This is a genomic window from Kitasatospora sp. NPDC127067, from assembly GCF_042724755.1.
Classification (GTDB): Bacteria; Actinomycetota; Actinomycetes; order Streptomycetales; family Streptomycetaceae; genus Kitasatospora; species Kitasatospora lactacystinica.
Genome location: NZ_JBHXEM010000054.1, coordinates 1 through 53919, shown reverse-complemented (window position 1 = coordinate 53919; position 53919 = coordinate 1). Strand labels below are relative to the sequence as shown.

Here is a 53919-nt window from a genome sequence, read left to right as displayed (position 1 = left end):
TCACGGTCACCGAAGCCACCGGAACGGCCGCCACGGTCGTCACGGTTGAAGCCGCCGGAACGGCCACCGCGGTCGTCACGGTCACGACCGAAGCCGCCACCACGGTTGTCACGGTCACCGAAGCCACCGGAACGGCCGCCACGGTCGTCACGGTTGAAGCCGCCGGAACGGCCACCGCGGTCGTCACGGTCACGACCGAAGCCACCGCCACGGTTGTCACGGTCACCGAAGCCACCGGAACGGCCACCGCGGTCGTCACGGTCACGGCCGAAGCCGCCGGAACGGCCGCCGCGGTCGTCACGGTCACGCCCGAACGCCGGACGCTCGTTGCGCGCCTCGCGGTACGCCGGGGTGCGCTCCTCGGCCACCGGGGCGGCGGTCTCGACGACGGTCTCCGAAGCCTCGCCGGACTCGGCCTCGGCGGCCGGCTCCTCGTCCTCGATGCCCAGCTCGGCCCGCTCGCGCGCCGCACGGGCGGCGAGGCGGTCGGCCTCCTCGCGCAGCTCGGTGGTGCGGCGCTGCGCGCGCTCCAGCTGGCGGGTCATGTCGGCGAGCTCGCGCTCGGCGGCACCGGCGATGTTGGCGGCGCTCTCGGCCTGGACCTCGGTCAGCGAACGGGCGCCGGTGATCTTGGCGACCTCCGCGTCGAAGGCGTGGTCGAGGATGTGGCGCGAGGCGTCCACGCCCGCGTCCTCCATCAGGCGGAAGACGCCGCGGCGCTGGTGCGGCAGCACCAGGGTGACGACGGCACCGGAGCGGCCGGCCCGCGCGGTGCGGCCGGAGCGGTGCAGGTAGTCCTTGTGGTCGCCGGCCGGGTCCACGTTGAGGACCAGGTCGATGCCGTCGACGTGGATGCCGCGGGCGGCGACGTCGGTGGCGACGACGACGTTGGTGTAGCCGTCCTTGAAGTCGCCGAGGACGCGGGTGCGGGCGCCCTGGGTCATGCCGCCGTGCAGCGCGTCGGCCTTCACGCCGGCCTCGATGAGCTGCTCGGCGACACGGTCGGCGCCCATCTGGGTGCGGACGAAGATGATCGTGCGGCCCTTGCGGGCGGCGATCGCGTTGGTGATCGGCGCCTTGTCCTTGGGCTTCACCACGAGGATGTGGTGGGTCATGGTGGTGACCGCGCCGGCCGACGGGTCGACCTCGTGGGTGACCGGGTTCTTCAGGTAGCGCTTGACCAGGGTGTCGATCTCGTTCTCCAGGGTGGCGGAGAACAGCAGGCGCTGGCCGCCGCTCGGCACCTGGTCGAGGATCTCGGTGACCTCGGGCAGGAAGCCCATGTCGGCCATCTGGTCGGCCTCGTCGAGCACGACGGTCCGGACGTCGGCCAGCTTGGCGCTGCCACGGTTCAGCAGGTCGCGCAGACGGCCGGGGGTGGCGACCAGGACGTCGACACCGCGCTCCAGCGCGTAGATCTGGTTCGACATCGAGGTGCCGCCGCAGACGACCTTGAGCTTGAGGCCGAGCACCGAGCCGAACGGCTCCAGGGCGTCGGCGACCTGCATGGCCAGCTCGCGGGTCGGGACGAGGATCAGGCCGCGCGGGTGCTTGGGCTTGGTGCGCTCGCCGTCGGCGAGGCGGGTCAGCAGCGGCAGGCCGAAGCTCAGGGTCTTGCCGGAGCCGGTGCGGCCACGGCCCAGCACGTCCTTGCCGGCCAGGGCGTCCGGGATGGTCGCGGCCTGGATCGGGAACGGGGTGGTGACACCGCGCTTGGCGAGGGCACGCACGACGTCGTCGTGCAGGCCCAGGTCGCCGAAGGTGATGGTGGGCTCGGCGGCCGCCTCCTCGGTGGCCTCCTCGGCCTCGGCGATCACCTCGTCCGCGGTGGTGTCGATGGTGTCGTCGGAGTCGGTGACATCGGCGGCGGCCTCGTTCGCGGGCATGGCGAAGCGGGCGTCGTCAACGAGAGACATGCAAAACCTTCCGGAAGTGGCACGCGCCAAAGTCCGGGGTTCTGTTTCACAACCGCCTCTATGCGGTCAGCCACGGATCGCCGGAACGCGCCAAGGGCGCCAGATGGGAATAGGGCGCCAGTCAAATGGATCAAACGAACGATCTACCACCATAGACGAGCCTGGGGATCGGAGGCAAATGCCCTGCTCAATCCGCTAATGCCCGGCCGCGCGCGGGCTCGGTGCCGAGGAACCGGAGCTGCCGGAGGACGGGTCCGGGGCCGGCGGGACGGTCGCGGCGGGCGAGCTGTGCTCCGGCGCGGGCGTGCCGGACGGGCGGCTGCTCGGGGTGGTCGTGGGCCCCCCGGCCGAGCCACCGCCGGACCGTCCCTCCCCGGCGCCGCCCGCCCCGCCGGTACCGCCGGAGCCCGCCGCGCCGCCGGATCCGCCCGCTCCACCGCCCGGGTGCGGAACGGGACTTGTGTTCGTACCGCCCGCCGAACCACCGCCCGGACCACCGTCGGGAGCGCCCGCCCCCGGCACCGGGACCACCCCGGCCACCACGCCGTTCGCCCCCGGGGCCGCCTCGCCGGGCGCCGTCGACGAGGCCCCGTTCGACCCGCCGTCGCCCTGGAGGCCCCCCGACCGCTCGGGGTGCCCCGAGGCCCCGCCCGGGTGCCCCGAGCCCGGCGAGGCCGAGGGCCCGCCCGTCGCCCCCGGCCGGACCGCCGGCCCGGCCTGCCCGACCGGCGCCACGCCGTGCTTCTCCTCCGCCGCCGGACCCACCGACATGCACCCGGTCAGCCCGAGCCCGGCCACCGTCAGCAGCGCCGCCGCCCGCACCGCGCGCGAGCGCGGGACCGCCGCCACCCGCCCCGGAGCCGGACGCGCCGCGGCCAGCCGCACCCGCACCGCCCGTACCGCCCGCACCGTCCGCGCCGCCCGCACCGAAGCCACTGAGGTCCCTCTCTACCGCCCCACCCGGGCCGCCCACTCGCGCGCGGCCGCTTTCGGTGCCCAACGCGCGCCCGGCCCGGCGGGACACGGGCAGCGCGCAAGCTCGCCCGGCGGGGCCGGCGCTCCGGCGCCCGCCCCGGGGCCGTCCAGGGCCGTCCCGGGGCCGCTCAGGGCCGCTCAAGGCCCGTCCGCCGCCCCTCGGCGCCTCTCCGGCGCCCCTCCGGCGTCCGCGCTCAGCCCCAGAGCGCCGAGGCCAGCTCCGCGCCCCCGTAGACCGCGGCCAGCCCGGCCAGCACGCTGCCGGCCACGTTGGCCAGCGCGTACCGCCCGGCGCCGGTCTCGGTCAGCCGCAGGGTCTCGTACGAGAAGGTCGAATAGGTGGTCAGCGCCCCGCAGAGCCCCGTCCCCAGCAGCAGCTGGACCTTCGCGGAGGCCGCGCCCGCCGCCACCGCGCCGGTCACCAGCCCGAGGACCAGGCAGCCGACCACGTTCACCGTGAACGTCCCCCACGGGAACACCGAGTCGTGCCGGGACTGCACCGCCCGGTCGGTCAGGTACCGCAGCGGCGCGCCGACCACCGCGCCCGCCACCACCAGCAGCCAGTTCACTCCGCCGCCTCCCCCGGGCCCGCTTCCCGGCCCGGCCCACGGCCCGAACCCTCCTCCGCCCCGCGCCCCGCGTAGGTGACCACCTCGCAGCGGTCCAGCAGCACCAGCCCCTCCGCCACCATCCCGTCCAGCTGCGGCAGGAACGCCCGCACCCGCTCCTCCTCGTCCACGATCACCACCGCCACCGGCAGGTCCTCGCTCAGCGACAGCAGCCGCGTGGTGTGCACCAGCGACGAGGCCCCGAACCCCTCGATGCCCCGGAACACGCTCGCCCCGGCCAGCCCGGCCTCCCGGGCCCGGTGCACGATCTCGCTGTACAGCGGTCGGTGGTGCCAGCGGTCGCTCTCCCCGATCAGCACGGTCAGCCGCAGCGCCGGCCCGCTCAGTCGGCTCATCGCACACCCCCGACCCGCTCCGCGGCGCCCCGTCCGGCCCCGCGCCGGACGACCCGGTGGATCAGACGCCGGGTCAGCCCGGCCGCCGCCCACACCGCGAGCAGCGCGCCCACCAGGGTCAGCCCCAGGTACGCCAGGGCGGGCCCGGTCCGGCCGCCCTCCAGCAGCCGGCGGATGTCCACCGCGTACGTCGAGAAGGTGGTGAACCCGCCCAGCACGCCGGTGCCGAAGAACGGCCGCACCAGCGGATGCGCCTGGCGCCCCTCGGTGATCACCACCAGGAACACCCCGATCACCGCGCAGCCGACCACGTTGACCAGCAACGTCGTCCAGGGGAAGGCCGTCGGGCCGGTCTGCCAGCCGAGCCCGGCCGCGTACCGCGCGGACGCGCCGATCGCCCCGCCCGCCGCGACCACCGCCACCGCCCGCCCCTGCCCGCGCAGCACCGGCGGCCGGCCGGGCCGGCGGGCCCGCGCCACGGTGCCGCCCGCGGTGCCGCCCGCGGCGTCGTCCACGGCGCCCTCCGAGGTCGTCATAGCCCCATCAAACACCGGGCTCCGCCACCTGGCACACCGTCATCCGACACCGGACAATGATCCGGTGGAGATGACCCGGGAAGAGTTCGAGACGCTGGTCGGCGACGCCCTCGACCAGATCCCCCCGCACCTCGCGGCCATGATGGACAACGTCGCGGTCTTCGTCGAGGACGAGCCCGACCCGAGCGACCCGGAGCTCCTCGGGCTCTACGAGGGCACCCCGCTCACCGAGCGCGGCGAGTGGTACGCGGGCGTCCTGCCCGACCGCATCCTGATCTACCGCGGCCCCACCCTGCGCCACTGCGATACCCGCGAGCAGGTGGTCGAGGAGGTCCGCACCACCGTCATCCACGAGGTCGCCCACCACTTCGGTTTCGACGACCACGAACTCGACGAACTCGGCTGGTCCTGACCCCCGGCCACCGGCCCCACCCACCCCGCACCCCCACCCGGGCGAAACCCGTTTTGGCGATCCGCCCTGCATCCCATATGCTTCTCGACGTCCCCGAACGCTGGAAACAGCGGGACAGGCCGCAAGCCCTCATCGTCTAGTGGCCCAGGACGCCGCCCTTTCAAGGCGGTAGCACGGGTTCGAATCCCGTTGGGGGCACGCAGTACCGTAGTAAAGTGCAGTGCGCAAGACCGCAAGACCCTGAGTGGTTCGCCACTTCTAGGTCCCGTGGAGCAGTTGGTTAGCTCGCCACCCTGTCAAGGTGGAGGTCGCGGGTTCAAGTCCCGTCGGGATCGCTCGTCTCGCAAGAGACGGTGCAGTACGGCCAGGTAGCTCAGTTGGTACGAGCGTCCGCCTGAAAAGCGGAAGGTCGCCGGTTCGACCCCGGCCCTGGCCACAACCGCCTGAAAAGGCAGAACAGCCCCGGAGAGATCACTCTCCGGGGCCGTTTTCATGTCCCGTGCGCCAACCGGTACGCCAACGGCTCAGGAGAGCCGACCACCGAGCGGGTACCGGCTCCGCCGGGGGTTGTCCGGTTCGGTTGCGGCGCATCGGGGTCAGGAGCGGGAGAGCCTCAGCATGGCCACGTGGTAGGCCCAGGCGTGGGTGGCAACCTTCCTGTCGACACCGAAATGCCGCCCGGTCGCACGGTCCAGCACGTGGTGGTACTCCTCCAGGAAGGCCCAGGACACCTTGGCGAAGTCCTCGTCGGACCACCTGTAGAGGTGCCGGAGCTCGAACTCCACAGCGGCCAGGAAAGCCATCTCACTGCGGTCCACGGGCTCGACCCGGCCACCGCCGGCCTCCACCCAGCGCTTCACCTCCTCGGGCGCCCGCTGCCACTTACTGCCCGAGTCGCGCAGTTCGGCATAGTCGACCCAGGCCCAGAAGGCCTCGGCGTCGGCGATGTCCGGCGCCTGCCGGTGGTGCTCCACGCAGAGCAGGGCGAAGTTCCGGACGTCCATCGAGCCGCCCAGGGAAGCGGGAACCACGTGCGCCCGCTCGACTGGTGAGCCCCAGCAGATCAGGCACTCCTCGGCGATCCCGAGGTACTCCATGATCGACTGCTTGGACGGGTAGGTCCTGCGACTGCTCTCCTCGGTCTCCCGGGTGCGCAGCGGCAGGGAGTCGATGTCGTACCAGAACGACTTCTCCTCCCCTTCCGGGTAACCCACGAGCAGTTGCTCCGGGACCGCATCGTTCTGCCGACGCGGGTTCTTCGCCACGTACAGCGGGGTGTGGAGTTCGGTCAGGTAGGGGAGCACCTTTTCGGGCAGGAAGTCCTTGAGCATCTCCCAGGCGTCGTGGTCGTAGCCGCCCTCGCTGTTCCGATGGCCCTGCACGTCGAAGAACAGCATCCGGGGCGCCCCCGGTGTGGTCTGCTGCGCCTTGTGGAGGACCTCGAATATGCGCGGCGCGCAGCGTTCGAAGTTCTCGTACACAGCCATGTCGTGGTACACCACCACCGGTTTGACCTTGGGCGGAGTCTTCTGCCCGGCCTTCCTGCGAACCCTGCTCTTCGGCAACGCCGTGCTCCCTCCCCGCCGATGCTCACAGGTTCGCACGGCGCACCGACACCGTTTCTTGACGACAGCCAACGAAGCTGCCGCTGTTCCGGGGTGAGCGGATGTCAGCGCAGGAGGCCGGCGACGGCCCCGGGCGGGCGACCTCAACGATCACGGAGACGGCACCGAGGGCGATGCCGGCAGCGGACCGGACCCGGCCCCGGCCACAACGGCCTGTGAAGGCAGAGAAGGCCCCGGCGAGATCGGGCGGTTTCCAGGGGTCGTTCCGCCGCCGCGCCGGCGGACTACACGAAGACCTCGATCTCGCACCTGGCCGCGCCGCTGCGCCGGATGCGGGCGTCACTGGTGACCAGCGGCACACCGAGGGTCTCGGCGAGTGCCACGTACTGGGCGTCATAGGCGCTGATGTTGTGGTTGAGCTCCCGAACCCGCTGCCAGAGGATCAGCGTCTCGTGCTTGGTGACGGCGAGCGAGCGGTAGTCGGCGATCGCCTTCTCCGCCTCCTTCCCGGTGAGCTTCCCTCCCCGAACCATTCCGAACAGGGCCGAGACGATCTCGTAGTCGAGCAGACCCGGGGCCGCGAGCGCGTCCAGTTCGCGGAGCCGGGCGCGTACGGCGTGGCCGACCGGGCTGTGGTCGGTGAGCACTCGGACCAGGGCCGAACAGTCCACGACGACGGTGGATGTCACCGGCGCTCCCGGCCCTCGTCGATGGCCGAGAGGATGTCGGCCGTGCTGACCTCGGTTCGGGTCTCCCGGTCGAGCCTGGTCATCATCTCGGCGAGCGACGGGGTGGCCGCCTCCCGGGTGACGAGGTCGAGCAGGTAGGCCTGGAGGCTCTTTCCGGCCTGCGCGGCCTTCAGCTTGAGGGTGTCCAGGATCGGGTCCGGGACCTCGCGAATGGTGATGGCTGTCATGCCTGCATTTTAGCTGCATCAGCTGCACAATGCTGGCGATCCCTCGGGGCGACCATCCGGTTCCCCCTGGAGGGGGAGGGGGACCCGTCCGGGGGACGATCCGGCGGGCGGGGGCGGCGCGGGACCGTGGACGGCATGGAGACGACACGGGACACGGGCTGGAACCGGGTGGTGCGGGGAGCCGGGTACGCGGCGGCGGGGTGGGCCGTGGCCTTCGCGCTGGTGCATCTGTACTGGCTGGCGGACGGACGGCTGGGGCTGCCGGACGGGCGGTCGGTGTGGAGCAGCACGCCGCTGCTGGTGATCGACGTGATCGCGATCCCGTTGTGCGCGGTGGCCGCCGCGGTGGCGCTGGCGCCGCTGCGGCGGTGGGGCGCACGGGTGCCGGTCCGGCTGCTGGGCACGGCACTGTGGGGCACCACCGCGCTGCTGGTGCTGCACGCCGCGCCGTCCGTGCCGGACTGGATCGCGCTGGCCGCCGGCACCCGCTCGGGTGCCGAGCTGGACGCGCTCGCCCGGTTCGCGACCTTCGGCTACGAGCCGTTCTTCCTGGCCGGCGGCCTGCTGTTCGCCGCCGCCTCGCTCGGTCACCGGGTGCCCGGCCGGTCGGCCGTGGTGAGTCGGTCGGCGGCTCGGTCAACGGCTCGGTCAGCCGGGCGGTGAGCCGGTCAGCCGGTCAGCCGGTCAGCCGGTCAGCCGGGCGGTGAGCCAGTCGGCGGTGGCGGGGAGCCAGTCCGGCAGGGCGGTGCCGAGCAGGTGGTTGCCGTGCGGCACGAGCAGCAGTTCGGCGTCCGGGGCGCGCTCGGCGAGGGCGGTGGCGGCGGTGACGCCCGGGATGCGGTCCTCGCCGCCCTCGACCACCAGCAGCGGGACGGTGATCGCCGGCGCGAGGGCGGTCAGGTCGATCCGCTCGACGAAGGCGCGGGCCGCCCGGTACCCGCCGCAGCGCTGCGCCAGGGTCGCGGTGACGAACGGGACCAGGCCCTCCCAGTCCAGCCGGTACGGGCCGCTGACCATGGCGGCGGCGCGCAGCCGCGGCTCGTGGGCGGCGGCCACGGCCGCGTAGTGGCCGCCCAGGCTGAGGCCGATCACGGCGGTCCGGTCCGGGTCCAGCCCCGTACGGCCGGCCAGCGCGTCGAGGGCGCGGCCGACCACCCGGTGGTACTCCGGCTCCGGCGCGCTGCCGGCGGCCAGCACGCCCTGTCCGGGCCCGTCGACGGCGAGCACCGCGACACCCCGGGCGAGCAGGGCGTCGGCGACCGCGTGGAACTCCTCCTTGCCCGAGTCCATCCCCGGCACCACCAGGACCACCGGGGCCCGGCCGCCGCTCCCGTCGGCCTCCCCGCCGGCCGCCGGGCGGCGCAGCCAGCCCGCGAAGCCCTCGCCCTCGACCCGCTCCGCCCCCGGGTCGAGCAGGGCCAGCGCCCGCCGCATCGCCTCGTCGGCCTCCGCGGCGGCCCGGGCCGCGGCCGCCCGGTCGGGGTGCGGGAGCAGCCCGGCGAAGTGGTACCAGCGGGCGGCGCTCCGGTACCGCTCGCCGGCGGTGACGGTGCGGCCCTCGGCGGCGGCCCGCTCCGCCGCCCCGGCGTGCCGGTGGCCGGCCGCCCGGCAGGCGGCCGGCCAGTCGCGCGGGGAGGTCAGCGGGGCGGTCACCCGGGCGTACTCGTACGGGTCCAGGCCGGCGCCGTGGGCGCGCGGCCGGTTCTCCTCGACGAAGGCGGGCAGCAGGCCGGGGGTGTCGAGGAAGGAGAGGTCGGGCACGGCGGGGGTTCCCTTCGAAGTCGTTCGCGTCGTTCGCGTCGTTCGCGTCGTTCGCGTCATTCGCATTCGGAGCAGGCGTCGGGCTGGCGTCGGGCAGGCGTCGGGCAGGCCTCAGGCGAGGGTCAGGACGGCTTTGCCGCGGATCCGGCGCTCGCGCAGGTCGGTGAGCACGGCGGCGGTCTCCGCCCAGGGCGCGACCCGGCCGAGCTCCGGGGTCAGCCGCCCCTCCCGGGTGAGGCGCACCAGGGTGGCCAGGTCGGCGCCGTCCGGGACGTCCGAGTCCGCGTAGTGGAAGTGCCGGACGACCGCCGACTCCGGGCCCGCGAAGAAGTCGAAGAAGTCGAGCGTGACGGGCGTCCGGGAGGCCTGGCCGAACCAGATCAGGGTGCCGCGCCGGGCCAGCCGGGCCAGCGCGAGCGGCAGCGCGGCGCCGCCGGTGGACTCCAGCACCAGGTCGTACGGACCGCGCGCCTCGCCCGGCTCGTGGACCACCTCGGCCGCTCCCAGCTCTACCAGCCGCCGGCCGCGCTCCGGGGAGGCGGTGACCGCGGTCAGCTCGGCCCCGGCCGCGGCGGCCAGCTCGGTGACGTAGTGCCCGACGCCCCCGGAGGCCCCGGTGAGCAGCACCCGCCGTCCGGCCAGCGGCCCCGCCGCCCGGAGCAGCCGCAGCGCGGTGAGGCCGGCCAGCGGCAGCGCGGCGGCCCGTACGGTGTCCAGGCCGTCGGGCAGTTCGGCGAGGGAGGAGGTCGGGACGCACACGTACTCGGCCCACCCGGCGGCGGGCGGATGCCCGACCACCCGGCGGCAGACGGCCGGGCCCGACCCGTCGGCGGCGGCCTGCACCACCAGCCCGGCCACGTCCTTCCCCGGCCGCCACCCGGGCCGGGGCGCCTCCAGCTGGAAGGTCTCGCCCCGGTTCACCGAGAACGCCTCCACCTTCACCAGCGCCTCCCCGGGCCCCGGCCGCGGCTGTTCCACCTCCGCGAACCGCACCGGCTCCGCCGCCCGCCCCGTCGCCACCAGCGCCTTCATCCCCACTCCTCCGTCGGTAACCCCCTCACCCCACCGCGCGCCGCCCCGGCCGGTCCAACAACCGCGGGACGACGGCGACAACCACCGGTTGTCCGGCCAGGAGCGGCGGGCCGCGGGGCGGCACCACGCGGCACGGCGGAGCGAAGCGCCCAGCCGCGCGGTGGCGGCGACCCACCCGACCGCGCCGCGACCGCGGCCGGGGCGGGTGCCCCGCGGGAGTGCGCGGGCAGGCCCTAAGGTGCCCGGGTGGATCTTGATCTGGCGCAGGTGCGGGCGTTCGTCGTGGCGGCCGAGGAGTTGCACTTCGGGCGGGCGGCCAGGCGGTTGGGGATCAGCCAGCAGGGGCTGTCGAAGCGGGTGGCGCGGCTGGAGGCGGTGCTGGGGGTGCGGCTGCTGGACCGGGACGCGCGCGGGGTGGGGCTGACCGGGGCGGGGCTGCGGTTCCTGGAACCGGCCCGGCGGGCGCTGGCGCAGGGGGAGCGGGCAGTGGCGGCCGCGGGGTGCGCGGCGCGGCCACTGCGGATCGACGTGTGGGGGCACCTGTACGCCCCGATGCGTACGCTCGCGCAGGCGGTGGACGCGGCGCCGGGGCTGCAGGTGGAGCCGGTGCCCGGCCGGGACCTGCCCTCCGTCGCGGCGGCCGTGCTGCGCGGGGAGTCGGACGCCGGGTTCGGCCGGGTGCACCGGCTTCCGGGCGGCGGGGGCGAGTTGACGCACCGGCTGGTCCGGTTGGAGCCGGTGGACGTCCTGCTGAGCACCGGCCATCCGCTGGCCGGCCGGGACGTCCTGCGCCCGGACGACCTGCGGGACAGTGTGCTGCGCTACCCGGCGGCGGTGGACCGGCTGGACTTCCTGACCCGCTTCGCCGAGCGCTTCGGGATCGCCCGCCGGGTCGGCTCGACCAACCTGGGCCTGGAGCACTTCGTGGACCAGGTCCGCGCCGACCCGGCGTGCTTCTCCCTCGTCCCCGCCGACGGCCCGCCGCCCGGGCGCCCGGGTGTCCGCACCGTCCCGCTGGCGGACCCGACCCCGCTCTACGCCTGGTCGCTGCTCTGGCGCACCGGTCCGGACACCGACCCGCACCCCCGACTGGACGACCTGCTGCGGGCGTTCACCACCGGGGCGGCCCGCCACCGGTGGCTGGAGTACGACCCGGCCCGCGACTGGCTCCCGGACGCCGACCAGGCCGCGCTCCGCCCGTGACGGGCGCCCCGACCGCCCCTGCCGCCCCGATCACCCGACGGCCACCCGACGACCACCCGACGGCCACCCCGGCGGCCCCGGCGGCCACCGGCTCAGGAGGTCCGGAGCCAGGTGTCCTTGACGCGATCCACCGAGCCGTCCGCCCTGTAGTAGGTGACGGTCGCCGCGTCGGTGCCCGGCTTCGCCAGGACGCCGTAGTAGCGGAACGGGGAGTCCCCGACCACGACCGGCACCGCCTCGGTGGTGCCGCCGCTCTTCCAGGCGACCACGACCTTCGTGATGTCGGCCTGGACCCCCTCGATCACCACCGGCGGGACGCCCGCACCGTCGTTGAGGCCGAGCGACGAGCCGCCGGTGACGCCCGGGAACCCGCCCGGGGCGGAGACCGCGTGCAGGGTGTCGTCCGCCTGCCGCTTGCCGTCCACGGTGTAGTAGTAGTTCACCCTGTCGATGCGCGTGTCCCAGTTGTCGTCGATGTCCTTCTGGGTGACCGGCTTCACCGCCGGGTTGGCTTCGTGCCGCTCCGCCTGGATCATCCGGGCCTGCTTGGCGAAGTCCTCCTTGCCGGGGACGGCCGGCCACAGCGCGGTCCAGGCCTGCCAGGTGTGGCCGTTCGCGCCGCCTTCGGCGACCTTGACCCGGACGGGGTTGAACGGGTCCCGGGCGGTGGGCGCGCCCGTGGTGCTCACCGCGGTGGCCGAGGCCGCGGCCGAGGCCGCCACCACGGTCGAGACGGCCTGCCGGCCGCGCTCGCCGAGCACCGCCGTGCCCCCGGCGATGCCGGCGACCAGCACGGCCGCCACCCCGGCGGTCAGCAGCCGCCGGTGCCGCAGTCGCCGCCGGCCGCCGGCGACCAGCCGGTCGTACGGGACCGTCCCGGTCTCGACGCTCCCGGCCAGTTCGCCCAGGGCCCGCACGGCCGCCGTCTCGTCTCCGGTCGCCGTGTTCCCGGGCAGGAACTCGTTGCTCATCTTGCCCCTCCGATGCTGGTCAGTCCGATGAGTGAGGAGGCCCCGCGGAGCTTGGCCAGGCCTCTGGCCGCCTGGCTCTTGACCGTGCCGACCGAGCAGCCCATCGCCACCGCGGTCTGGGTCTCGCTGAGGTCCTCCCAGTACCGCAGCACCACGGCCTGGCGCTGGCGCGGCGGCAGGGTGCCGAGTGCGGCGAGCAGCACGGCCCGGTCGTCCGGGTCGGCGCCGGCCGGTGCGGGCCGGTCCGGGAACTCGGTGACGGGGTACTCGACCAGCCGCCGCCGGAACCGTCTGGCGTGCTCGTTGATCACGATCCGGCGCACATAGGCGTACGGGTCGTCCGCGGCACGCACCCGGTTCCACGCCGCGTACGCCCGCTCCAGCGCCTGCTGGACCAGGTCCTCGGCGCCGTGCCGGTCCCCCGCGAGCAGGAACGCCGTCCTGAGCAGCCGTGACCACGCGCTGCCGACGAACGTCCGGAACTCCTCGTCCCGGGCGGTCTTGTGGGCTCCCATGAGCACCTCCTCAACCTCCCGGAGCCCGGAACGGCCTCGGACCGTTGCCCGCCGTTCGCGATTCGCCGCCGACGGCTGTGACACTGGAGGGGCTCGAAAACCGAGGTGCGCTCCGCCGTGCCTCCTTGCGAACCTAGAGGGATGCCCGCAGTGAGTTCTCCCGCAGTCCAGTCCGCCACCGTACCCGCCGAGGGCCCCGGAATCGGCGGGCTGGCCGCCCGTCTGCCCGAGCTGACCCTGCGCGACCAGGTGCGGATCGGGCGCCGGCTGGAGGGGGCCCGTCGGGTCCGCAAGCCCGAGGCCCGGCAGAAGGTCGCCGCCGAGATCGCCGCCGAGATCGACCGCGCCGAGGCGGTCGTCGAGCGGCGCCGGCGCGCCGTCCCGAGGATCGGCTATCCCGCCGAGCTCCCGGTCAGCCAGAAGAAGGACGAGATCCTGGCGGCGATCCGGGACCACCAGGTGGTGATCGTCGCGGGCGAGACCGGCTCCGGCAAGACGACCCAGATCCCGAAGATCTGCCTGGAGCTCGGCCGTGGCGTGCGCGGCCTGGTCGGCCACACCCAGCCGCGCCGGATCGCCGCCCGCACGGTGGCCGAGCGGGTCGCGGAGGAGCTGGACAGCCCGCTCGGCGAGGCGGTCGGCTGGAAGGTCCGGTTCACCGACCAGGTCGGCCAGGACACCCTGGTCAAGCTGATGACGGACGGCATCCTGCTCGCGGAGATCCAGACCGACCGCGACCTGCACCAGTACGACACCCTGATCATCGACGAGGCGCACGAGCGCAGCCTCAACATCGACTTCATCCTCGGCTACGTCAAGCAGCTGCTCCCCCGCCGCCCGGACCTCAAGGTCGTGATCACCTCCGCGACCATCGACCCGGAGCGCTTCGCACGGCACTTCGGCGACGCCCCGATCATCGAGGTCTCCGGCCGCACCTACCCGGTCGAGGTCCGCTACCGGCCGATCGTCGACGAGGCCGACGACGAGGCGGACGAGGCCGACCGCGACCGGGACCAGGTCCAGGCGATCTGCGACGCCGCCGAGGAGCTCCAGGCCGAGGGCCCGGGCGACATCCTGGTCTTCCTCTCCGGCGAGCGCGAGATCCGCGACACCGCGGACGCCCTCGGGAAGCTGAAGCTGAAGAACACCGAGATCCTGCCGCTGTACGCGCGGCTCAGTTCGGCCGAGCAGCACAAGGTCTTCCAGCGCTCCCGCAGCCGCCGGATCGTGCTGGCCACCAACGTGGCCGAGACCTCGCTGACCGTCCCCGGCATCAAGTACGTGATCGACCCGGGCAGCGCCCGGATCTCCCGCTACAGCCACCGCACCAAGGTGCAGCGGCTGCCGATCGAGGCGATCAGCCAGGCCAGCGCCAACCAGCGCAAGGGCCGCTGCGGCCGTACCTCGGACGGCATCTGCATCCGGCTCTACTCGGAGGAGGACTTCCTCTCCCGCCCCGAGTTCACCGACGCCGAGATCCTGCGCACCAACCTGGCCTCGGTGATCCTCCAGATGACGGCGGCCGGCCTCGGCGACATCGCCGCCTTCCCGTTCCTGGACCCGCCGGACTCGCGCAACATCAAGGACGGCGTCGCCCTGCTGCACGAGCTGGGCGCGCTCGACCCGGAGGAGAAGGATCCGCGCAAGCGCCTGACCCAGCTGGGCCGCAAGCTCGCCCAGCTCCCGGTGGACCCGCGGATGGCCCGCATGGTGCTGGAGGCGGACCGCAACGGCTGCGTCCGCGACGTCATGGTGATCGCCGCCGCGCTCTCCATCCAGGACCCGCGCGAGCGCCCGGCCGAGAAGCGCCAGGCCGCCGACGAGCGGCACAAGCGGTTCAACTCGGAGACCTCCGACTTCCTCTCCTACCTGGCGATGTGGCGCTACGTCCGGGAGCAGCAGAGCGAGCTCTCCTCCTCGGCGTTCCGCCGGATGTGCAAGGCGGAGTTCCTCAACTACCTGCGGATACGGGAGTGGCAGGACATCTACGTCCAGCTGCGCACCGTCGCCAAGCAGTTGGGCGTGACGATCGAGGAGCCGCACCCCGACGTCGAGCCGGACGCCGACCGGATCCACCAGTCGCTGCTGGCCGGCCTGCTCTCCCACATCGGTCTGTTCGACGTGGAGAAGCGCGAGTACGGCGGTGCGCGCGGCGCCCGCTTCGCGGTGTTCCCGGGCTCCGGCCTGTTCAAGAAGCCGCCGCGCTGGGTGATGTCGGCGGAGCTGGTGGAGACCTCCCGGCTCTGGGCGCGGATCAACGCGAAGATCGAGCCGGAGTGGGTCGAGCCGCTGGCCGGCCACCTGATCAAGCGCAGCCACAGCGAGCCGCACTGGGAGAAGAAGGCCGGCGCCGTCATGGCGTACGAGAAGGTGACCCTCTACGGGATGCCGGTCGTCGCCCAGCGCAAGGTCAACTACGGGAGGATCGACCCGGAGCTCTGTCGCGAGCTGTTCATCCGCAACGCGCTGGTCGAGGGCGACTGGGAGACCCACCACCGGTTCTTCGCGGAGAACCGCAAGCTGCTCGGCGAGGTCGAGGAGCTGGAGAACCGGGCCCGCCGCCGGGACATCCTGGTGGACGACCAGACCCTGTTCGACTTCTACGACGCCCGGCTGCCCGAGGAGATCGTCTCCACCCGGCACTTCGACTCCTGGTGGAAGAAGGCCCGGCACGAGCAGCCGGACCTGCTGAACTTCGAGAAGTCGATGCTGATCAACGACGCCGCGGACGGCGTCACCGAGGCCGACTACCCGGACCACTGGCAGCAGGGCAAGCTCCGCTTCAAGCTGACCTACCAGTTCGAGCCGGGCAGCGACGCGGACGGCGTGACCGTGCACATCCCGCTGCCGGTGCTGAACCAGGTGACCGCGGAGGGCTTCGACTGGCAGATCCCCGGTCTGCGGGAGGAGCTGGTCACCGCGTACATCAAGTCGCTGCCGAAGGCGATCCGGCGCAACTTCGTTCCGGCGCCGGACTTCGCCAGGGCGGCGCTGCGCGCGGTGAAGGACCGCCAGGAGCCCCTGCTCCCGGCCCTGGAGCACGCCCTGAAGCGCCTGACGGCGGTCACCGTGCCCCCGGAGGCCTGGGACGACGACCGGGTGCCCGATCACCTCAAGGTGACCTTCCGGGTGGTGGACGGCCGCAAGAAGCTCGCCGAGTCCAAGGACCTGGAGGAGCTGCGGCTCCGGCTCAAGCCCAAGCTGAAGGAGACGCTCTCCTCGGCCGCGTCCGGCCAGGGCATCGAGCAGAGCGGGCTGACCGCCTGGCCGGCCTCGCTGCCGGTGCTCCAGCGCACCTTCGAGCAGCGTTCGCGCGGCCACTCGATGCGCGCCTACCCGGCCCTGGTGGACGAGGGCCCGTCGGTCGGCGTCAAGCTGTTCGACACCCCGGAGGCGCAGGCCCGGTCGATGTGGGAGGGGACGCGGCGGCTGCTGATGCTGACCACCACCTCCCCGGCCAAGTCCATCCAGGGCCGGCTGGGCAACCAGGCGAAGCTGGCGCTCTCGCACAGCCCGCACGGCTCGATCGGCGCCCTGTTCGAGGACGTCGTGGCCGCCGCCACGGACCGGCTGATGACCCTGGCCGGCGGGCCGGCCTGGGACGAGGCGGCCTTCGGCAAGCTGCACGACAAGGTGCGCGCGGACCTGTACGACCTGTCCGCGGACACCACGCTGAAGACGGCCACCGCGCTGATCGCCTTCCACAAGGCCTCGACCCGGCTGAAGTCGGTGAGCAGCCCGGTGCTGCTGAACGCGGTGAACGACGTCCGGCTGCACCTGGCCTCGCTGGTGCACCCGGGCTTCGTGACGGCCACCGGCTGGCAGCGGCTGCCGGACCTCAAGCGCTACCTGCTGGCGGTGGACCGCCGTCTGGAGGCGCTGCCCAACCACCCGCAGCGGGACGCCCAGCAGCTGCTGAAGGTGCAGCAGGTGCAGCAGGAGTACGGGGAGCTGCTGGCGGCGGTGCCGGCCGGGCACCAGCCGTCCGCGGAGGTACGGGCGATCCGCTGGATGATCGAGGAGCTGCGGGTCAGCTTCTTCGCCCAGTCGCTGGGCACGCCGAGCCCGGTGTCGGAGAAGCGGATCACGAAGGCGATGGCGGCGGCGCGGGCGACGCTCTGACCCGGGTGGCCGTGTGAGCTGCGGTGGGCCTTCAGGAGCCAGTTCGACCTGGGGGCCCACCATGGGCTACAGTCTGTCTTGTTCGCAGCGCGGCAAGCGAGTGAACGAGATCAGGAAACACTCTGGTCCCGTGGAGCAGTTGGTTAGCTCGCCACCCTGTCAAGGTGGAGGTCGCGGGTTCAAGTCCCGTCGGGATCGCCGCAGTGCGAGAGGCCCGGAACCGTCAGGTTCCGGGCCTCTCGCTTTTGACCGTTCGGCCCACTACCCCGGCCAGGTCTAGACCACAAGTGACGGACCGTGTGACGGTCGTCACGGAACCTCCCCAGGAATCGGCCTCGCGCGACCCTTCCCGGAACCCCATTAATTTAATATGTAAAATTGTACAGCTATTCACTGTAAATCCCCCCCGCCCCACGCGCATCAAATCGTTATCCGGAGTTCAACATTCCGACCACTCGCCCGGGCACGGAACACCCTCGGGCGGGCACGACAAAGGGGCCGCTTACCGGACCCGGCGGAGTCCGGTAAGCGGCCCCTTTAAAGAGCCTTTGGCCTATCAGGCCTCAGTGCGCTGGGCGGGAATCCCGGCCAGCAGAGCGCGCACCTCCGCCTCACGGTAACGGCGGTGACCGCCGAGCGTGCGAATCGACGTCAGCTTGCCTGCCTTTGCCCAGCGAGTGACCGTCTTCGGGTCCACGCGGAACATGGTGGCAACCTCTGCCGGCGTCAGCAGCGGCTCAGCATCAGGGGTACGAGCGGTCATGAGCGGCCTCCTCGGGAGAACCGAACCAGGGCGGTTCTATCCTTCAAATTCTGCACCTTGGCCCGCGATGCCCGAAATGGCATAGACGGGCCGAGTCGGTTATAGGACGAACGGCTTGTCCTGGTGTCTACAACTACACCATCCGTCCAGCCCTATCGACCAAACCGCCAAAATTGACCCCTCACGGGTTCAAGGCCGACGGATGGCGATGGACCACCCCATAACGGACAGTCACATAGCGATGACATCCGGTTACGAAGGGACCAGACCCTCCGTTTCCCCGCAAAGCACGCATCGACTCCAGAACCACCCAAAAGTGGGCACGCTCACGTGAAGTTGGGCTGGTTGTCCCATTTTTGCACATAGGGGTAAGTTCGCGTCAACGGTGAGTAGTGTCACGTTCGGCAGCTATTGACCCGAACCAGGACCTTGGTCATCGGACGTGCAGTGCTTAGGACTCTTACAGTCATACACGCGCGGTCGGACATCAGTTCGCGTGCCGCAGCGCCAGCACCCGGCGCCACCGCACCGTCAGCTCCCCGTACACGCGCAGCGCCTCGGCGGCGTCCCCCGCCCGCAGCGCCCGCAGCCCCTCCTCCAGTTCCCCCGCCGAACGGTCCGCCAGCAACCGCTCCGGGCCCAGCAGATGCACCAGGCCCCCGTAGTCCAGTTCCACCAGCGAGCGCGGATGGAACTCCTCCAGCCAGCGCCCGACCCGCTCCGCCCCCTGCACCAGCTCCCCGTCCGGCACCGCCTCGCGCAGCGCCCGGAAGGCCCGCGCCACCCGCCGGCGCGCCTGCGCCATCGGCACCAGGTAGAACAGCGCCGCCGGCCGGCCCCCGGGCCCCTCCTCCCCTTCCCCTCCCGGTCCGTCCGCGGGTCCGTCCCCGCCCGGCACGAAGCAGCGGTCCTCGTCCCCGAACGGCAGGAACCAGCGCACCGGCACCTCCCACCGGCTGGTCAGGATCCACGGCCGGGCGTCCGGGTGCTCGGCCCGCCAGCGCTCCAGGTCCGCCTCGGCGGCCGCCCGGGTCGCCGGCGGCAGCGCGGTGTCCAGCAGCGCCACCGGCGCCCCGGCCCGCAGCTCCTCCAGCGCCTGCCAGCTGCGCAGTCGGGTCGCCCACGGGCAGACGTACAGTACGCCGTCCACCACCCGCAGGTACGCCCGCCCGCTCTCCCGCTCGGGCAGCGCCCGGGGCGTGCGGGCGGCCAGCCCGGCGAGCGCCTCCCGCTGCTCCTCCAGCACCGCCGCCGCCACCGGCTGCGACGGCTCGGCGGCGTCCGGACCGCGCTCCGCCGCACAGGCCTGCCAGTGCGCCCGCTCGGGCTCCGGATAGGCGGCCAGCGGCTCGTAGACCCGCAGGTGGGCGGCGTAGGGCGGTTGTACGGAAGTACGTACGACGGTCACGTCCTGCATGGTCGCACGCACCGCCCGGCCCCGGGAGGGCGCGCCCCCGAACCCGTTCGCGCCCGCACCCCGTCCCTCTTCCCGTCTCACTCCTCGGACGACCGGCCCCAGCTCGGACAAGACGGCCGATCGGCGGCACGGGCGCGGCTACGCTTCGCCTCAGACGCCCGCACCACAGCAGCGGGCCTTCGATACTGGAGTCACCACAGTGACCGACGTACAGACCCCCGCCACGCACTCCGCACCCGGCGTGCTCAGCAGGATCTTCCGTACCGAACAGGACGGCGCCCCCGGCGACGGTCACGAGCAGGTCGTCCTCTGCCACGACCGCAGCTCGGGCCTGAAGGCGATCATCGCCATCCACTCGACCGCCCTGGGCCCGGCCCTCGGCGGCACCCGCTTCTTCCCGTACGCCTCCGAGGAGGCGGCGCTGGAGGACGCGCTGAACCTGTCCCGCGGAATGTCCTACAAGAACGCGCTGGCCGGCCTGGACCTCGGTGGCGGCAAGGCCGTCATCATCGGCGACCCGAACAAGGACAAGAACGAGGCGATGCTCCGGGCCTACGGCCGCTTCGTCGAGTCCCTGCGCGGCCGCTACATCACCGCCTGCGACGTGGGCACCTACGTCCAGGACATGGACGTCATCGCCCGCGAGACCGAGTTCGTGACCGGCCGCTCGCCCGAGCACGGCGGCGCCGGCGACTCGTCCATCCTGACCGCCTTCGGAGTCTTCCAGGGCATGCGCGCCAGCGCCCAGGCCCGCTGGGGCCAGCCGACCCTGCGCGGCAAGCGGGTCGGCGTCGCGGGCGTCGGCAAGGTCGGCCACTACCTGGTCGGCCACCTGGTCGCGGACGGCGCCACGGTCGTCGTCACCGACCCCTTCGAGGCCGCGGTCAACCGGGTGCGCGCCGCCCACCCGGAGGTGGAGGTCGTCGCCGACACCACCGCCCTGCTCCAGGCCAAGCTGGACGTCTACGCCCCCTGCGCCCTCGGCGGCGCGCTGACCGACGCCACGGTCGCCGCGCTGGGCGAGTTCGGCACCTCCGTCGTCTGCGGCGCGGCCAACAACCAGCTGGCCCACCCGGGCGTCGAGAAGGACCTGGCCGACCGCGGCATCCTCTACGCGCCGGACTACCTGGTGAACTCCGGCGGCGTCATCCAGGTCGCCGACGAGATCGACGGCTTCAACTTCGAGCGGGCCAAGAACAAGGCCACGAAGATCTTCGACACCACCCTGGAGATCTTCACCCGGGCGACGACCGACGGCATCCCGCCCGCGGTCGCCGCCGACCGCCTGGCCGAGAAGCGGATGCGCGAGATCAGCGCCCTGCGCACGGTGCTGCTGCCCGGCGCCCGCCGCGCCTGACGGGTCGACAACCGATCCGGTGATGCGCGGGGGGCCGTGGGGACGGTCCCCCGCGCATCACGATGTGGAACCGGATTCTCACTTCTCCCGCCGAACGGGTGATCCGAGGCCCCCCTAGGGGGGATAATCAGTCCTGGAACGACGGACCTCAAACACCTCTGGACAGCGCGCAAAACGCCGCAAAACCTCCCTTGACCTGGGAAGACCTGGTCGCGGGTGCGGTCGGTGCGCGCCACGTCACACCGACGACGTACCGTCCAGCGGCGGAAACAGGTACCGTTAATGCTCCAAGGGACGGTCCTCCCATTCGGGCAGGCCGGTCCTGATCATGAACACGTGTCAGACTCGGGGCCGTGAGCCCCATCGTTGAGGGGGTCGACCCATGGGGCGCGGCCGGGCCAAGGCCAAGCAGACGAAGGTCGCCCGCGAGCTGAAGTACAACAGCGGCGGGTTCGACGCTAACCGTCTGTCCAACGAGCTGGGCGTATCTCCGTCCACCGCCTCGATCGAGCCGGAGCCGATCGAGGAGGAGGAGGAGGACGACCCGTACGCGGAGTACGCAGCCCGCTACGCCGACCTCGACGACGAGGACGACAACGGGCCAGGCACCGGGGCGTCCCAGGCCTCCCGCCGCTCGTAGCCACAGCAGTCCCGCCGACCGGTTCGGGCACCCGCCAGGGCGCCGGACCGGTCTTCGGCGTTCCCTCGCACCGGACCGCCCCGCCCGGCGTTCCCCCGTACGGTCCGCCGACCGGTTCCGCACGGTCCGCCGACCGCCTCCACCGCACGCGAGAGGGCCCCTCCGGTGCTCCGGAGGGGCCCTCTCGTCGTCGCGCCGGGGTCAGCTCGCCCGGAAGCCCTCGTAGGCGTTGTAGAGGGCCGCGCCGCCCTCGTGCCCGTCGCCGCGCTCGACGATGTCGCCGAGCAGCCAGGCCTCCACGCCGCGGTCCTCCAGGATCGACAGCACGACGTCCACCGAGTGCGGCGGGACGACCGCGACCATGCCGACGCCCATGTTCAGCGTCTTCTCGATCTCCAGGGTGGCCACCTTGCCGACCTCGGCGACGGTCTGGAAGACCGGCAGCGGGGTCCAGGTGCCGCGGTCCAGGCGGGCGTGCAGGCCGTCCGGGACGACCCGGGCCAGGTTGGCCGCCAGGCCGCCGCCGGTGACGTGCGAGAAGGCGTGCACCTCGGTGGCGCGGGTGAGCGCCAGGCAGTCCAGCGAGTAGATCCGGGTCGGCTCCAGCAGCTCCTCACCGAGGGTGCGGCCGAACTCCTCGACCTTGCGGTCCAGCTTCCAGCCGGCCTCGTTCAGCAGCACGTGGCGGACCAGCGAGTAGCCGTTGGAGTGCAGGCCGGAGGCGGCCATCGCGATCACCACGTCGCCGGCCCGGACCCGGTCCGCGCCGAGCAGCGCGTCGGCCTCCACCACACCGGTGCCGGCGCCCGCGACGTCGTACTCGTCCGGGCCCAGCAGGCCCGGGTGCTCGGCGGTCTCGCCGCCGACCAGGGCGCAGCCGGCCAGCGCGCAGCCCTCGGCGATGCCCTTGACGATCGCGGCGACCCGCTCCGGGACGACCTTGCCGACGCAGATGTAGTCGGTCATGAACAGCGGCTCGGCACCGCACACCACCAGGTCGTCGACGACCATGCCGACCAGGTCGTGGCCGATGGTGTCGTGCTTGTCCATGGCGGCGGCGATGGCCACCTTGGTCCCCACGCCGTCGGTGGCCGAGGCCAGCAGCGGCCGCTCGTAGTTCTTGAAGGCGGACGCGTCGAAGAGGCCGGCGAAACCGCCGAGACCGCCGACCACCTCGGGGCGGTTGGCCTTCTTCACCCACTGCTTCATGAGCTCGACGGCGCGGTCGCCCGCCTCGATGTCGACACCGGCGGCGGCGTAGGTGGCACCGTTCTGGTTGCTGGTCACTGCGTGCGGCCCTTTCGGGTCAGGTGGGGGTGGTTCTACGGAACAGCAGGGGGTGGAACAGCGGTGGGGCCCCGGTTCACGGGACCCCACCGTCGGTTCGTTACGGCCGGCGCAGCGCGTCGGCCGCGCCCGCCCCGCCGAGCAGCGACTGGACGCCGTCCAGGTCGCTGCCGCTGGTCGGCTTGCCGCGGACGGCCGGCGGCTGCTGGCCGCCCTTGATCTCGGCCTCCAGCAGGAGCTTGCCGAGCAGCGCCGGATCCGGCAGCTCCATCGGGTACTCGCCGTCGAAGCAGGCCCGGCAGAGCCGGTCCTTCGGCTGCGCGGTGGCCTCGATCATGCCGTCGATCGAGATGTAGGAGAGCGAGTCCGCGCCGAGGGTGCGGCCGATCTCCTCGATGGTCATGCCGTTGGCGATCAGCTCCGCGCGGGTGGCGAAGTCGATGCCGAAGAAGCAGGGCCACTTCACCGGCGGCGAGGAGATCCGGATGTGCACCTCGGCGGCGCCGGCCTCGCGGAGCATCTTCACCAGCGCGCGCTGGGTGTTGCCGCGCACGATCGAGTCGTCCACGACCACCAGGCGCTTGCCCGCGATGACCTCGCGCAGCGGGTTGAGCTTGAGCCGGATGCCGAGCTGGCGGATCGTCTGGCTGGGCTGGATGAAGGTGCGGCCCACGTAGGCGTTCTTCACCAGGCCGGAGCCGTACGGGATGCCGCTGGCCTCGGCGTAGCCGATCGCGGCGGGGGTGCCGGACTCGGGCGTCGCTATCACCAGGTCGGCATCGACGGGCGCCTCCTTGGCCAGCCGGCGGCCCATCTCCACGCGGGAGAGGTGCACGTTGCGGCCGGCGATGGAGGTGTCGGGGCGGGCCAGGTAGACGTACTCGAAGACGCAGCCCTTGGGCTTGGCCTCGGCGAACCGGGAGCTGCGCATCCCGTTCTCGTCGATGGCGATGAGCTCGCCGGGCTCGACCTCGCGGATGAAGGAGGCGCCGCAGATGTCCAGCGCCGCCGTCTCGGAGGCGACCACCCAGCCGCGCTCCAGCCGGCCGAGCACCAGCGGACGGATGCCCTGCGGGTCACGGGCGGCGTAGAGGGTGTGCTCGTCCATGAAGACGAGCGAGAACGCGCCCTTGACCTGGGGCAGCACGACCTTGGCCGTCTCCTCGATGGAGAGGTCCGGGTGGCCGGCGAGCAGCGCCGTCACCAGGTCGGTGTCATTGGTCGCGGCGCTCCGGCCGGAGCGCGAGACGTGCTCCTCGCCGGGGAGTTCGGCGACCATGGCCGCCAGTTCGGCGGTGTTCACCAGGTTTCCGTTGTGCCCGAGGGCCAGCGAACCGTGAACGGTCGCCCGGAAGGTCGGCTGGGCGTTCTCCCAGACCGAGGAACCGGTGGTCGAGTAGCGGGCGTGTCCGACGGCGATATGCCCGTGCAACGACCCCAGCGATGCCTCGTCGAAGACCTGGGAAACGAGGCCCATGTCCTTGAAGACGAGAATCTGGGAGCCGTTGCTCACTGCGATGCCCGCGGATTCCTGACCGCGGTGCTGCAGGGCGTAAAGGCCGAAGAACGTGAGCTTGGCGACCTCCTCGCCGGGAGCCCAGACACCGAAGACGCCACAAGCGTCCTGGGGGCCTTTCTCACCGGGAAGAAGATCGTGGTTGAGTCTTCCGTCACCACGTGGCACGCCTTCGAGTCTAGGGCAGTTGACCCGGGCTGTCGGACCCCGGGACTGCGGGTTTGTCCGGCGATCGCGAGTTGATGCGCGTAGACAAAACCCCTTACCGGCCGGGGATTTCGGGTGGGGGGAATTCCGGCGGGCGCCGCTTGGCCTTGTGGTTCGCGCCTGTTGGGGAGTTCCGGGTGCGCGGCGGCGGGGGTCCGGGCACGGACGAACGTGAGCCTGCTCACCCGGCGTTCCCCCACCCGTCCCCCACCCGTCGCCCGCCGGTCGCCCACCGGTCGGGCGGGCGTTCAGGCGGCCGTTTCAGGCGGCCGGCAGCAGCAGGCCCCAGGCTCCCGGGTGCACCGTCCAGGTCCGTGCCCGGACCGGACCGACCGGACGCCCGTCCGCCTCGTAGTCGAAGCCCCGCCCGACCACCGACACGCTCGCCGCCCGGGCGCGCACCAGGGCGCCGGAGGCGGCGACCACCACCTCCATCTCGCCCGTCCCGTCCGAGGCGCCGGACGGGAGCGTGACCTGGACCAGCCGGACCGGCCGGTGGACGTCCGCGAGCAGTCGGCCGTCCGCCTCGACCCGGACGCGGGAGCTGTGGTCGGCGCCGTCCGGAGTGAGTGCGTTCGCCTGCTCGGCCGCAGCCAGTTTCGCCCATAGCGAACGCCAGCCACCCGAACGGCCCACCATGCGCCGCGCACCCCCGCCGGTGATCCGCACCCCGCCCAGCGCCACCCCGCCACCGTCGTCCACCAGCAGGTCCAGCCGGCGCGGCGCGCCCGACAGCACCGCCCGCGCGGCCCGCACCGGCTCCCCCGGCACGCCGAGCGCGCGGGCCGCCGCCAGCTCCTGCGAGCGGCCGACCGGAACCATCCCCACCGGTTCCGTGCCCAGCTCACGCTGGCGATGCAGGGCCTGGAGCACCCGCTGCAGCGCGAGGTCGGAACCGATCACCACCGGTCGCCTCCGGCCCCGGTGCGAAAGCACCCGGTCGAGCTCGGAAGGGCTCTCCGGAAAGGCCACCTTCACGTCCGCGCCCCCGCAGAGCACGTCCTTCGCGATCCGCACCGACTCGCCGTCGGTCTGCCGGGCCACCGGGTCGAGGAGCAGCAGGAGCGGCTCCGGGCCGCCGGTAGCAGGCGTGGACAGGGACGACACGACCGGTCCTTCCTCAGGTAATCTCTCGGTGCAAGAGCCCCTTGCGCCATTGCGCCAGGGGCTTCGTCTATCTCGGGGCAGACTGCGGCCTACGCAGGATGCCCCAACCGGAAGGGGTGTACGCCTGTGCCGGCACTCGTGCTCGTTGGCGCTCAGTGGGGAGACGAGGGCAAGGGGAAGGCCACCGACCTCCTCGGTGGCTCCGTGGACTACGTGGTCCGCTACCAGGGCGGCAACAACGCCGGTCACACGGTGGTCATCGGCGACCAGAAGTACGCCCTGCATCTGCTCCCTTCCGGAATCCTCAGCCCGAACGTGACGCCGGTGATCGGCAACGGCGTCGTGATCGACCCGGCCGTGCTGCTCTCCGAGCTGGCCGGCCTGAACGAGCGCGGCATCGACACCTCCAAGCTGCTGATCTCGGGCAACGCCCACCTGATCACGCCGTACCACCGCACCCTGGACAAGGTCACCGAGCGCTTCCTCGGCAAGCGCCGGATCGGCACCACCGGCCGCGGCATCGGCCCGACCTACGCGGACAAGATCAACCGCGTCGGCATCCGGGTCCAGGACCTGTTCGACGAGTCGATCCTGCGCCAGAAGATCGAGGCGGCGCTGCACGACAAGAACCAGATCCTGGTCAAGCTGTACAACCGCCGCACCATCCCGGCCGACCTGGTGGTCGAGGAGTACCTGGGCTACGCGGAGAAGATCAAGCCCTTCCTCTCCGACACCACCCTCGTCCTGGACGAGGCGCTGAAGGCGGACAAGGTCGTCCTGCTGGAGGGCGGCCAGGGCACCCTGCTCGACGTCGACCACGGCACGTACCCCTTCGTGACCTCGTCGAACCCGACCGCGGGCGGCGCCTGCACCGGCGCCGGCATCGGCCCGACCAAGATCGACCGGGTCATCGGCATCCTCAAGGCCTACACCACCCGCGTCGGCTCCGGCCCGTTCCCGACCGAGCTGCTCGACGCGGACGGCGAGGCGCTGCGCCGGATCGGCGGCGAGCGCGGTGTCACCACCGGCCGCGACCGCCGCTGCGGCTGGTTCGACGCCGTGATCGCTCGCTACGCGACCCGGGTCAACGGCCTCACCGACTTCTTCCTCACCAAGCTGGACGTGCTGACCGGCTGGGAGCAGATCCCGGTCTGCGTCGCGTACGAGATCGACGGCAAGCGGGTCGAGGAGCTCCCCTACAACCAGTCGGACTTCCACCACGCCAAGCCGATCTACGAGACGCTGCCGGGCTGGACCGAGGACATCAGCAAGGCGAAGTCCTTCGCCGATCTGCCGAAGAACGCCCAGGCGTACGTGAAGGCGCTGGAGGAGATGTCGGGCGCGCCGATCTCCGCCATCGGCGTCGGCCCGGGCCGCGACGAGACGATCCAGATCAACTCGTTCATCTGAGCCGGACCCCGCTCTTCACCGAGGGCCCCGCAGGACGCACCGTCCTGCGGGGCCCTTCGTCGTCCCGGATCCTCCGCGCTGGATCCTCCGCACTGGATCTTCTGCACTCAGTCTTTTGCGCTCAGTCTTTTGCACTAGTTCAAACATCTATTGCCTCTAGTGCACAATCGGGCTACGTTCGGATCATGACCGCGAAGCAGCCCGCACCCGTCACCCTCACCGGCCACCACATCCGCCTGGAGCCGCTGGAGCGCCGCCACCTCGCCGACCTCTGGACCGCCATCGGCCCCGACCCCGACGTCTGGCGCTGGACCATGTCGCCGCAGCCCGGCTCGCAGGAGGAGCTCGGCACGATCCTCGACACCCGGATCGCGGAAGCGGCCGCGGGCGAGTCGGTGAACTTCGCCGCCGTCGACCTCGCGAGCGGCCGGGCCGTCGGCGTCACCGGCTACCACGACCACAGCGCGCCGGACGAGTCCGTCGAGATCGGCGGCACCTGGTACGCCCGCTCGGTCTGGCGCACGGCGGTCAACACCGAGGCCAAGCTGCTGCTCCTGCGCCACGCCTTCGAGGACCTCGGCATGGGCCGGGTCTTCTGGAAGACCGACGCCCGCAACGAGCGCTCCCGCGCCGCGGTCCTGCGCCTCGGCGCCCAGTACGAGGGGACCCTGCGCCGCCACCGGCTGCGCCCCGACGGCAGCTGGCGGGACAGCGTCTACTTCTCGATGCTCGCCGACGAGTGGCCGGCGGCCGAGTCCCGGCTGACGGAACGGCTCTCCCGGGGCTGAGCCGCGCCCCGGCCGGCCGCGGCGGCTACTTCCGGTCCCCCGCGGCGGCATGGCCGGCCGCCAACTCGCGCTTCACCGCGCGGAGTTCGGAGGGTTTGACGTTCACCAGCCAGACCAGCCAGCCGACGAACAGGACGGCGAGCAGGAGCGCCGACAATCCGGCGACGAGAAGCGCATTCACCGGGATGCGGAAATGCGCCGGGACGGGTGGGGCCGGTGGGGCCGATGGGGAAGGCCGAGTACAGAGGGGAGGGGCATGGCTGTCTCCGGTCGATGATTTCGGGCGCCGCGACCATGCATCTGATGTGTCATTACGGCCGATTGACGACTGTTTGACGACTGTTTAGGCGGCAACAAGTCAGCGAGTGACACGGATGACCATAGGGTCAAGGTGCCAGAGTTGCTACCGAGCGGAAGGACGTTCACTCCATCGTGGGGTATCCCCCATTTCGGTAGCTAGGGCCCGGCACGCGCGGCACACTTCACCGGAAGCATCGACGCCAGCCGCGACCCGGAGAAGAGAGTCATGCCACCCCGCTTGTCGCCGACCGTGCGCCAGCAGCGCCTCGGGATCGAGTTGCGCAGGATGCGCGAGCTCGTGGGCGTCACGCCCAAGAGCCTGGCCGCCACCATCGGCACCGACCTGCCCAAGATCTCCCAGATGGAGAACGGGAAGTCGGGCATCAGCGCCGAGCGGCTCCGGATCTGGGCACTCACCTGCGGTTGCGCGGACGGCCCCTACCTGGACGCGCTGCTGACGATGACTCAGGACCGGCGCAAGTACTGGTGGGACGGCTACCGCGGCCGGCTGCCGAACGCGATCATCGACATCGCGGAGATGGAGCACCACGCGTCCTCCCTCTCCATCCTGAACAGCACCTTCATCCCCGGACTGCTGCAGACCCCGGAGTACGCCGCCGCGGTGTTCGAGCGGCTCCCCCCGCAGTACCGGCAGGAGGCCGACGTCCGGAAGGCATTCCGGATTCGGCGCCAGCAGATCTTCGTCGACCACCCGAAGCCGTACAGCGCATTCCTGCACGAGTCCGCGCTGCGCATGCAGTTCGGCGGTCCGGAAGTACTGCGCGACCAGTTGCGGAGCCTGTTGGAGAATTCCGAACGGCCCGGTGTGGAGATCCGGGTGATCCCGTTCAGCGTGCCCACCTACACCGGCTCCGGAGAGAGCCTGTACCTCGCCCGCGGACCCGTCCCGGAACTCGACACCGTCCAGATCGATCTCTCCCACGGGCCGAAATTCGTGCACACCCAGGCCGAATTGGCCTCCTACCGCCGGATCAAGGAGGAGACCGCGGCCATCGCGCTCGGGCCGGACGAGTCCCGGGACTTCATCCGGGCCTTGCTGAAAGACTTCGCATGAGTACCTGGCGCAAGGCCTCGGCCAGCGGCGAGAGCACCGACTGCGTCGAGGTCAGATCGGCGGGCGAGCTGGTGGAGATCCGCGAGTCCGACCGGCCCGAGGTCGTCGTGCAGACCACCCCCCGCAAGTGGGCCGCCTTCGTCCGCGGGGTGAAGTCCGGGGAGTTCGACCGGTACGGCGACTTCAGCCGGCCGTGACGCCCGGCCCGGACGCGCCGTCCACGCCGCCCCGGAAATGCCGTCCGCCCCGGGCCCGGAAGCAGGGTCCATCCCGCTCCGGACGTGCGGTCCACCCCGCTCCGGAAGTGCCGTCCGCCCCGGCCCGCCGCGCGCGCCAGGGCCCTCCGCTTGCCCTAGGCTTGCAGCCCACAGTGGACCCCTGCGCCTGACACGGCACTCCGGGTGGGGTGCGCGTGCGGGAGAAATCGGAGCATCCGAGGATGGCTCGGCACCTGATCACCAGCGCCCTTCCGTACATCAACGGGATCAAGCACCTGGGCAACATGGTCGGGTCCATGCTCCCGGCGGACGTCCACGCCCGGTACCTGCGCCGACGAGGGCACGAGGTGCTGTTCATCTGCGCCACCGACGAGCACGGCACGCCCGCCGAACTGGCCGCCCAGGAAGCCGGGTTGCCCGTCGCGGAGTTCTGCGCCCGGGCACACGAAGCGCAGCGGGCGGTGTACGAGGGCTTCGGGCTCTCCTTCGACCACTTCGGCCGCAGCTCCTCGCCGCAGAACCGGGAGATCACCCAGGAGATCGCCCGCGAGCTGCAGCGCAACGGCTTCATCGAGGAGCGCGCGATCCGCCAGGTGTACTCCAACGCCGACGGCCGCTTCCTGCCGGACCGCTACATCGTCGGCACCTGCCCGCACTGCGGCTACGACAAGGCCCGCGGCGACCAGTGCGAGAACTGCACCCGGGTGCTCGACCCGACCGACCTGCTGGAGCCGCGCTCGGCGATCAGCGGCAGCTCCGACCTGGAGGTCCGGGAGACCCGCCACCTGTTCCTGCTCCAGTCCAAGCTCACCGAGGAGGTCGAGGACTGGGTCGCCGCCCACGCCGACGACTGGCCGGTGCTGGCCTCCTCGATCGCCCGCAAGTGGCTGACCGAGGGCCTCCAGGACCGCTCGATCACCCGCGACCTGGAGTGGGGCGTCCCGGTGCCGGCCGACGTGTGGCCCGAACTGGCCGCCGAGGGCAAGGTGTTCTACGTCTGGTTCGACGCCCCGATCGAGTACATCGGCGCCACCAAGGAATGGGCGGACGCGGCCCCGGCCGGACAGCTGCGGGACTGGAAGTCCTGGTGGTACGAGGTCGACGAGACCGTCCGCTACACCGAGTTCATGGCCAAGGACAACGTCCCGTTCCACACCGTGATGTTCCCGGCCACGCTGCTCGGCTCGCGCCGACCGTGGAAGAAGGTCGACTACGTCAAGGCCTTCAACTGGCTGACGTACTACGGCGGGAAGTTCTCCACCAGCCAGAAGCGCGGCGTCTTCACCGACGTCGCGCTGGAGCTGCTGCCCGCCGACTACTGGCGCTACTTCCTGATGGCGCACGCGCCCGAGTCGGACGACTCCAGCTTCACCTGGGACCTGTTCGCCTCGGTGGTCAACAAGGACCTCGCCGACACCCTCGGCAACTTCGTCAACCGGGTGCTCTCCTTCAGCCGCAAGCGCTTCGGCGACGACGTCCCGGGCGGGCACGCGCCGGGGCAGGCCGAGCAGCGCCTCGGCGAGCAGGTCGCCGCGCTGCTCGCCGAGTACGAGGCCCAGCTGGACGCGCTCAACTTCCGCAAGGCGGCGCAGGCCCTGCGCGCGCTGTGGAGCGCGGGCAACGCGTACCTGGACGAGAAGGCGCCCTGGCTGCAGGTGAAGACCGACCCGGAGGCGGCGGCGCTGACCCTGCGCACCGCGATGAACCTGATCCACCTGTACGCGGTGGTCTCCGAACCGTTCATCCCGGCCACCGCGGCGGCGATGCGCGGGGCCTTCGCGCTGCCCGAGGACTCCCCGGCCGCCACCCGGGACTGGATCGCCCCGCAGGAGGCGCGGGCGCTGGACCTGGTGCCGGCCGGGACGGCGTTCACGGTGCCGCCGGTGCTGTTCGCCAAGATCACGGACGAGGACCTGGCGGCCTGGACGGCGCGCTTCGGCGGCTCGGCGGGCTGACCGGTGTGAACGGCCCCGCGGCGCCGGCCGGCCCGGCTGCGCGGCGCCCGGCCGATTTCCCGTTGCCCCGGCCGGTCGGCGGTTGCAACGATCCTTCGATGACGACCTTCACCGGCCCCGACGGCACCCCGCTCGGCTACCGCGTCCTCGGCGAGGGCGAGCCGCTGCTCGTCCTCGCCGGCGGCCCGATGCGCGACGCCGCGTACCTCGGCGACCTCGGCGGCCTCGGCGCGCACCGCGCCCTGCACGTCCTCGACCTGCGCGGCACGGGCCGATCGGCACGCCCGGCCGACCCGGCGGGCTACCGGGTCGACCGGCAGGTGGCCGACGTCGAGGCGTTCCGGGCGCACCTCGGGCTCGACCGGGCCGACCTCCTCGCCCACTCCGCCGGCTGCTCGCTCGCCACCCTGTACGCGCTGCGGCACCCCGGGCGCACCGGCCGGCTGGTGCTGGTCACGCCCAGCCTCCGGATCCTCGGCGGCACCGCCACCGAGGACGACTACCGCGAGGCGGCCGAGGCCCGCGGCCTCGCCGACGAGGAGTGGTACCCGGCCGCCCGGGCCGCCGTCCGCGCCGCCTTCACCGGCGGCGCCGCCGACCCCGACGCCGTGGCGCCGCTCTTCCACGGCGACTGGAACGCCACCGCCCGCGCCCACGAGGCCGACTGCGCCGTCCAGAGCCACCCGGAGGCCGCCGCGGCGTACCACGCCGGCGGCTTCCGGCCCGCCGCCGTCCGCGCCGCCGTCGCCGAACTCCCGGTGCCGACGCTGCTGTTGGCCGGCGAGTACGACCCCGACCCGCGGCCCGGGGCGGTCCGCGCCGCGGCCGCGCTGTTCCGCCACGCCCGTGCCGCCGTCCAGCCCGGCGCCGGCCACTACCCGTGGCTCGACGACCCGGCCGCCTTCACCCGTACGGTGGCCGCCTTCCTCGCGGGCTGACGCCGCGGGCCGTAGGGTCTCCGGCCGTACGGTCTCGGGCCGTACGGTCGCCAGCTGTACGGTCGAGGACCCCGCGGCCGCCGGATCAGTCCCGGCGGGCCGTGTGGACGGTCATCGCGGACAGGTAGAAGGCGTCCGGACGGTGCAGGATGCCGGTGGGGGCGTCCTCGGCGAGCAGGGTCTCCAGGGTGGCCCGGTCCTCGGCGTCGAGCTGCTCGGCGAGCTGGTCGTGGCGCCGGGTCAGCTGGGTGTGCAGGTAGCCGCGGACGGGCCCGGCGAGCGGGGCGGGGTGGTCGACCAGGAAGGTGCGGGTGCCGGTCGGGGTCAGTCCGGCCCGCCGCAGCATGGCCGGCCAGTCCTCGATCTCCTGGGTGCTGCCGGGCAGTTCGGCCCGCATGGCGGTGAAGCCGTCCTCGTGGGCGGCGTCCATCCGGGCCTGGAAGCCGGGCCGGCCGAGGCCGAAGTCGCGCGGCAGGTAGCGCGCCGGCAGGCCGCTCTCCGCGACGGCGAGCAGACCGCCGGGCCGCAGCACCCCGGCGAGCGAGGTGAGCGCGGCCTGCTGGTCGCCCAGGTGGTGGACGGCGTTGCCGGACCAGATCAGGTCGGCCTCGCCGAGCTTGCCGAACTCCTCGGGCAGGTCGGCCTGTTGGGTGCCGAGCCGACCGCCGGAGCGGGTCCGGGCGCGCTCCAGCAGGGCGGCCGACTGGTCGACCGCCACCACCTCGGCCGCCGGGAAGACCTCCGCCAGCAGTCCGGCGATCACCCCGGGGCCGCTGCCGACGTCGAGGACCCGCCGCACCTCGCCCTCCCCGTGCAGGCCGAGCAGCCACCGCCCGGCCTCGGTGACGGCGCCGGCCCGCAGGTGGGCCTCCAGCTCCAGGTGCGCGGCGAGCGCGTCCCAGTCGAGGTCGGCGGCGGGAACGTGCCCGTGGCCGTGGGAGTGCCCATGGGAGTGGGAGTGGGAGTGGCCGTGCTGCTGCGCTGACATCCGGATTCTCCGATCGTGGGTGGGTTGACGAAAGCTTCCCGCTCAGGCGGGCAGGGCGGCGCCGGACGCGCGGTACCTCCGCACCGCCCGGTCGAGTTCCTCCGCCACGAGGTCGTGGTCGAGCGCGAAGGCCGCCGCCGCGCCCATCCCGGCGGCGGTGACCACCTGGGCACGCGGGTCGGCGACGTTGCCGACCGCCCAGACGCCGGGGAGGCTGGTGCGGCCGGTCCGGTCGGTGGTGACCCAGCCGTCGTCGTCCCGGGCGCAGTCGAGGCCGAAGAGCAGCGCGTCCCGGGGCACCGGCCGCGGGAAGACGAACACCGCCTCGCGCGGCACCACCTGCCCGGTGGCGAGTTCGACGCCGCGCAGCCGCCCGTCGTCGGACACCAGGCGGACGATCCGGCCCTCGACCACCCGGACGTCCCGGGCCGCGAGCCGTTCCCGCTCGGCGTCCGTCAGCGCCAGGGTGTGCGCGAGCAGCACCACGTCCGCCGACCACTGCCGCAGCAGCAGCGCCTGGTTGACCGCCCCCGGGCCGGTGCCGAGCACCCCGAGCGGGCGGTCGCGGACCTCCCAGGCGTGGCAGTACGGGCAGTGCAGCACGTCTTGGCCCCACCGCTCGACCAGGCCCGGCAGCTCCGGCAGCCCGTCCCGCAGCCCGGTGGCGACGACCACCCGGCGCGCGTGCAGCACCGGCCCGCCGGCCAGGTGGACCACGAAGCCCGACCCGGCGGACCCGGCCGGCTCGGCGGACTCGATGTGATCGCTGTGCTCGACGGACTCGATGTGATCGCTGTGCTCGACGGACTCGATGTGCTCGACCCGGGCGTCGATCAGGTCCACCCCGTACCGGGCGACCTCCTCCCGCCCGACCGCCAGCAGCGCCGCCGGGGGCATGCCGTCCCGGCTCAGGTAGCCGTGCATGTGGGCGGCTGGCGCGTTGCGCGGCTCGCCGGCGTCCACCACGGCGACCCGGCGACGGGCCCGGCCCAGCACCAGCGCGGCGTTCAGCCCCGCCGCTCCGGCGCCGACCACCACCACGTCGTAGCGCTCGCGTTCCCCGATCCCGGTCGTCCCGGGTGTCCCGGTCGTTCCTGTCGTCCTGACCGTTCCTGCCATCCCTGCCGTCTCGCCCATGGCGCTCACCTCCACCGCCAGGCTGCGGCCCGCCCTACAACATCGGCAAGGTTTGTTGCCGCCTCAGCAAACCGCTGCGAGGTCACCCCCTCGTCCGCCGCCAGTACGACCGGGCGGCCACCGCCAGCGCGACCCCGTACCCGGCGAACCCGCACATCCCGACCCAGGAGATCTCCAGCGCGCTCTGCTCACTGGCGAACTCCCCCAGCCTGATCCGCGTCACCCCGGCGGTGCACAGCGTCAGGTAGCCGATCCCGACCACCCCGTACGGCGCCAGCGAAGCCGCGCCCAGCAGGGCCGGGGTGAGCGGCAGCCAGCGCGGCACCCGGCGGCCGCGCAGCGGCAGGGTCCAGCGCGGGAAGACCTGCCCCCACGGGCGGACCAGTCCCCAGAGCAGGAACACCCCGAGCAGCGCCAGCAGCACGGTGCCGTCGAGGCCCCGGCGTTCCAGGGCGAGCCAGAGCCCGGAGGAGCCGTTGTGCACGTAGCTCGCGTACATCTGGTCGCCGCTGATCCCGGCGAAGCTGCCGCCGAACGCCCAGAGCAGCTTCATCAGCACGTACGGAACGAACGCCAGCGTGCCCGCCCAGGCGGCGAGTTGGACGATCGGCGGGGCCGCTGCGGGAGCCGGCGCCACCCGTTCGGCCCGGCCGTCCGGGCCGCCGCGGGCACCGGGCCGCAGCCCCGGGGCGGTGCGGGCCAGCAGCACCGCCCCCACCGCCGCCAGGGTGCGCTCCACCGCGTCGGGGACGCTGTCCACCCGCTGGCCGAACAGCAGCGTCACCAGGTCCATCAGCAGGCCCCAGGCCCCGACCGCGGCCGCCCCGCAGACCAGCCACAGCAGCCACCGCAGCCCCCGCACCGGCTTTCGCCGCACCACCGCCACGCCGGCGGCCGCCGAGGCGACCCCCACGGCGGCCACCACCCACCCCGGCCAGTCCGCCCCCAGCAGCCGCGTCCCGCCCAGCGCGCACCCCAGCCCGAACCCGGCGTACCCGAGGCCCCAGCCGGTCACCGCCCACCCGTTCCTCACCATGCCGACAGGCTCGCCCGCGCCGCCCCCGCCGCTCCTCCCCCGGTGCGGTGATCCGGCTCCCCCACCCGAGGGAGCCGAGCCGCGTTTGCGCTGGAGCGCACTCCAACTCCTAATCTCTGACACACAACTGATCGCCAACCAGGGGGAACGGCCATGCGCTACCGCGTTCTCGGCGGCACCGGCATCGAGGTGAGCACCTACTGCCTCGGCACCATGATGTTCGGCTCCGTCGGCAACTCCGACCACGACGACTGCGCCCGGATGATCGACACCGCGGTCGACCGGGGCATCAACTTCATCGACACCGCGGACATGTACTCGGCCGGCGAGTCCGAGGAGATCGTCGGCAAGGCACTGGCCGCCCGTGGCGACCGCGACGAGATCGTGCTCGCCACCAAGGTGCACTTCCCGATGGGCGAGGGCCACAACCGGGGCGGCAACTCGCGGCGCTGGATCGTCCGCGAGGTCGAGGAGAGCCTGCGTCGGCTGCGGACCGAGTGGATCGACCTGTACCAGGTCCACCGACCGGACCACACCACCGACATCGAGGAAACCCTCTCCGTCCTCGGCGACCTCGTCCGGGCGGGCAAGATCCGCGCCTTCGGCTGCTCCACCTTCCCCGCCGAGCAGATCGTGGACGCCCATCACGTCGCCGAGCGCCGCGGCCTGCAGCGCTTCCGCACCGAGCAGCCGCCGTACTCGCTGCTCGCCCGGGGCGTGGAGCGCGACGTGCTGCCCGTCGTCCAGCGGCTGGGCATGGGCGCGCTGACCTGGGGCCCGCTCGCCGGTGGCTTCCTGACCGGCCGCTACCGCAAGGACCGCCCGATCGACCTCACCCGCGGCCGGGCCGCCCTCCACCCGCACCGCTTCGACCCGGAGCTGCCCACCACGGCGGCCAAGCTGGAGGCCGTCGAGGCCCTCACCGCCCTCGCCGAGGAGCTCGGCCGCACCCTCCCCGAGCTGGCCACCGCCTTCCCGGCGGCCCACCCGGCCGTCACGTCGGTGATCATCGGCCCGCGCACCGCGGCGCAGCTCGAATCGGCCCTCAAGGCCGCCGACCTGGTCCTGGACGACGCCACCCTCGACCGCATCGACGCCATCGTCCCGCCCGGCACCGACCTCTACCGGGCCGACGGCGTCTGGCAGCCCCCGGCCCTCACCACCCCGGCCCTGCGCCGCCGCCCGGTGTCCGACCGCCCCGCGGCCTGAGTCCCCGGCCCTCCCCGTCTCCTCCCGCCTCTCCGGCCTCCGCCCGCCCGGCCACGACGGCCGGGCGGGCCGGAACTCACCCCCTCGGGGCGGCGAAGCAGTGGACGGTGACGGTGCGTCCGGAGGCCCACCGCTGGTCGCCGCCGCCGAGGTGGGTCCAGCCGAGGCGGCGGTAGAGGGCCACGGCGGCGGTGTCGGTGGCGAGCACGTCGAGCACGGGGTGCAGGCCGAGCGCCCGCGCGTGCGCCACGGCACAGGCCAGCAGCCGGGCGCCGACCAGGTGGCCGCGCGCCCCGGGGGCGACGTAGAGCCGGCCGATCACGGCGGTGAGCTCCGGGCGGCCGCCGGTGCGCCCGCTCCACAGGACGGGGGCGAGGTCGCCCGGGGCGCTGCGGGCCAGGCCGACGTGTCCGCTGAGCCGGCCGTCCGACTCGGCGATCCAGGCGGCGAGCAGGCCGTCCGGGGTCAGCCAGGCGGCGGGGCGGTCGGGCCAGTCGGCGGGATAGCCGTCGACGGTGTGGACGTCGCCCAGCACCCGGACGCAGTCGGCGAGGTCGTCGGCGCGGCGCGGTCTGACGACCACCCCCGCCCCGGCCTGCCCTGGTTCGGACGCGACGACGGTGGCGCGTTCTTCGAGGTCTGCCATGCCGGTACGTTACCGGCCGGCCCTCACCGTCGCAGCAGGTCGACGACCCCGGTCAGGTCCTCGCCGCCGCCACCGACCTCCAGTCGGCGCTCCATCAACCGGAAGTACGGTTCGAGGAGTTCGGCACTCACCCGCTGCTCCTCGGCGGTGCGCAGCAGCGTCTCCTTGCCGGCCACCTGCATCGCCAGATTGGACACCACGTCCCGGGCGTAGTCGCCGCTCTCCAGCTGCGCCGCCGTCCTGGCCACCGAACCGGACATCGCGGCCAGCCAGTCGCCCAGCAGCGGCGCCAGCCCGCTCGGCGCCACGGCCTCGCCGCGGACCAGCGCGAAGGCGTGCGCGATCCCGGCGAACATCCCGTACATCCCGCTGAGCAGCGCCACGTCGTGCAGCGCCGCGTACCCGGCGTCGGCGCCCACGTAGCGGGTGCCGGCCGGGACGGCGAGGGTGCCCCCGTGCTCCTCGAACAGCTCGGACGAGCCGCTGTAGAACACGTACGCCCCGGCCGCCGGGACGCCGATCATCGGCGGGACGGCCATGATCCCGCCGTCCAGGTAGCGGGCGCCGCGCTCCTCGGCCCAGGCGGCCCGGGCACGGGCCTGCCCGGGAGTGCTGGTGACCAGGTTGACCAGGTCCTTGCCGGTCAGGTCGACGCCGTCCAGCGCCGCCGGCACGGAGGCGTCGTCGAGCAGGCAGACGACGACCAGCCGGTTCGCGGCGACGGCCCCCGCGACGGTGGCGGCGACGGTGGCGCCGCGGGCGGCGAGTCCGTCGGCACGGGCGGCGGTGCGGTTCCAGACGGTCAGCGGGTGCCCGGCGGCGAGCCAGGCCTCGGCCAGCGCGGTGCCCATCGCGCCGAGGCCGAGCAGGGTGAGCGGGGTCCTGGGGGTGTTCTCAACGGGGTTGGTTGCCATGGCAGTCAGCCTCCGCGCCGGCCCTGGAAACGATCAAGTACGCACTTCGAAGTGGGTGGTTACCCTGGGGTGAGCATCGAGCTGGCAGGGGCCGGAAGGGGTGGGCATGGCGATCGTGTCGAGGCCTGGGGCGCACGTCTGCGGGACCGACGCCGCGATGGACGTGATCGGCGGCAAGTGGAAGGTGTCGATCCTCTGGGCCCTGGGCGAACGCCCGCACTGCCGCTTCGGCGAGCTGCGCCGGCTGCTGCCGGGGATCACCGAGAAGGTGCTGGCCGCGCACCTGCGCGAGATGGAGGCGCACGGCATCGTGCATCGGGAGGCGTACGACGAGGTGCCGCCCCGGGTCGAGTACGCGCTGACCGGGGCGGGGCGCCGCCTCAACACGGCGCTGGGGCCGCTGGGGGACTGGGGGCGGGAGCACGTCCTGGGCGAGGCGCCCCGCCCGGCGTAGCGCGGCCCGGCGCAGCGCGGCCCGGGCCTACGCGATCGCGGCCGACACCACCGCCGCCACCGCGATGTTGCAGGCCGCGGACACCCACACCGCCGGGTGCGGCTCCGGATCGACCAGGATCTCGCCGAGCCTGCCCGGCGTCAGCAGGTCCACCAGCCAGAACGCGACGGCCATCAGCACCAGCCCGAGCAGGCCGTAGCAGGCCGTCGACACCAGGCCCTTGGCGAAGTCGGCATAGGTGTACATGATCGCGGTGAAGACGATGCCGCCGATGCCGAGCAGGGCGGAGCTGAGCAGGACGGCGGCGTTGCGGTTGCGCTCGACCCAGATCTGCCGGCCGAGCTTGCCGGGCGTCAGCAGGTCGACCAGGCCGATGCCGAGGAGCAGCAGCACCACGCCGAGGGTGCCGTAGGCCGCCGCCGCACCGAGCCCGTGCAGGATGTCGTTCATCGTGGTTCCAGCCCCCGGTCCGCTCACGCCGTCCCCCTCGACCAGGCCGGTCGGGGCCCCCGACCGGCCTGGTCAAGGGTTGGCAAAAGATACCCCACCCGGGTGAGGGGCGGACCGGAGGCCGGGAAACCGGGGACGGGTCAGTCCTCCTCCTGCACCAGGTGGTCGACGCAGGCCGCGACGGCCAGCAGCAGACCGGCGTCCGCGCCGTCGGCGATCTCCACCCCGTAGGTGTCCCGGATCCGGAACCACTTGCGGCTGATCCGGGCCAGCTCGTCGCCGTGCTGGTTCTCGACCCGGTAGTCCTTGTCGATCAGGTTGCCGTGGATCTTCAGCTCGCCGCCGGAGGCCAGCTCCACCAGGTACTTGTCCCGGAACGGGGTGAACAGCTTCTCCCGGACGGTGGCGACCACCTCGCCGTCGGCGTCCTCGATCCTCATCGCGTCGCGGACGGTGAGCATCTTCTCCCTCACCACCGCGACCACCCGCCCGTGCGCGTCCTTCAGCTCGAAGGTGTCCCGCAGCCGCAGGACCTTGCCGTCCACCAGGAACGCCTTGTGCCCCCGGTCGTCCTCGATCCAGTAGTCGTCGCCGACCGCGAACAGCTTCTCCCTGACCAGATACCGCACCGTGCGACCTCCTCCGTGTTGACGTCGCCCCATTCGACCCCGAGCGCCCGGCCGCGGAGAAGCACCGCCACGGAGCACCGGCCGAAAACCCCGTCGCACGGCGGCCCCCGATCCCCTTCAATACCGCCATGCACCCCGACCTCACCAACGGCCTCACCAGCGGCCTCACCACCGCCGAGCTGCGCAGCGAGCGCCTCGACCTGCTGCCGATCGCCCCCGGGCACGCCGAGGAGCTGGCGGCCGCGCTCGCCGACCCGGCCCTGCACGCCTTCACCGGCGGCCGCCCGGCCACCGTCGAGGAGCAGCGCGCCCGCTGCGCCCGGCTCGCCGCCGGCTCCCCCGACCCGGCCGAGGCCTGGGGCAACTGGGTGCTGCGGCTGCGCGCCGACGGCGCCCTCACCGGCTACGTGCAGGCCACCGTCCGCCCCGACGCCTCCGAGGCCGAGGTCGCCTGGGTGGTCGGCACCCCCTGGCAGGGCCGCGGCCTGGCCACCGAGGCCGCCCGCACCCTGCTCGCCCACCTCGCCGACGCCGGCGTCACCACCACTGCCGCCCACATCCACCCCGACCACCACGCCTCCGCCGCCGTCGCCCGCGCCCTCGGCCTGCACCCCACCGCCCGCACCCAGGACGGCGAGACCCGCTGGCAGTCCGACCTCACCCGGCACGCCCGGAATGCGGGCACCCGGCGTGCGGTTTGATTGACGCATGGCATCTCGTGCACGTGTACGCGCCCCCGAGCTGGTCGGGGCAGGCGGTTGGCTGAACACCGGCGGCAAGGAGCTCGCGCTCGCCGACTTCCGGGGCAAGATCACCATCCTGGACTTCTGGACCTTCTGCTGCATCAACTGTCTGCACGTCCTGGACGAGCTGCGGGAGCTGGAGGAGAAGCACCGCGACACCGTGGTGATCGTCGGGGTGCACTCGCCGAAGTTCGTGCACGAGGCCGACCACCAGGCGGTCGTCGACGCCGTCGCCCGCTACGAGGTGCACCACCCGGTGCTGGACGACCCGGCGCTGGTGACCTGGAAGCAGTACGCCGTCCGGGCCTGGCCGACGCTGGTGGTGATCGACCCGGAGGGCTACGTGGTCGCCCAGCACGCCGGCGAGGGCCACGCCCACGCGCTCGCCCGGCTGGTCGAGGAGCTGGAGGCCGAGCACGCCGCGAAGGGCACGCTGCGCCGCGGCGACGGCCCGTACGTGGCGCCGGAGCCGAGCGCCGGGGACCTCAAGTTCCCCGGCAAGGCGGTCCGGCTGCCGAACGGCCACTTCCTGGTCGCCGACTCCGGCCACCACTCGCTGGTCGAGCTGGCCGAGGACGGCGAGACGGTGGTGCGCCGGATCGGCGACGGGCAGCGCGGCCTGGTGGACGGCGACGGCGCGGACGGCGCCGGCCCGCGGTTCAGCGAGCCGCAGGGCCTCGCGCTGCTCCCCGAGGGCCACCCGTACGACTACGACGTGGTCGTGGCCGACACCGTCAACCACGCCCTGCGCGGTGTCCGCCTCGCCGACGGCCGGGTGACCACCCTGGCCGGCACCGGCCGCCAGTGGTGGCAGGGCTCGGCCACCGAGGGCCCGGCCCGCGAGGTGGACCTCTCCTCGCCGTGGGACGTCGCCTGGTTCGACGGCCGGGTGTGGATCGCGATGGCCGGCGTGCACCAGCTGTGGTCGTACGACCCGGCCGCCGGCACCGTCGCGGTCGCGGCCGGCACCACCAACGAGGGCCTGGTGGACGGGTCCGCCGCCGAGGCCTGGTTCGCCCAGCCGTCCGGCCTCGCGGTGTCGGCGGACGGCGAGCGGCTCTGGGTCGCCGACTCCGAGACCTCCTCGCTGCGCTGGGTTTCACGTGAAACAAAGGCGGTCCGCACCGCCGTCGGCACCGGCCTGTTCGACTTCGGCCACCGCGACGGCGCGGCCGGTCAGGCACTGTTCCAGCACCCGCTGGGCGTCACCGTGCTGCCGGACGGCTCGGTGGCCGTCGCCGACACCTACAACCACGCGCTGCGCCGCTACGACCCGGCGAGCGGCGAGGTCAGCACCCTGGCCACCGACCTGCGCGAGCCCTCCGGGGCGGTCCTGGTGGACGGGGACATCGTGGTGGTCGAGTCGGCCCGGCACCGGCTGACCAGGCTTCGGCTGCCGGAGGAGGCGGTGCAGGTCGAGTCGGTGGCGCACCGCACCCGGCGCGCGGCCACCGAGGTCGCCCCGGGCGCCTTCCGGCTGGACGTGGTCTTCGAGGCGCCGAACGGCCAGAAGCTGGACGAGCGCTACGGCCCCTCCACCCGGCTGCTGGTCAGCGCGACCCCGCCCGAGCTGCTGGTCTCCGGCGCGGGCGCGGACACCGACCTCTCCCGTGAACTGGTGCTCTCCGCCGAGGTCACCGAGGGCGTGCTGCACGTCTCGGCGATGGCCGCCTCCTGCGACGACGACCCGGAGATCGAGTACCCGGCCTGCCACGTGCACCAGCAGGACTGGGGCGTGCCGGTGACGCTGGTGGCCGACGGCGCCCGCCGCCTGCCGCTGGTCCTCGCCGGGATGGAGTAACACCGGACGACGCGCGGCTTCGCGGAACGGCGCGGAACGACGCGAAGGGGCCCGGCGGACGACCGCCGGGCCCCGCTCGCCGCCGTTCTCAGCCCTCCAGGAAGGCCTTGAGCGCGCTCGCCAGCAGGTACGGGTCCTCCGCCCCGCACAGCTCGCGCGCCGAGTGCATGGAGAGCGCCGCGATGCCGCAGTCCACCGTCCTGATGCCCAGTCGCGCCGCCGTGATCGGGCCGATCGTCGTCCCGCAGGGCATGGCGTTGTTGGAGACGAAGCTCTGCCACGGCACGCCGGCCTTCTCGCAGGCGGCCGCGAACACCGCCCGGCCGACGCCGTCGGTCGCGTAGCGGTTGTTGACGTTGACCTTGAGGATCGGCCCGCCGTTCGGCATCGGGTGGTGGCCCGGCTCGTGCCGCTCGCTGTAGTTCGGGTGGACGGCGTGGCCCATGTCCGAGGAGAGGCAGACGGTGCCGGCGAGCGCCCGGGCCCGGTCCTCGGTGGTGCCGCCGCGCGCGTGGATCGTCCGGTCCATGACGTTGCCGAGCAGGGGGCTCTGCGCGCCGGTGTCGGACTCGCTGCCGGTCTCCTCGTGGTCGAAGGCGGCCAGCACCGGGATGTACGGCAGGTCGGCGGCGCCGTCGGCGGTGGCGACGGCGGCGAGCGCGGCGGTGGCGGCGTGCACCGAGAGCAGGTTGTCCAGGCGCGGGGCGGCCAGCAGCTCGCGGTCGCGGCCCAGGTAGGAGGCGGGCTGGACGTCGTGGGTCATGAGGTCCCAGCCGACCACGTCGGCGGCGGTCAGACCGGCCCGCCCGGCGACGTAGGAGATCAGCGCGCCCTCGTCGACCGGGCCGAGGCCCCAGATCGGGGTGAGGTGGCGCTGCTTGTCGAGCTTCATGCCCTCGTTGACCTGGCGGTCCAGGTGGATGGCGAGCTGCGGGACGCGCAGCAGCGGCTCGTCCAGCTGGACCAGCCGGACGGTGCCGTCCTTGAGCGCGAGCCGGCCGGAGAGGCCGAGGTCGCGGTCGAGCCAGGTGTTCAGCGGGACGCCGCCGTAGATCTCCACCGCGACCTGCCGCCAGCCCTCGGAACCGGTGTCCGGGACGGGCTTGACCCGCAGGTTGGGCGAGTCGGTGTGGGTGCCGACGATCCGGAACGGGGTCTCGGGGCCCGCCCCCTGCGGCAGGTACCAGGCGATCAGCGCGCCCCCGCGGATCAGGTAGCGCCCGCCGGCCGCGTCGTCCCACGCGTCCGTCTCGGCGACCTGCCGGAAGCCCGCCTTCTCCAGCCGCTCCGCGGCGCTCGCCACCGCGTGGTACGGCGAGGGCGAGGTACCGAGGAACGCGATCAGGTCGTCGCTGTGCGTCCGGTCGAAAAATGCCTGGCGGGCGGCGGTCGACATACTGCTCCTGGGTCGAGTGAGGGCCGAAGCCGGATGGGGAGTCGACTTCGCACCTGAGCATATGCCCGTACACGGACACGGCATTCGGAACGCCTCAACCGCGAACCGGCCCGCGCGGCCGGTGGTTTCCGTCCTCCTGACCGCGGCCGCGGACACACCGAAGGGCCCGGTGGCAGCCGGGCCCTTCGGTGCGAGGGTGTGTCAGGCGGTTCGAATGCCGGGAGGCGTCCCGCCCGGCGCGCCCGGGAAGGGCGGTGGCGGGTGGCCCCGGGACGGGTGGCCTAGAAGGCCTCCTCCGCCAGCTCCATGATCTCGTTGTCGATGCCCTCGGCGATCAGTCGCTGCGGGGCGACGGTCGGCAGGACGTTCTTGGCGAAGAAGCGGGCCGCCGCGACCTTGCCCTGGTAGAAGGGGACGTCCTTCTCCGAGGCGCCGGCCTCCAGCTTGGCCAGGGCCACCGCGGCCTGGCGCAGCAGCAGCCAGCCGACCACGACGTCGCCGGAGACCATCAGCAGGCGGGTGGTGTTGAGGCCCACCTTGTACATGTTCTTGACGTCCTGCTCGACCGAGGTCAGGTCGGCGATCAGCTTGCCGACGATGGCCTCCAGGTCGCCCGCGGCCTTGGCGAGCAGGTCGCGCTCGGCGGCCAGGGCGTCGCCGCCCTCGGCGGAGCCGATGAACTTCTGGATCTGCTCGTTCAGCGCGGTGAGCGCCTGGCCGCCGTCCTTGACGATCTTGCGGAAGAAGAAGTCCTGGCCCTGGATCGCCGTGGTGCCCTCGTACAGGGTGTCGATCTTGGCGTCCCGGATGTACTGCTCGATCGGGTACTCCTGGAGGTACCCGGAGCCGCCGAAGGTCTGGAGCGACTGGGCGAGCTGCTCGTAGGACTTCTCCGAGCCGTAGCCCTTGACGATCGGCAGCAGCAGGTCGTTGAGGCGCTCGGCGGCCTCGTCGCGCTCGCCGCGCAGCTTGGCGGCCATCATGTCGTCCTGGGTGGACGCGGTGAACAGGACCAGCGCGCGCATGCCCTCGGCGTAGGCCTTCTGGGTCAGCAGCGAGCGGCGCACGTCCGGGTGGTGGGTGATGGTGACGCGCGGGGCGGTCTTGTCCAGGAACTGCGATATGTCGGCGCCCTGCACGCGCTCCTTGGCGTACTCCAGGGCGTTCAGGTAGCCGGTGGAGAGGGTGGCGATGGCCTTCGTGCCGACCATCATGCGGGCGAACTCGATGATCTTGAACATCTGGCGGATGCCGTCGACCTTCTCGCCGAGCAGCCAGCCCTTGGCCGGGTGCTTGGCACCGAAGGTCATCTCGCAGGTGTTCGAGGCCTTGAGGCCCATCTTGTGCTCGACGTTGGTGGCGTAGACGCCGTTGCGCTCGCCCAGCTCGCCGGTCTCCCAGTCGAAGTCGAACTTGGGGACGATGAACAGGCCCAGGCCCTTGGTGCCCGGCTTGCCGCCCTCGGGGCGGGCCAGCACCATGTGGATGATGTTCTCGGACATGTCGTGCTCGCCCGAGGTGATGAAGCGCTTCACGCCCTCGATGTGCCAGGAGCCGTCCTCCTGCTGGATCGCCTTGGTGCGGCCGGCGCCCACGTCGGAGCCCGCGTCGGGCTCGGTGAGGACCATGGTGGAGCCCCACAGGCGGTCGGTCATCCGCTTGGCGACCTCGAGCTGCTCCTCGGTGCCCTCCTCGGCGATGACGCCGGCGAAGGCCGGGCCGGAGGAGTACATCCAGATGGCCGGGTTGGAGCCCAGGATCTGCTCGGCGAAGGCCCAGATCAGCGAGTTCGGGGTGACCTGGCCACCGATCGACTCCGGGATGCCCAGACGCCACCACTCGGCGTCCATGAAGGTCTGGTAGCTCTTCTTGAAGGCGGCCGGGACCGGCGCGGTGTTGGTCTCCGGGTCGAACACCGGCGGGTTGCGGTCGGTGTCGGCGAAGGACGCCGCGAGGTCGTTCTCGGCGAGGCGTGCGATCTCGCTGAGGATGTTCTTCGCGGTCTCGACGTCCATGTCCGCGAACGGTCCGGTGCCGTACACCTGCTCGCGGCCGAACACCTCGAAGAGGTTGAACTCCACGTCCCGCAGGTTGGACTTGTAGTGACCCATGGCCGTTATCTCCGGTTCGTCGCTTCCGGGAGACCGCCGCGTTCCGGCGTCCCGTACCCACCAGTAGGCATCATGATGCTACCCAGCGGTAACTTGGGCAAGCCCCCGCCGGTGAATCCGCTATGAACGTGGTCACGTCCCACAGTCGGGGCGACCACTCCTTGTCAGGATCGATGCCAGCACAAGAGGGTGCGCTCCCGCTAGCCTGTCCGTGTGTACGGATATGACCAGAACACATACCCGGGCGACCCCTACCAGCAGCAGGCGGGACCGCAGCAGGGCATGAACGGCATGCCCGGACCCGACGCCTACGGCGGGCAGTCGCAGGCCCCCCAGCAGTCCCTGTACCCCGAACCCTCGCCGCCCTCACTCGCGGACGCCGTGCGGGCCTTCACCACCGGCTCGATGGCGGTCGAGGACTTCCAGGCGATCTTCATCACCTCGAAGGTGCACTGCCCCCGCGGCGACCGCCCCGGCTTCCTGGCGCTGCACAACACCCCGACGCCGGTGATCCCGATGTTCAGCTCGCTGAAGGAGCTGCGCCGCTACGCGGGCAAGGAGTCCAAGCACTTCACCGTGACCGGCGCCGAGGTCCTGGACCTGCTGCCGACCGGCTACGGCTTCGCGCTGGACATGGAGGGCGAGCACCGGATGGTGTTCGACGCCAAGGCCGTCGAGCAGATGGTCGACTTCACGATGCGCCGGATGTACGGCTGACCCATCCTGGAAGAGGAGCCCCCGCTCCTCCGTCACTACATAGTTCAATTTTCAACTTGCTTGTTGTTGAGAATTGAACTAACCTCGTGCACGTAGGCCAGACACCCCCCGAAGGAGGCCGACATGCCCGCCGTGACCGTCGACAACCCGCTGACCCTCCCGCGCGTCACCACGCCGGACCCCGCCGTCACGAGCGCACGGCCGGTCCTCACCGTGGCGACCGCCCCCGAGGGCTTCGAAGGCGAGGGCTTCCCCGTCCGCCGCGCCTTCGCCAAGATCAACACCAAGTACCTCGACCCGTTCATCATGATGGACCAGATGGGCGAGGTGGACTACGCGGCCGGCGAGCCCAAGGGCACCCCCTGGCACCCGCACCGCGGCTTCGAGACCGTCACCTACATCATCGACGGAACGTTCATCCACCAGGACTCGCACGGCGGCGGCGGCACCATCACCGACGGCGACACCCAGTGGATGACGGCCGGCTCCGGCCTGCTGCACATCGAGAGCCCGCCGGAGTCGCTGGTGATGTCCGGCGGCCTCTTCCACGGCCTCCAGCTGTGGGTGAACCTGCCCGCCTCGGACAAGATGATCGCCCCGAAGTACCAGGACATCCGCGGCGGCAGCGTCAAGCTGCTCAGCACCGAGGACGGCGGCGCCCTGCTCCGGGTCATCGCGGGCGAGCTCGACGGCCACCAGGGCCCCGGCACCACCCACACCCCGATCACCATGATCCACGCGTCGATCAGCCCCGGCGCCCAGATCACCCTGCCCTGGCGCGCCGACTTCAACGCCCTCGCCTACGGCCTCGCGGGCAGCGGCTCGGCCGGCACCGAGCGGCGCCCGTTCCACATGGGCCAGGCCGTCGTCTTCGGCGACGGCGACTCCATCACCCTGCGCGCCGACGAGAAGCAGGACTCGCGCAACGCCAACTTCGAGGTCGTCCTCCTCGGCGGCCTCCCGATCCGCGAGCCCGTCGCCTGGTACGGCCCGTTCGTGATGAACAGCCACCGCGAACTCCAGCAGGCCATGGAGGACTTCCAGGCCGGCCGGCTCGGCACCGTCCCCGCCGACGGCCACTGAGGGCCCGGAGCGGAAACGGCGGAACGGTCGCAGGTGTCGCCTGCGGCCGTTCCGCCGTTCCGCCGTTCTGTCGTTCTGTCGTCTCTGCGCCGCCCGACCCGGCGCGCGGTCCGGGTCCCGGCTCCGCTACAGCAGCGCGTAGAGGGCCGAGGCGTCGTCGTGCGTCTTGCCGCGCGGCCAGCGCTCGCAGCCGGCGTCCGCCCGCTCCACCGCCCGGACCTGGGCGATCAGCTCGCCCGGCCCCGACTCGGCGAGCAGCCGCAGCACGTCGCCCCAACTGCCCAGCCCGAAGCGCTCGGTGTAGCGCGAGGCACCGTCGGTGAGGGCCGCCAGCGCGTGCAGCCGGTCCAGCCGGACGAAGCCGGTCTCGGCGTGCTCGGCCGCCCGGGGGCTCGCGGCGGCGATCCACGGGCCGGCGCCCCGGTTGCGGGCGGCGCGTACGGCCATCGCGTACTCCAGGTGCAGCGCGGCCCGCTCGGCCGAGCCGGGGACGGTCTCCCAGACCTGGTGGCGCAGCTCCTCCCCGCCGGGGAAGCGCTGGTTGTCCCCGATCACCTTCGGCGGACCGTCCTTCAACTCCAGCACCAGCAGGGAGTCGCCGAGCACCAGGTACTCCAGCGCCTCGCCGTGCCGCCGGGCCGCGACGACCATCGCGGCGGGGGTGTTGGGGTGGGCGAGGTCGCAGCGGCCGCCGTGCAGCGCGGCCGTCTCCACGATGGCGTCGGCCAGGCACTCGGCGATCGAACGGTCCGCCCGGTCGGTGAGCCGGGCGAGCAGGTGCACGCCCAGCCGGCGCACGTACCAGGCCGTCCCGTGCCGGCACCCGGACTCCAGACCGGCCGGCGAGCTCGCGCCGTCCAGCAGGACCAGCGCCTCCGGCGAGGCCGCCACGAAGTCCTCGCTCTCGCGGTCGGGCCGCCGTGCTTCCCCTGCGAGCTGTAGCTGCATCCCGACAGTGTGGCCGCCGCGCGTGGCCCGCGCCCAGACCCGTGCGCCGGTGTGGCGCGGGCCGGGGCGCGACGCCCGGTGGCAGCCGGGGTGATTCGGCCATACCGTCGGACAGTGACCGGACGATTCGGCCAATCGGAGCGGGCCGGGTTTGGGATCACCTTCGGGTGTCCGGGCCGCCCGCGACTGACGAGGAGCGGAAGATGTTCTGGCAGTTCATCGTGTTGCTGGCCGCCTCGCTCGGCTTCCCGACCGCCGCCCTGCTCTTCCTGATCGGCGGGCCGCGCTTCCCCGACGAGCAGCGCGGCCCCGACACCCGGGGCACCGGGGCCACCCGGGCGTCCTAGGGTTTCCGGGATCCCCTGCGTCCCGGAAACCCTAGGACGCCCTGCAGCCCCGCGCCCCGAGCCGCTACGGCTTCCAGGCCGGGTCGCGGCCGAGCAGCGCCAGGGCGCGGTCGAACCGGCCGTCGCCGCCGCCGGGTTCGAGCCCCGGGCCGAAGGCCCGGCCGGGCGCCCGGTGTTCCTCGGTGTTCGGGACGGCCTCGGTCACCGTCAGCAGCGCGGCGGCCAGCGCGTCGTCGCCGTCCACCGCCGCGACCAGCCCGTCCGCGGTGCCCAGCACTGCGGCGACGTCCCAGCCGTGCACCAGGGTGTCCAGCAGGTGGAAGCCCACCGCCTGGGTGAACGGGAACGGGCCGCCGTCGCGGATCTCGGGCAGCCAGAGCGGCCGGTCCTCGGCTGCCGCCGCCCGGAAGGCCTCGACGAGGTCGGTGCCGGTGCGGCGGAAGGCGCCCGCCGGGTCCGCGCCGAGCGGGGCGTCCGCGAACAGCGCGAGGTCGGGCCCGGCACCGCGGGCGGCCGCGGCGAAGCCCTGGTGCTGGCCGACGCAGTGCTCCAGCAGCTTGCGCAGCGTCCACCCGGCGCAGGGGGTGGGCAGGTCGAGCTGGTCCGGCCGTAGGCCGTCCACCACCTGGACGGCCAACTCCATGGCCTGTGCGTGCAGTTCGACGATCCTCATGCGACAGCGACCTCCCGGCCGGCAGAGATGAATCCGATCACCTGATCAACGACGGTCGGCTCCGCGATGATCCTGCGGTGGCCGAGCCCCTGAGTGACCACCAGGTCCAGCCGCTCCCCGTACGCCCCGCGCAGCCGCTGCGCCTCGCTCGGTGGGACGATGCCGTCGCCCTCGTCGTGCACCACCAGCACCGGCCCGGCGACCGCCTCGACCCGGCGCGCCGCGTCGTAGCGTTCCCAGCCCCCGGCGTCCCCGCCGAACAGCTCCCGCTCGATCCGCTCCCGCAGCGCCCGCTCGACCTCGGCGTTCAGCCCGAGCCCGGCACAGAACGCGGCCGGGAAGAAGCCGACCCGGGACACCCCGGAGACGGCCGCCAGCCGCCCGGCCCGCAGGCCGTCGGCCAGCGCCCCGAAGGCCGCGCAGACGCCGAGCGAGTGCGCCACCACAGCCTCGAACGGCCCGTACCGCTCCTGGAGTTGCAGCGCGAGCTCGCGGTACTCCAGCACGCTGGTGGTCCGGCCGCCGGAGTCGCCGTGGCCCGGCGCGTCGAAGGCGACGGCGCTCAGCCCGAGCGCCCGCAGCCGGGGCACGTACGGGGCGAACCGGGAGGCCCGGGAGCGCCAGCCGTGCAGCAGCAGGACCGGCCGCTCGCCGCTCCCCCAGCGGTAGCCGACCACCGGTTTGCCGCCCACGGCGAGCCGCTCGGTGACCGCCCGCCCGTGCACCTCCCGCTCCGAGTCGCGCACCCGGCTGCGCCGCACCGGGTGCATGAACAGTTCGAAGGCGGCCCGCCCGGCCAGGCCGGGAGCGATCCGGGCCGTGGGGTTGAGGGTCGTACGGATCAGTGCCTGAACCGGGTCCATCGGATCTCCCTGCTCTCCGCGCTCCTTGTCACGCCTCGCTCGCGGCGAGATATTAGCACGACCGTTCGTGCAGTTTTCAGAGGCTTTCCGAGGACCCAGAGGTCCACGCACTAACCTGGGCGGCACGCACGACGAGCAGAACAGGGGCGGACGATGGCCGGACCGACCACCGACGGACGGGTCCTGCGCGGCGAGGAGACCCGCCGGGCGGTGCTGCGCCGCGCCGTCTCCATCGCCTCCGTCGAGGGCCTGGACGCGCTCTCCATCGGCCGCCTCGCCACCGACCTCGGGCTCAGCAAGAGCGGCGTCTTCGCCGGCTTCGGCTCCAAGGAGGAGCTGCAGCTCGCCACCGTCCGGGCCGCCCGCCGGATCTTCGCCGACGCCGTCGTCGCCCCGGTCGCCGACGTCCCGCCCGGCCTCGCCCGGGCCCGCGCCCTCTGCGAGAGCTGGCTCGCCTACTCCCGCGCCCGGGTCTTCCCCGGCGGCTGCTTCTTCTACGAGGTCACCGCCGAGTTCGACGCCCGCCCCGGCCCCGTCCGGGACGCCCTGGCCGGCTGCGCCCGGGAGTGGTCCGACACCGTCGTCGAGGCCCTCGACGCCGCCCGGGCCACCGGTGGCCTGCGCCCCGACACCGACCTCGGGGACCTCGCCTTCGCCCTGATCGCGGTCCTGGAGACGGCCAACTCCCAGGCCGTGCTGCACGACGAGGACGCCCCGTACGAGCGGGCCGGCCGCCTGCTGCTGCGCCTGCTGCGCGCCGAGGCCACCGACCCGGCCGACCCGGCGCTCGCCCAGGGGCGTGTCTGACAATTCCCGCCGGGTGCGCGAATTGTCAGAGACGCCCTAACGCCCCGCCAATACCCCTTCGATGAAGGCCGCCTGGGCCAGCAGCCGCTCGTCGCCGCCCACCGCGCCGACCACCTGGAGCCCCAGCGGCAGCCCCTCCGCGGTCCGCCCGGCCGGCAGGCTCAGCGCGGGCCGCCCGAGGAAGCTCCACGGCAGCGACATCACCGCGTCCCCGGTGCTGTGCAGGCCCTCCGGCGCCCCGCCGGTCGCCGAGGGCGCCAGCCACAGGTCCACCCCGGCCGCCGCACCCGCCGCGGCCACCCGTTCGACCAGCCGCTCCCGGAACCGCAGGGCGGCCTCCCGGTCCTCGGCCGCGACGGCCCGGCCGGCCCGGATGCCCGCCACCGTCTCCGGCCGGTAGAGCCCGCCGAAGCGGGCGAACCAGTCGACGTGGCCGCGGGCCAGCTCGAAGCGGTTGACCGTCTGCAGCCGCCGGGTGATCCCGGCGAAGTCGGGGAACAGCTCGACCCGGCGCACCGTGAACCCGGCCCGCGCCAGCCGTGCCAGCTGCTCCTCGAAGGCCTGCAGCGCGGCCGGTTCGGCGTACTCCAGGTACGTGCCGTCCGGCACCCCGAGCACGGGTCCGGGCGACTCGCCGCGCTCCGGCCGCCAGTCGTCGCACAGCAGCGGGGCCACCAGGGCGGCGCCCGCCAGGTCGGCGGTGAAGGTCCCCAGGGTGTCGAAGCTCGGCGCGTTCGGGATCACCCCCGCGATCGGGATCCGCCCGTACGTCGGCCGGAAGCCCACCACCCCGCAGTACGCGGCCGGGCGGATCACCGAGCCGACCGTCTGGGTGCCGATCGCCAGCGGCACCAGCCCGGCCGCGACCGCCGCCGCCGAACCGCTGCTGGAGCCGCCCGGGGTGTGCCCCGGACGGTGCGGATTGCGGGTCGGGCCCGGGGCGCTCGCGGCGAACTCGGCGGTCACCGTCTTGCCCGCGACCAGCGCCCCCGCCGCCCGCAGCCGGTCCACCACCACGGCCTGCGGCCCGGCCAGCACCCCGGGCGGCAGCGCCGAACCGCCGTGCGTGGGCAGCCCGTCCACGCGCACGATGTCCTTGACGCCCACCGCCACCCCGTACAGCGGCGGCCGCCCGTCCGGCTCCGGGTACCGCGCGGCCAGCTCCCGCGCCTGCGCCCGCAGCCGCTCGTGCCGGCCGGGCTCCGGCACGAACGCGTGGATCAGCGGGTCCACCCGCTCGACCAGCGCGCACAACCGGTCGACGTACTCGGAAAGTTCCGGCACACCGGCGCGCAGCCCGGCGGCCTCGTCGGTCAACGGCCGCGGCCGGACGAGGGATTCCTCCATGCCGAGCACGGTAGCGCCGTTTACGGGTGCTCGGCCGCCAGGTACGGCGCCTCGCGCAGGAAGTACGCCCCACAGGTGTGGCAGCACAGCTCCGGGGTCTTCCCCCAGTCCACCGCCGACCGCACCCGCGCCTGCGGATCGAGCTCGCGGCCGCACATCGCCACGCTCTCCTCACCCCGGACCACGTGCCACAGCCGCACCCCGCCGGCCTCGCCGCCGGCGCCGTACTCGGCTCGCATCTGGTGCATCATGCCCCCCATCGTCCGACCGCCGCGCGCGCCCGGCAACCGGAGGACGGCAGAACGTCCCCTGGTCGAAATCCAGCCACAGCAGCACGGTAGGGTGCGCGGTCGCGACCAGTGCCAACGGCTCGGCCATGGCCTCAATTCGCCTGATTTCAGCCAAATTTCATCCAAAAATGGGGGACCTTCACCGTGCGCAATTCCCGACTCCTGGCCGCGTCCACGCTGGTGGCACTCTCGCTCGGCGCCACCGTCGGCGCCGCCACCGCCGGTGCCGTGGGCATCACCGCCTCTCCGAGCGCCGGCGCCACGGCCACGCCGTCGGCCTCCACCCCGCCGAGCGCCGGCGCCACCACCCCCGGCAGCCCGGCCCCGACGGCCACCGCCAAGCCGACGAACCTGCCGACCCGGCCGGTGCCGACGCCGACCGTCGACAACCGCTGCCACGGGGGCGTCTACCAGAGCAACCTGCTCAAGGTCACCGGCACCGGCCTGTACGGCACCACCCTGGTCAAGGGCGGCCAAGCCGCCGAGATGACCATGACCTGGGAGAACAAGAGCGGCGTCGACCTCCCCGTCGTCCACAACTCCCTCTACGTGACCGATGAGTTCGGGGACCGTCCGGTCCAGTGGAGCACCGAGTTCTTCGACGTCCAGCTGGACACCGGGTCCGGCTGGAAGCCCGCCAAGCTCGACGACCGGGCCCTCCTGGTGCCCGACTTCAAGCTGGCCAAGGGCGAGAAGATCACCTACAAGGTCCGGATCGCCGCCACCGCCAAGGCCCCGGTCGGTCACTACGGCGCGAACTACGAAGCCGGCTCGGACGCCTTCGACAACGACAAGGTCCCGACTCCGGCCAACAACAAGCCGCAGGCGTGCACCCAGTTCCTCGACGACTACCTGGGCGAGTTCAACGTGGGCGAGGCCGGTGCCACGACGGCCACCACCGCCCCGGCCACCAACGCCCCGGCCGCCACCGCCTCCCCCTCGCCCTCCGGCGGCCCGCACCTGGCCGAGACCGGCTCCAGCTCCAGCACCCTGCCGATCGCCCTCGGCGGCGCGGCCGTCCTGGCCGTCGGCGCCGGCACCCTGGTCGCCCTGCGCCGCCGCAAGTCGGCCACCCGGAGCTGACCCTCCCCGGTCGACCCCGAGGGGCGCGGGCCCACAGCCCGCGCCCCTCGTCGTTTCCGGCCGCCGGGCCCCACACGCCCTACGACGCCGCGCGCAGCAGCGCCCCGTCCTGCCACTTCAGGATCTTGTCGAAGCTGACGATCGCCCCGCGCAGCGGGTGGTTGCGCAGCTGGACGTGGTCGGTGAGCGCGTGGATGAGGAAGAGGCCGCGGCCGGATTCGGCGGTGAGGTCGGGGAGGGTGTCCAGGTCGACCGGGCGCAGCGTCGGGGCACTGGGACGGCAGGGCAGAACGTGGGTGTCGTACGGGTGGCCGTCGCGGCGGGGACGGTGGGCGGCGAGGACGCGGGCCGGGACGGTGGCGCGGCCGCGGCGGGTGCGGC

General features: G+C 73.0%; 52 protein-coding genes, 4 tRNA genes and 1 pseudogene. 25 read left to right on the top strand and 32 right to left on the bottom strand.

Annotated elements, in window-relative coordinates:
• The 4 genes from ACFWJ4_RS22170 to crcB (ACFWJ4_RS22155) form a co-directional block, all read right to left on the bottom strand.
• Nucleotides 1–1916, bottom strand: a 1916-nt coding sequence (locus ACFWJ4_RS22170; protein WP_380546290.1) for a DEAD/DEAH box helicase, incomplete at its 3' end; no start/stop codon positions are given.
• Nucleotides 1917–3085: 1169 nt separating this feature from the next.
• The gene (crcB, locus tag ACFWJ4_RS22165) at nucleotides 3086–3460 is read right to left on the bottom strand and encodes a fluoride efflux transporter CrcB (protein ID WP_380546288.1); all 375 of its coding nucleotides are present in this window, start codon (nucleotides 3458–3460) and stop codon (nucleotides 3086–3088) included.
• Nucleotides 3457–3855 (bottom strand): DUF190 domain-containing protein, encoded by a 399-nt coding sequence (locus ACFWJ4_RS22160; RefSeq protein ID WP_380546286.1) that lies wholly within the window; start codon nucleotides 3853–3855, stop codon nucleotides 3457–3459. Before ACFWJ4_RS22160 ends, crcB (ACFWJ4_RS22165) begins: the two co-directional genes overlap by 4 nt.
• Complete coding sequence (gene crcB, locus ACFWJ4_RS22155) at nucleotides 3852–4391, bottom strand: fluoride efflux transporter CrcB (RefSeq protein WP_380546284.1); 540 nt, start codon at nucleotides 4389–4391, stop codon at nucleotides 3852–3854. Before crcB (ACFWJ4_RS22155) ends, ACFWJ4_RS22160 begins: the two co-directional genes overlap by 4 nt.
• Before the next feature lie 70 nt (nucleotides 4392–4461).
• On the opposite strand from crcB (ACFWJ4_RS22155), the gene ACFWJ4_RS22150 reads away from it, so the two are divergent.
• The 4 genes from ACFWJ4_RS22150 (at nucleotide 4462) to ACFWJ4_RS22135 (ending at nucleotide 5239) form a co-directional block, all read left to right on the top strand.
• Complete coding sequence (locus ACFWJ4_RS22150) at nucleotides 4462–4803, top strand: metallopeptidase family protein (RefSeq protein ID WP_380546282.1); 342 nt, start codon at nucleotides 4462–4464, stop codon at nucleotides 4801–4803.
• 125 nt (nucleotides 4804–4928) lie between these two features.
• Nucleotides 4929–5001 (top strand) — tRNA-Glu (locus tag ACFWJ4_RS22145).
• A 63-nt stretch (nucleotides 5002–5064) separates the two neighbouring features.
• Nucleotides 5065–5138: transfer RNA gene (locus ACFWJ4_RS22140), tRNA-Asp, on the top strand.
• Nucleotides 5139–5165: 27 nt separating this feature from the next.
• Nucleotides 5166–5239 (top strand) — tRNA-Phe (locus ACFWJ4_RS22135).
• Nucleotides 5240–5399: 160 nt separating this feature from the next.
• On the opposite strand, the gene ACFWJ4_RS22130 is transcribed toward ACFWJ4_RS22135, so the two are convergent.
• The 3 genes from ACFWJ4_RS22130 to ACFWJ4_RS22120 all read right to left on the bottom strand — a co-directional run bounded on the left by ACFWJ4_RS22130 (nucleotide 5400) and on the right by ACFWJ4_RS22120 (nucleotide 7284).
• The gene (locus ACFWJ4_RS22130; protein ID WP_359897959.1) at nucleotides 5400–6368 is read right to left on the bottom strand and encodes an HNH endonuclease signature motif containing protein; all 969 of its coding nucleotides are present in this window, start codon (nucleotides 6366–6368) and stop codon (nucleotides 5400–5402) included.
• A gap of 284 nt (nucleotides 6369–6652) precedes the next feature.
• Entirely contained in the window at nucleotides 6653–7057 is a 405-nt protein-coding gene (locus tag ACFWJ4_RS22125; RefSeq protein ID WP_359897960.1) for a type II toxin-antitoxin system VapC family toxin, read from the bottom strand.
• Complete coding sequence (locus tag ACFWJ4_RS22120) at nucleotides 7054–7284, bottom strand: antitoxin (RefSeq protein ID WP_380546280.1); 231 nt, start codon at nucleotides 7282–7284, stop codon at nucleotides 7054–7056. Before ACFWJ4_RS22120 ends, ACFWJ4_RS22125 begins: the two co-directional genes overlap by 4 nt.
• Nucleotides 7285–7419: 135 nt before the next feature.
• On the opposite strand from ACFWJ4_RS22120, the gene ACFWJ4_RS22115 reads away from it, so the two are divergent.
• A complete protein-coding gene (locus tag ACFWJ4_RS22115) occupies nucleotides 7420–7947 on the top strand; it encodes a DUF3995 domain-containing protein (RefSeq protein WP_380546278.1) in 528 nt (175 codons plus the stop codon).
• Between the two features lie 21 nt (nucleotides 7948–7968).
• On the opposite strand, the gene ACFWJ4_RS22110 is transcribed toward ACFWJ4_RS22115, so the two are convergent.
• Both ACFWJ4_RS22110 and ACFWJ4_RS22105 read right to left on the bottom strand, forming a co-directional pair.
• A complete protein-coding gene (locus ACFWJ4_RS22110) occupies nucleotides 7969–9045 on the bottom strand; it encodes an alpha/beta hydrolase family protein (RefSeq protein ID WP_380546276.1) in 1077 nt (358 codons plus the stop codon).
• Between the two features lie 111 nt (nucleotides 9046–9156).
• On the bottom strand, nucleotides 9157–10077 hold the full coding sequence (locus ACFWJ4_RS22105) for a zinc-binding dehydrogenase (RefSeq protein ID WP_380546274.1): 921 nt from the start codon (nucleotides 10075–10077) through the stop codon (nucleotides 9157–9159).
• A 246-nt stretch (nucleotides 10078–10323) separates the two neighbouring features.
• Here ACFWJ4_RS22105 and ACFWJ4_RS22100 point away from each other — a divergent pair, with 246 nt between their 5' ends.
• Nucleotides 10324–11280 carry a LysR family transcriptional regulator gene (locus ACFWJ4_RS22100; protein WP_380546272.1) on the top strand — a complete coding sequence of 319 codons (957 nt, stop codon included), beginning with the start codon at nucleotides 10324–10326 and terminating at the stop codon, nucleotides 11278–11280.
• A gap of 92 nt (nucleotides 11281–11372) precedes the next feature.
• On the opposite strand, the gene ACFWJ4_RS22095 is transcribed toward ACFWJ4_RS22100, so the two are convergent.
• Both ACFWJ4_RS22095 and ACFWJ4_RS22090 read right to left on the bottom strand, forming a co-directional pair.
• On the bottom strand, nucleotides 11373–12251 hold the full coding sequence (locus tag ACFWJ4_RS22095; RefSeq protein WP_380546270.1) for a hypothetical protein: 879 nt from the start codon (nucleotides 12249–12251) through the stop codon (nucleotides 11373–11375).
• Complete coding sequence (locus ACFWJ4_RS22090; RefSeq protein ID WP_359897967.1) at nucleotides 12248–12766, bottom strand: SigE family RNA polymerase sigma factor; 519 nt, start codon at nucleotides 12764–12766, stop codon at nucleotides 12248–12250. The genes ACFWJ4_RS22095 and ACFWJ4_RS22090 overlap by 4 nt, the downstream gene beginning before the upstream one ends.
• 141 nt (nucleotides 12767–12907) lie before the next feature.
• Here ACFWJ4_RS22090 and hrpA point away from each other — a divergent pair, with 141 nt between their 5' ends.
• Together hrpA and ACFWJ4_RS22080 are read left to right on the top strand one after the other, a co-directional pair.
• Nucleotides 12908–16888, top strand: coding sequence for an ATP-dependent RNA helicase HrpA (gene hrpA / locus ACFWJ4_RS22085; protein ID WP_380546268.1), 3981 nt, complete (start codon nucleotides 12908–12910; stop codon nucleotides 16886–16888).
• A gap of 124 nt (nucleotides 16889–17012) precedes the next feature.
• A tRNA-Asp gene (locus ACFWJ4_RS22080) sits at nucleotides 17013–17086 on the top strand.
• 358 nt (nucleotides 17087–17444) lie between these two features.
• Here the strand turns inward: ACFWJ4_RS22080 and bldC are convergent.
• Complete coding sequence (bldC, locus tag ACFWJ4_RS22075) at nucleotides 17445–17651, bottom strand: developmental transcriptional regulator BldC (protein ID WP_014137253.1); 207 nt, start codon at nucleotides 17649–17651, stop codon at nucleotides 17445–17447.
• A gap of 487 nt (nucleotides 17652–18138) precedes the next feature.
• Nucleotides 18139–19068: a hypothetical protein gene (locus ACFWJ4_RS22070; RefSeq protein WP_380546266.1), complete on the bottom strand. Its 930-nt coding sequence runs from the start codon at nucleotides 19066–19068 to the stop codon at nucleotides 18139–18141.
• Between the two features lie 199 nt (nucleotides 19069–19267).
• Between ACFWJ4_RS22070 and ACFWJ4_RS22065 the strand changes: the two genes are divergently transcribed.
• A complete protein-coding gene (locus ACFWJ4_RS22065; protein WP_380546264.1) occupies nucleotides 19268–20425 on the top strand; it encodes a Glu/Leu/Phe/Val dehydrogenase dimerization domain-containing protein in 1158 nt (385 codons plus the stop codon).
• A gap of 382 nt (nucleotides 20426–20807) precedes the next feature.
• A complete protein-coding gene (locus tag ACFWJ4_RS22060; RefSeq protein ID WP_359897971.1) occupies nucleotides 20808–21065 on the top strand; it encodes a DUF3073 domain-containing protein in 258 nt (85 codons plus the stop codon).
• A 201-nt stretch (nucleotides 21066–21266) separates the two neighbouring features.
• Here the strand turns inward: ACFWJ4_RS22060 and purM are convergent, their stop codons facing one another.
• From purM to ACFWJ4_RS22045, 3 genes are all read right to left on the bottom strand, one after another.
• The gene (purM, locus tag ACFWJ4_RS22055; protein WP_359897972.1) at nucleotides 21267–22352 is read right to left on the bottom strand and encodes a phosphoribosylformylglycinamidine cyclo-ligase; all 1086 of its coding nucleotides are present in this window, start codon (nucleotides 22350–22352) and stop codon (nucleotides 21267–21269) included.
• A gap of 100 nt (nucleotides 22353–22452) precedes the next feature.
• Nucleotides 22453–24036, bottom strand: coding sequence for an amidophosphoribosyltransferase (gene purF / locus ACFWJ4_RS22050; RefSeq protein WP_359897974.1), 1584 nt, complete (start codon nucleotides 24034–24036; stop codon nucleotides 22453–22455).
• Nucleotides 24037–24336: 300 nt separating this feature from the next.
• Nucleotides 24337–25182 (bottom strand): diacylglycerol kinase, encoded by an 846-nt coding sequence (locus tag ACFWJ4_RS22045; RefSeq protein WP_380546262.1) that lies wholly within the window; start codon nucleotides 25180–25182, stop codon nucleotides 24337–24339.
• A gap of 126 nt (nucleotides 25183–25308) precedes the next feature.
• On the opposite strand from ACFWJ4_RS22045, the gene ACFWJ4_RS22040 reads away from it, so the two are divergent.
• Nucleotides 25309–26592: an adenylosuccinate synthase gene (locus ACFWJ4_RS22040; RefSeq protein WP_359897977.1), complete on the top strand. Its 1284-nt coding sequence runs from the start codon at nucleotides 25309–25311 to the stop codon at nucleotides 26590–26592.
• Nucleotides 26593–26777: 185 nt separating this feature from the next.
• Nucleotides 26778–27380 carry a GNAT family N-acetyltransferase gene (locus ACFWJ4_RS22035; protein ID WP_380546260.1) on the top strand — a complete coding sequence of 201 codons (603 nt, stop codon included), beginning with the start codon at nucleotides 26778–26780 and terminating at the stop codon, nucleotides 27378–27380.
• A gap of 25 nt (nucleotides 27381–27405) precedes the next feature.
• Here the strand turns inward: ACFWJ4_RS22035 and ACFWJ4_RS22030 are convergent, their stop codons facing one another.
• Entirely contained in the window at nucleotides 27406–27561 is a 156-nt protein-coding gene (locus tag ACFWJ4_RS22030) for a hypothetical protein (protein ID WP_359897981.1), read from the bottom strand.
• Between the two features lie 345 nt (nucleotides 27562–27906).
• Here ACFWJ4_RS22030 and ACFWJ4_RS22025 point away from each other — a divergent pair, with 345 nt between their 5' ends.
• The 4 genes from ACFWJ4_RS22025 (at nucleotide 27907) to ACFWJ4_RS22010 (ending at nucleotide 31866) form a co-directional block, all read left to right on the top strand.
• Nucleotides 27907–28755, top strand: a complete 849-nt coding sequence (locus tag ACFWJ4_RS22025; RefSeq protein WP_359897983.1) for a helix-turn-helix transcriptional regulator — start codon at nucleotides 27907–27909, stop codon at nucleotides 28753–28755.
• A complete protein-coding gene (locus tag ACFWJ4_RS22020; RefSeq protein WP_359897985.1) occupies nucleotides 28752–28952 on the top strand; it encodes a DUF397 domain-containing protein in 201 nt (66 codons plus the stop codon). Before ACFWJ4_RS22025 ends, ACFWJ4_RS22020 begins: the two co-directional genes overlap by 4 nt.
• 242 nt (nucleotides 28953–29194) lie before the next feature.
• A complete protein-coding gene (gene metG, locus ACFWJ4_RS22015; protein WP_380546258.1) occupies nucleotides 29195–30928 on the top strand; it encodes a methionine--tRNA ligase in 1734 nt (577 codons plus the stop codon).
• Nucleotides 30929–31026: 98 nt separating this feature from the next.
• A complete protein-coding gene (locus ACFWJ4_RS22010) occupies nucleotides 31027–31866 on the top strand; it encodes an alpha/beta fold hydrolase (protein WP_380546256.1) in 840 nt (279 codons plus the stop codon).
• 85 nt (nucleotides 31867–31951) lie between these two features.
• Here ACFWJ4_RS22010 and ACFWJ4_RS22005 read toward each other — a convergent pair whose 3' ends face one another.
• From ACFWJ4_RS22005 to ACFWJ4_RS21995, 3 genes are all read right to left on the bottom strand, one after another.
• Nucleotides 31952–32854, bottom strand: a complete 903-nt coding sequence (locus tag ACFWJ4_RS22005) for a class I SAM-dependent methyltransferase (RefSeq protein WP_380546254.1) — start codon at nucleotides 32852–32854, stop codon at nucleotides 31952–31954.
• A 42-nt stretch (nucleotides 32855–32896) separates the two neighbouring features.
• On the bottom strand, nucleotides 32897–33991 hold the full coding sequence (locus ACFWJ4_RS22000; RefSeq protein WP_380546252.1) for an NAD(P)/FAD-dependent oxidoreductase: 1095 nt from the start codon (nucleotides 33989–33991) through the stop codon (nucleotides 32897–32899).
• 82 nt (nucleotides 33992–34073) lie between these two features.
• Nucleotides 34074–35027, bottom strand: a complete 954-nt coding sequence (locus tag ACFWJ4_RS21995; protein WP_380546250.1) for a hypothetical protein — start codon at nucleotides 35025–35027, stop codon at nucleotides 34074–34076.
• A 153-nt stretch (nucleotides 35028–35180) separates the two neighbouring features.
• Here ACFWJ4_RS21995 and ACFWJ4_RS21990 point away from each other — a divergent pair, with 153 nt between their 5' ends.
• Nucleotides 35181–36236: an aldo/keto reductase gene (locus tag ACFWJ4_RS21990; protein WP_380546248.1), complete on the top strand. Its 1056-nt coding sequence runs from the start codon at nucleotides 35181–35183 to the stop codon at nucleotides 36234–36236.
• A gap of 76 nt (nucleotides 36237–36312) precedes the next feature.
• Here ACFWJ4_RS21990 and ACFWJ4_RS21985 read toward each other — a convergent pair whose 3' ends face one another.
• Together ACFWJ4_RS21985 and ACFWJ4_RS21980 are read right to left on the bottom strand one after the other, a co-directional pair.
• Nucleotides 36313–36882: a GNAT family N-acetyltransferase gene (locus ACFWJ4_RS21985; RefSeq protein WP_380546247.1), complete on the bottom strand. Its 570-nt coding sequence runs from the start codon at nucleotides 36880–36882 to the stop codon at nucleotides 36313–36315.
• A 23-nt stretch (nucleotides 36883–36905) separates the two neighbouring features.
• A complete protein-coding gene (locus ACFWJ4_RS21980; RefSeq protein ID WP_380546245.1) occupies nucleotides 36906–37796 on the bottom strand; it encodes an NAD(P)-dependent oxidoreductase in 891 nt (296 codons plus the stop codon).
• 106 nt (nucleotides 37797–37902) lie between these two features.
• Between ACFWJ4_RS21980 and ACFWJ4_RS21975 the strand changes: the two genes are divergently transcribed.
• The gene (locus tag ACFWJ4_RS21975) at nucleotides 37903–38250 is read left to right on the top strand and encodes a winged helix-turn-helix transcriptional regulator (RefSeq protein ID WP_380546243.1); all 348 of its coding nucleotides are present in this window, start codon (nucleotides 37903–37905) and stop codon (nucleotides 38248–38250) included.
• Nucleotides 38251–38277: 27 nt separating this feature from the next.
• Here ACFWJ4_RS21975 and ACFWJ4_RS21970 read toward each other — a convergent pair whose 3' ends face one another.
• Together ACFWJ4_RS21970 and ACFWJ4_RS21965 are read right to left on the bottom strand one after the other, a co-directional pair.
• Nucleotides 38278–38700, bottom strand: a complete 423-nt coding sequence (locus ACFWJ4_RS21970; protein ID WP_359898002.1) for a DUF350 domain-containing protein — start codon at nucleotides 38698–38700, stop codon at nucleotides 38278–38280.
• A 140-nt stretch (nucleotides 38701–38840) separates the two neighbouring features.
• A complete protein-coding gene (locus tag ACFWJ4_RS21965; protein WP_380546241.1) occupies nucleotides 38841–39329 on the bottom strand; it encodes an LURP-one-related/scramblase family protein in 489 nt (162 codons plus the stop codon).
• A 128-nt stretch (nucleotides 39330–39457) separates the two neighbouring features.
• Here ACFWJ4_RS21965 and ACFWJ4_RS21960 point away from each other — a divergent pair, with 128 nt between their 5' ends.
• Together ACFWJ4_RS21960 and ACFWJ4_RS21955 are read left to right on the top strand one after the other, a co-directional pair.
• On the top strand, nucleotides 39458–40030 hold the full coding sequence (locus tag ACFWJ4_RS21960) for a GNAT family N-acetyltransferase (RefSeq protein ID WP_380546239.1): 573 nt from the start codon (nucleotides 39458–39460) through the stop codon (nucleotides 40028–40030).
• Between the two features lie 7 nt (nucleotides 40031–40037).
• The gene (locus ACFWJ4_RS21955) at nucleotides 40038–41873 is read left to right on the top strand and encodes an NHL domain-containing thioredoxin family protein (protein WP_380546237.1); all 1836 of its coding nucleotides are present in this window, start codon (nucleotides 40038–40040) and stop codon (nucleotides 41871–41873) included.
• Between the two features lie 88 nt (nucleotides 41874–41961).
• On the opposite strand, the gene ACFWJ4_RS21950 is transcribed toward ACFWJ4_RS21955, so the two are convergent.
• Both ACFWJ4_RS21950 and ACFWJ4_RS21945 read right to left on the bottom strand, forming a co-directional pair.
• On the bottom strand, nucleotides 41962–43269 hold the full coding sequence (locus tag ACFWJ4_RS21950; protein ID WP_380546235.1) for a M18 family aminopeptidase: 1308 nt from the start codon (nucleotides 43267–43269) through the stop codon (nucleotides 41962–41964).
• 281 nt (nucleotides 43270–43550) lie between these two features.
• The gene (locus ACFWJ4_RS21945; protein ID WP_380546233.1) at nucleotides 43551–45380 is read right to left on the bottom strand and encodes an acyl-CoA dehydrogenase; all 1830 of its coding nucleotides are present in this window, start codon (nucleotides 45378–45380) and stop codon (nucleotides 43551–43553) included.
• Between the two features lie 213 nt (nucleotides 45381–45593).
• Between ACFWJ4_RS21945 and ACFWJ4_RS21940 the strand changes: the two genes are divergently transcribed.
• On the top strand, nucleotides 45594–46097 hold the full coding sequence (locus ACFWJ4_RS21940) for an SseB family protein (RefSeq protein WP_380546231.1): 504 nt from the start codon (nucleotides 45594–45596) through the stop codon (nucleotides 46095–46097).
• A 123-nt stretch (nucleotides 46098–46220) separates the two neighbouring features.
• A complete protein-coding gene (locus ACFWJ4_RS21935) occupies nucleotides 46221–47180 on the top strand; it encodes a pirin family protein (protein WP_380546229.1) in 960 nt (319 codons plus the stop codon).
• 126 nt (nucleotides 47181–47306) lie between these two features.
• Here ACFWJ4_RS21935 and ACFWJ4_RS21930 read toward each other — a convergent pair whose 3' ends face one another.
• Nucleotides 47307–48128: an integrase gene (locus ACFWJ4_RS21930; RefSeq protein WP_359898011.1), complete on the bottom strand. Its 822-nt coding sequence runs from the start codon at nucleotides 48126–48128 to the stop codon at nucleotides 47307–47309.
• 203 nt (nucleotides 48129–48331) lie between these two features.
• Here ACFWJ4_RS21930 and ACFWJ4_RS21925 point away from each other — a divergent pair, with 203 nt between their 5' ends.
• The gene (locus ACFWJ4_RS21925) at nucleotides 48332–48475 is read left to right on the top strand and encodes a hypothetical protein (protein ID WP_380546227.1); all 144 of its coding nucleotides are present in this window, start codon (nucleotides 48332–48334) and stop codon (nucleotides 48473–48475) included.
• Between the two features lie 64 nt (nucleotides 48476–48539).
• On the opposite strand, the gene ACFWJ4_RS21920 is transcribed toward ACFWJ4_RS21925, so the two are convergent.
• Nucleotides 48540–49148, bottom strand: a complete 609-nt coding sequence (locus ACFWJ4_RS21920) for a TIGR03086 family metal-binding protein (protein WP_380546225.1) — start codon at nucleotides 49146–49148, stop codon at nucleotides 48540–48542.
• Nucleotides 49145–50011, bottom strand: a complete 867-nt coding sequence (locus ACFWJ4_RS21915; protein WP_380546223.1) for an alpha/beta hydrolase — start codon at nucleotides 50009–50011, stop codon at nucleotides 49145–49147. The genes ACFWJ4_RS21920 and ACFWJ4_RS21915 overlap by 4 nt, the downstream gene beginning before the upstream one ends.
• 153 nt (nucleotides 50012–50164) lie before the next feature.
• On the opposite strand from ACFWJ4_RS21915, the gene ACFWJ4_RS21910 reads away from it, so the two are divergent.
• On the top strand, nucleotides 50165–50818 hold the full coding sequence (locus ACFWJ4_RS21910) for a TetR/AcrR family transcriptional regulator (protein WP_380546222.1): 654 nt from the start codon (nucleotides 50165–50167) through the stop codon (nucleotides 50816–50818).
• Between the two features lie 36 nt (nucleotides 50819–50854).
• Here ACFWJ4_RS21910 and ACFWJ4_RS21905 read toward each other — a convergent pair whose 3' ends face one another.
• Both ACFWJ4_RS21905 and ACFWJ4_RS21900 read right to left on the bottom strand, forming a co-directional pair.
• The gene (locus ACFWJ4_RS21905) at nucleotides 50855–52165 is read right to left on the bottom strand and encodes an amidase (RefSeq protein WP_380546220.1); all 1311 of its coding nucleotides are present in this window, start codon (nucleotides 52163–52165) and stop codon (nucleotides 50855–50857) included.
• A 20-nt stretch (nucleotides 52166–52185) separates the two neighbouring features.
• Nucleotides 52186–52416 (bottom strand): hypothetical protein, encoded by a 231-nt coding sequence (locus tag ACFWJ4_RS21900; protein WP_359898022.1) that lies wholly within the window; start codon nucleotides 52414–52416, stop codon nucleotides 52186–52188.
• Nucleotides 52417–52599: 183 nt separating this feature from the next.
• Here ACFWJ4_RS21900 and ACFWJ4_RS21895 point away from each other — a divergent pair, with 183 nt between their 5' ends.
• The gene (locus ACFWJ4_RS21895; protein WP_380546218.1) at nucleotides 52600–53538 is read left to right on the top strand and encodes an LAETG motif-containing sortase-dependent surface protein; all 939 of its coding nucleotides are present in this window, start codon (nucleotides 52600–52602) and stop codon (nucleotides 53536–53538) included.
• Nucleotides 53539–53617: 79 nt separating this feature from the next.
• On the opposite strand, the pseudogene ACFWJ4_RS21890 reads toward ACFWJ4_RS21895, so the two are convergent.
• Nucleotides 53618–53919 (bottom strand): annotated as a pseudogene (locus ACFWJ4_RS21890) (hypothetical protein); the annotation flags it as partial.

Coding starts and splice junctions, on each gene's coding strand:
- ACFWJ4_RS22160 (WP_380546286.1), bottom strand. CDS start 3,855: ATGAGCCGACTGAGCGGGCCGGCGCTGCGGCTGACCGTGCTGATCGGG.
- crcB (WP_380546284.1), bottom strand. CDS start 4,391: ATGACGACCTCGGAGGGCGCCGTGGACGACGCCGCGGGCGGCACCGCG.
- ACFWJ4_RS22150 (WP_380546282.1), top strand. CDS start 4,462: ATGACCCGGGAAGAGTTCGAGACGCTGGTCGGCGACGCCCTCGACCAG.
- ACFWJ4_RS22120 (WP_380546280.1), bottom strand. CDS start 7,284: ATGACAGCCATCACCATTCGCGAGGTCCCGGACCCGATCCTGGACACC.
- ACFWJ4_RS22115 (WP_380546278.1), top strand. CDS start 7,420: ATGGAGACGACACGGGACACGGGCTGGAACCGGGTGGTGCGGGGAGCC.
- ACFWJ4_RS22105 (WP_380546274.1), bottom strand. CDS start 10,077: ATGAAGGCGCTGGTGGCGACGGGGCGGGCGGCGGAGCCGGTGCGGTTC.
- ACFWJ4_RS22095 (WP_380546270.1), bottom strand. CDS start 12,251: ATGAGCAACGAGTTCCTGCCCGGGAACACGGCGACCGGAGACGAGACG.
- ACFWJ4_RS22090 (WP_359897967.1), bottom strand. CDS start 12,766: ATGGGAGCCCACAAGACCGCCCGGGACGAGGAGTTCCGGACGTTCGTC.
- hrpA (WP_380546268.1), top strand. CDS start 12,908: ATGCCCGCAGTGAGTTCTCCCGCAGTCCAGTCCGCCACCGTACCCGCC.
- bldC (WP_014137253.1), bottom strand. CDS start 17,651: ATGACCGCTCGTACCCCTGATGCTGAGCCGCTGCTGACGCCGGCAGAG.
- ACFWJ4_RS22070 (WP_380546266.1), bottom strand. CDS start 19,068: ATGCAGGACGTGACCGTCGTACGTACTTCCGTACAACCGCCCTACGCC.
- ACFWJ4_RS22060 (WP_359897971.1), top strand. CDS start 20,808: ATGGGGCGCGGCCGGGCCAAGGCCAAGCAGACGAAGGTCGCCCGCGAG.
- ACFWJ4_RS22035 (WP_380546260.1), top strand. CDS start 26,778: ATGACCGCGAAGCAGCCCGCACCCGTCACCCTCACCGGCCACCACATC.
- ACFWJ4_RS22025 (WP_359897983.1), top strand. CDS start 27,907: ATGCCACCCCGCTTGTCGCCGACCGTGCGCCAGCAGCGCCTCGGGATC.
- ACFWJ4_RS22020 (WP_359897985.1), top strand. CDS start 28,752: ATGAGTACCTGGCGCAAGGCCTCGGCCAGCGGCGAGAGCACCGACTGC.
- metG (WP_380546258.1), top strand. CDS start 29,195: ATGGCTCGGCACCTGATCACCAGCGCCCTTCCGTACATCAACGGGATC.
- ACFWJ4_RS22010 (WP_380546256.1), top strand. CDS start 31,027: ATGACGACCTTCACCGGCCCCGACGGCACCCCGCTCGGCTACCGCGTC.
- ACFWJ4_RS22005 (WP_380546254.1), bottom strand. CDS start 32,854: ATGTCAGCGCAGCAGCACGGCCACTCCCACTCCCACTCCCATGGGCAC.
- ACFWJ4_RS22000 (WP_380546252.1), bottom strand. CDS start 33,991: ATGGGCGAGACGGCAGGGATGGCAGGAACGGTCAGGACGACAGGAACG.
- ACFWJ4_RS21995 (WP_380546250.1), bottom strand. CDS start 35,027: ATGGTGAGGAACGGGTGGGCGGTGACCGGCTGGGGCCTCGGGTACGCC.
- ACFWJ4_RS21990 (WP_380546248.1), top strand. CDS start 35,181: ATGCGCTACCGCGTTCTCGGCGGCACCGGCATCGAGGTGAGCACCTAC.
- ACFWJ4_RS21985 (WP_380546247.1), bottom strand. CDS start 36,882: ATGGCAGACCTCGAAGAACGCGCCACCGTCGTCGCGTCCGAACCAGGG.
- ACFWJ4_RS21980 (WP_380546245.1), bottom strand. CDS start 37,796: ATGGCAACCAACCCCGTTGAGAACACCCCCAGGACCCCGCTCACCCTG.
- ACFWJ4_RS21975 (WP_380546243.1), top strand. CDS start 37,903: ATGGCGATCGTGTCGAGGCCTGGGGCGCACGTCTGCGGGACCGACGCC.
- ACFWJ4_RS21970 (WP_359898002.1), bottom strand. CDS start 38,700: ATGAACGACATCCTGCACGGGCTCGGTGCGGCGGCGGCCTACGGCACC.
- ACFWJ4_RS21960 (WP_380546239.1), top strand. CDS start 39,458: ATGCACCCCGACCTCACCAACGGCCTCACCAGCGGCCTCACCACCGCC.
- ACFWJ4_RS21955 (WP_380546237.1), top strand. CDS start 40,038: ATGGCATCTCGTGCACGTGTACGCGCCCCCGAGCTGGTCGGGGCAGGC.
- ACFWJ4_RS21950 (WP_380546235.1), bottom strand. CDS start 43,269: ATGTCGACCGCCGCCCGCCAGGCATTTTTCGACCGGACGCACAGCGAC.
- ACFWJ4_RS21945 (WP_380546233.1), bottom strand. CDS start 45,380: ATGGGTCACTACAAGTCCAACCTGCGGGACGTGGAGTTCAACCTCTTC.
- ACFWJ4_RS21935 (WP_380546229.1), top strand. CDS start 46,221: ATGCCCGCCGTGACCGTCGACAACCCGCTGACCCTCCCGCGCGTCACC.
- ACFWJ4_RS21930 (WP_359898011.1), bottom strand. CDS start 48,128: ATGCAGCTACAGCTCGCAGGGGAAGCACGGCGGCCCGACCGCGAGAGC.
- ACFWJ4_RS21925 (WP_380546227.1), top strand. CDS start 48,332: ATGTTCTGGCAGTTCATCGTGTTGCTGGCCGCCTCGCTCGGCTTCCCG.
- ACFWJ4_RS21920 (WP_380546225.1), bottom strand. CDS start 49,148: ATGAGGATCGTCGAACTGCACGCACAGGCCATGGAGTTGGCCGTCCAG.
- ACFWJ4_RS21915 (WP_380546223.1), bottom strand. CDS start 50,011: ATGGACCCGGTTCAGGCACTGATCCGTACGACCCTCAACCCCACGGCC.
- ACFWJ4_RS21910 (WP_380546222.1), top strand. CDS start 50,165: ATGGCCGGACCGACCACCGACGGACGGGTCCTGCGCGGCGAGGAGACC.
- ACFWJ4_RS21905 (WP_380546220.1), bottom strand. CDS start 52,165: ATGGAGGAATCCCTCGTCCGGCCGCGGCCGTTGACCGACGAGGCCGCC.
- ACFWJ4_RS21900 (WP_359898022.1), bottom strand. CDS start 52,416: ATGATGCACCAGATGCGAGCCGAGTACGGCGCCGGCGGCGAGGCCGGC.